63 protein-coding genes (1 of these 63 running past the window's edge) are annotated in these 57,671 nt (G+C 42.4%); 19 read left to right on the top strand and 44 right to left on the bottom strand.

Translation table 11 applies throughout. The features are described from left to right. From MN869_RS16855 to MN869_RS16695, 33 genes are all read right to left on the bottom strand, one after another. Nucleotides 1-269 carry the beginning of a 3-ketoacyl-ACP reductase FabG2 gene (locus tag MN869_RS16855; RefSeq protein ID WP_241272185.1) on the bottom strand. It extends 457 nt beyond the left edge of the window, so 269 of the gene's 726 nt are visible here — the first part of the coding sequence; its start codon is at nucleotides 267-269; the stop codon falls past the left edge of the window. A 14-nt stretch (nucleotides 270-283) separates the two neighbouring features. Then, nucleotides 284-715 (bottom strand): 3-hydroxylacyl-ACP dehydratase, encoded by a 432-nt coding sequence (locus MN869_RS16850; RefSeq protein ID WP_151716917.1) that lies wholly within the window; start codon nucleotides 713-715, stop codon nucleotides 284-286. Next, nucleotides 716-1,909, bottom strand: coding sequence for a beta-ketoacyl-[acyl-carrier-protein] synthase family protein (locus MN869_RS16845; RefSeq protein ID WP_241272186.1), 1,194 nt, complete (start codon nucleotides 1,907-1,909; stop codon nucleotides 716-718). Next, complete coding sequence (locus MN869_RS16840) at nucleotides 1,906-2,460, bottom strand: DUF3261 domain-containing protein (protein WP_241304663.1); 555 nt, start codon at nucleotides 2,458-2,460, stop codon at nucleotides 1,906-1,908. The genes MN869_RS16845 and MN869_RS16840 overlap by 4 nt, the downstream gene beginning before the upstream one ends. 1 nt (nucleotide 2,461) lies before the next feature. Next, on the bottom strand, nucleotides 2,462-3,751 hold the full coding sequence (locus MN869_RS16835) for an NAD(P)/FAD-dependent oxidoreductase (protein ID WP_241304781.1): 1,290 nt from the start codon (nucleotides 3,749-3,751) through the stop codon (nucleotides 2,462-2,464). 25 nt (nucleotides 3,752-3,776) lie between these two features. Continuing rightward, nucleotides 3,777-6,089: a hypothetical protein gene (locus MN869_RS16830; RefSeq protein ID WP_241304662.1), complete on the bottom strand. Its 2,313-nt coding sequence runs from the start codon at nucleotides 6,087-6,089 to the stop codon at nucleotides 3,777-3,779. After that, nucleotides 6,064-6,696 (bottom strand): outer membrane lipoprotein carrier protein LolA, encoded by a 633-nt coding sequence (locus MN869_RS16825; RefSeq protein WP_050553371.1) that lies wholly within the window; start codon nucleotides 6,694-6,696, stop codon nucleotides 6,064-6,066. Before MN869_RS16825 ends, MN869_RS16830 begins: the two co-directional genes overlap by 26 nt. A 37-nt stretch (nucleotides 6,697-6,733) precedes the next feature. Continuing rightward, a complete protein-coding gene (locus MN869_RS16820; protein WP_004802675.1) occupies nucleotides 6,734-7,162 on the bottom strand; it encodes an acyl-CoA thioesterase in 429 nt (142 codons plus the stop codon). A gap of 9 nt (nucleotides 7,163-7,171) precedes the next feature. Beyond that, complete coding sequence (locus MN869_RS16815; protein ID WP_171550305.1) at nucleotides 7,172-8,713, bottom strand: aromatic amino acid ammonia-lyase; 1,542 nt, start codon at nucleotides 8,711-8,713, stop codon at nucleotides 7,172-7,174. A gap of 25 nt (nucleotides 8,714-8,738) precedes the next feature. Beyond that, entirely contained in the window at nucleotides 8,739-9,671 is a 933-nt protein-coding gene (locus MN869_RS16810) for a hypothetical protein (RefSeq protein ID WP_004802671.1), read from the bottom strand. Next, nucleotides 9,671-10,414, bottom strand: coding sequence for a glycosyltransferase family 2 protein (locus tag MN869_RS16805; protein WP_241304780.1), 744 nt, complete (start codon nucleotides 10,412-10,414; stop codon nucleotides 9,671-9,673). The genes MN869_RS16810 and MN869_RS16805 overlap by 1 nt, the downstream gene beginning before the upstream one ends. A gap of 7 nt (nucleotides 10,415-10,421) precedes the next feature. Further along, a complete protein-coding gene (locus MN869_RS16800) occupies nucleotides 10,422-12,095 on the bottom strand; it encodes an AMP-binding protein (RefSeq protein ID WP_241304661.1) in 1,674 nt (557 codons plus the stop codon). Between the two features lie 6 nt (nucleotides 12,096-12,101). Beyond that, nucleotides 12,102-12,653 carry a septation protein IspZ gene (locus MN869_RS16795; protein ID WP_033134451.1) on the bottom strand — a complete coding sequence of 184 codons (552 nt, stop codon included), beginning with the start codon at nucleotides 12,651-12,653 and terminating at the stop codon, nucleotides 12,102-12,104. After that, complete coding sequence (locus MN869_RS16790) at nucleotides 12,650-12,898, bottom strand: acyl carrier protein (RefSeq protein WP_004802664.1); 249 nt, start codon at nucleotides 12,896-12,898, stop codon at nucleotides 12,650-12,652. Before MN869_RS16790 ends, MN869_RS16795 begins: the two co-directional genes overlap by 4 nt. Nucleotides 12,899-12,909: 11 nt before the next feature. Continuing rightward, entirely contained in the window at nucleotides 12,910-13,170 is a 261-nt protein-coding gene (locus MN869_RS16785) for a phosphopantetheine-binding protein (RefSeq protein WP_005206340.1), read from the bottom strand. Further along, nucleotides 13,154-13,975, bottom strand: a complete 822-nt coding sequence (locus MN869_RS16780; protein WP_241304660.1) for a lysophospholipid acyltransferase family protein — start codon at nucleotides 13,973-13,975, stop codon at nucleotides 13,154-13,156. Before MN869_RS16780 ends, MN869_RS16785 begins: the two co-directional genes overlap by 17 nt. Beyond that, nucleotides 13,960-14,574 (bottom strand): beta-ketoacyl synthase chain length factor, encoded by a 615-nt coding sequence (locus tag MN869_RS16775; RefSeq protein ID WP_241304659.1) that lies wholly within the window; start codon nucleotides 14,572-14,574, stop codon nucleotides 13,960-13,962. Before MN869_RS16775 ends, MN869_RS16780 begins: the two co-directional genes overlap by 16 nt. 250 nt (nucleotides 14,575-14,824) lie before the next feature. Next, entirely contained in the window at nucleotides 14,825-16,234 is a 1,410-nt protein-coding gene (gene der, locus MN869_RS16770; protein ID WP_004802653.1) for a ribosome biogenesis GTPase Der, read from the bottom strand. A 176-nt stretch (nucleotides 16,235-16,410) separates the two neighbouring features. Then, on the bottom strand, nucleotides 16,411-17,553 hold the full coding sequence (gene bamB, locus MN869_RS16765; RefSeq protein ID WP_005322313.1) for an outer membrane protein assembly factor BamB: 1,143 nt from the start codon (nucleotides 17,551-17,553) through the stop codon (nucleotides 16,411-16,413). After that, a complete protein-coding gene (locus MN869_RS16760) occupies nucleotides 17,553-18,251 on the bottom strand; it encodes a tetratricopeptide repeat protein (RefSeq protein WP_243308789.1) in 699 nt (232 codons plus the stop codon). Before MN869_RS16760 ends, bamB begins: the two co-directional genes overlap by 1 nt. 29 nt (nucleotides 18,252-18,280) lie before the next feature. Beyond that, nucleotides 18,281-19,573, bottom strand: coding sequence for a histidine--tRNA ligase (gene hisS / locus MN869_RS16755; RefSeq protein ID WP_004802648.1), 1,293 nt, complete (start codon nucleotides 19,571-19,573; stop codon nucleotides 18,281-18,283). Further along, nucleotides 19,570-20,685 carry a flavodoxin-dependent (E)-4-hydroxy-3-methylbut-2-enyl-diphosphate synthase gene (gene ispG, locus MN869_RS16750; RefSeq protein WP_241304658.1) on the bottom strand — a complete coding sequence of 372 codons (1,116 nt, stop codon included), beginning with the start codon at nucleotides 20,683-20,685 and terminating at the stop codon, nucleotides 19,570-19,572. The genes hisS and ispG overlap by 4 nt, the downstream gene beginning before the upstream one ends. Before the next feature lie 22 nt (nucleotides 20,686-20,707). Then, the gene (locus tag MN869_RS16745; protein WP_004802646.1) at nucleotides 20,708-21,502 is read right to left on the bottom strand and encodes a helix-turn-helix domain-containing protein; all 795 of its coding nucleotides are present in this window, start codon (nucleotides 21,500-21,502) and stop codon (nucleotides 20,708-20,710) included. Continuing rightward, nucleotides 21,493-22,299 (bottom strand): type IV pilus biogenesis/stability protein PilW, encoded by an 807-nt coding sequence (gene pilW, locus MN869_RS16740; protein ID WP_216077148.1) that lies wholly within the window; start codon nucleotides 22,297-22,299, stop codon nucleotides 21,493-21,495. Before pilW ends, MN869_RS16745 begins: the two co-directional genes overlap by 10 nt. Before the next feature lie 17 nt (nucleotides 22,300-22,316). After that, on the bottom strand, nucleotides 22,317-23,552 hold the full coding sequence (gene rlmN / locus MN869_RS16735) for a 23S rRNA (adenine(2503)-C(2))-methyltransferase RlmN (RefSeq protein WP_005206346.1): 1,236 nt from the start codon (nucleotides 23,550-23,552) through the stop codon (nucleotides 22,317-22,319). A gap of 121 nt (nucleotides 23,553-23,673) precedes the next feature. Continuing rightward, entirely contained in the window at nucleotides 23,674-24,105 is a 432-nt protein-coding gene (ndk, locus tag MN869_RS16730; RefSeq protein ID WP_004652531.1) for a nucleoside-diphosphate kinase, read from the bottom strand. Between the two features lie 107 nt (nucleotides 24,106-24,212). Further along, on the bottom strand, nucleotides 24,213-24,413 hold the full coding sequence (iscX, locus tag MN869_RS16725; RefSeq protein WP_004652532.1) for a Fe-S cluster assembly protein IscX: 201 nt from the start codon (nucleotides 24,411-24,413) through the stop codon (nucleotides 24,213-24,215). 96 nt (nucleotides 24,414-24,509) lie between these two features. Beyond that, nucleotides 24,510-25,061 carry a phosphatase PAP2 family protein gene (locus tag MN869_RS16720; RefSeq protein ID WP_241304656.1) on the bottom strand — a complete coding sequence of 184 codons (552 nt, stop codon included), beginning with the start codon at nucleotides 25,059-25,061 and terminating at the stop codon, nucleotides 24,510-24,512. A 38-nt stretch (nucleotides 25,062-25,099) separates the two neighbouring features. After that, nucleotides 25,100-26,371, bottom strand: a complete 1,272-nt coding sequence (locus MN869_RS16715; protein WP_241304779.1) for a glycosyltransferase family 1 protein — start codon at nucleotides 26,369-26,371, stop codon at nucleotides 25,100-25,102. Nucleotides 26,372-26,527: 156 nt separating this feature from the next. Continuing rightward, the gene (locus MN869_RS16710; RefSeq protein WP_004802637.1) at nucleotides 26,528-27,367 is read right to left on the bottom strand and encodes a symmetrical bis(5'-nucleosyl)-tetraphosphatase; all 840 of its coding nucleotides are present in this window, start codon (nucleotides 27,365-27,367) and stop codon (nucleotides 26,528-26,530) included. After that, nucleotides 27,367-28,179: a 16S rRNA (adenine(1518)-N(6)/adenine(1519)-N(6))-dimethyltransferase RsmA gene (rsmA, locus tag MN869_RS16705; RefSeq protein WP_004802636.1), complete on the bottom strand. Its 813-nt coding sequence runs from the start codon at nucleotides 28,177-28,179 to the stop codon at nucleotides 27,367-27,369. The genes MN869_RS16710 and rsmA overlap by 1 nt, the downstream gene beginning before the upstream one ends. 31 nt (nucleotides 28,180-28,210) lie before the next feature. After that, entirely contained in the window at nucleotides 28,211-29,179 is a 969-nt protein-coding gene (pdxA, locus tag MN869_RS16700; protein WP_241304655.1) for a 4-hydroxythreonine-4-phosphate dehydrogenase PdxA, read from the bottom strand. A 77-nt stretch (nucleotides 29,180-29,256) separates the two neighbouring features. Continuing rightward, entirely contained in the window at nucleotides 29,257-29,886 is a 630-nt protein-coding gene (locus MN869_RS16695) for a hypothetical protein (RefSeq protein ID WP_005322304.1), read from the bottom strand. Between the two features lie 267 nt (nucleotides 29,887-30,153). Between MN869_RS16695 and rplM the strand changes: the two genes are divergently transcribed. Together rplM and rpsI are read left to right on the top strand one after the other, a co-directional pair. Then, nucleotides 30,154-30,582 (top strand): 50S ribosomal protein L13, encoded by a 429-nt coding sequence (gene rplM / locus MN869_RS16690; RefSeq protein WP_004652543.1) that lies wholly within the window; start codon nucleotides 30,154-30,156, stop codon nucleotides 30,580-30,582. 12 nt (nucleotides 30,583-30,594) lie between these two features. After that, entirely contained in the window at nucleotides 30,595-30,981 is a 387-nt protein-coding gene (rpsI, locus tag MN869_RS16685; protein WP_004775642.1) for a 30S ribosomal protein S9, read from the top strand. Nucleotides 30,982-31,044: 63 nt separating this feature from the next. On the opposite strand, the gene MN869_RS16680 is transcribed toward rpsI, so the two are convergent. Next, the gene (locus MN869_RS16680) at nucleotides 31,045-31,434 is read right to left on the bottom strand and encodes a hypothetical protein (protein ID WP_241304654.1); all 390 of its coding nucleotides are present in this window, start codon (nucleotides 31,432-31,434) and stop codon (nucleotides 31,045-31,047) included. A 126-nt stretch (nucleotides 31,435-31,560) separates the two neighbouring features. Here MN869_RS16680 and MN869_RS16675 point away from each other — a divergent pair, with 126 nt between their 5' ends. From MN869_RS16675 to MN869_RS16620, 12 genes are all read left to right on the top strand, one after another. Continuing rightward, entirely contained in the window at nucleotides 31,561-32,220 is a 660-nt protein-coding gene (locus tag MN869_RS16675; protein ID WP_005206356.1) for a glutathione S-transferase N-terminal domain-containing protein, read from the top strand. Nucleotides 32,221-32,234: 14 nt separating this feature from the next. Beyond that, nucleotides 32,235-32,660 carry a ClpXP protease specificity-enhancing factor gene (locus tag MN869_RS16670; RefSeq protein WP_241304652.1) on the top strand — a complete coding sequence of 142 codons (426 nt, stop codon included), beginning with the start codon at nucleotides 32,235-32,237 and terminating at the stop codon, nucleotides 32,658-32,660. 15 nt (nucleotides 32,661-32,675) lie between these two features. Then, nucleotides 32,676-33,338 carry a hypothetical protein gene (locus MN869_RS16665; RefSeq protein WP_241287294.1) on the top strand — a complete coding sequence of 221 codons (663 nt, stop codon included), beginning with the start codon at nucleotides 32,676-32,678 and terminating at the stop codon, nucleotides 33,336-33,338. Between the two features lie 387 nt (nucleotides 33,339-33,725). After that, on the top strand, nucleotides 33,726-34,085 hold the full coding sequence (locus tag MN869_RS16660; protein WP_004802620.1) for a hypothetical protein: 360 nt from the start codon (nucleotides 33,726-33,728) through the stop codon (nucleotides 34,083-34,085). Between the two features lie 154 nt (nucleotides 34,086-34,239). After that, a complete protein-coding gene (locus MN869_RS16655) occupies nucleotides 34,240-35,208 on the top strand; it encodes a hypothetical protein (protein ID WP_004802619.1) in 969 nt (322 codons plus the stop codon). A gap of 8 nt (nucleotides 35,209-35,216) precedes the next feature. Next, the gene (locus MN869_RS16650; RefSeq protein WP_243308788.1) at nucleotides 35,217-35,759 is read left to right on the top strand and encodes an ATP/GTP-binding protein; all 543 of its coding nucleotides are present in this window, start codon (nucleotides 35,217-35,219) and stop codon (nucleotides 35,757-35,759) included. A gap of 22 nt (nucleotides 35,760-35,781) precedes the next feature. After that, on the top strand, nucleotides 35,782-36,201 hold the full coding sequence (locus MN869_RS16645; protein ID WP_241304650.1) for a roadblock/LC7 domain-containing protein: 420 nt from the start codon (nucleotides 35,782-35,784) through the stop codon (nucleotides 36,199-36,201). 358 nt (nucleotides 36,202-36,559) lie between these two features. Then, nucleotides 36,560-37,903 carry a sphingomyelin phosphodiesterase gene (locus MN869_RS16640; protein ID WP_241304649.1) on the top strand — a complete coding sequence of 448 codons (1,344 nt, stop codon included), beginning with the start codon at nucleotides 36,560-36,562 and terminating at the stop codon, nucleotides 37,901-37,903. A 12-nt stretch (nucleotides 37,904-37,915) separates the two neighbouring features. Continuing rightward, on the top strand, nucleotides 37,916-38,845 hold the full coding sequence (locus MN869_RS16635) for a lipase chaperone (protein ID WP_241304648.1): 930 nt from the start codon (nucleotides 37,916-37,918) through the stop codon (nucleotides 38,843-38,845). Nucleotides 38,846-39,037: 192 nt separating this feature from the next. Then, entirely contained in the window at nucleotides 39,038-39,817 is a 780-nt protein-coding gene (locus MN869_RS16630; RefSeq protein WP_241304647.1) for a helix-turn-helix domain-containing protein, read from the top strand. A gap of 74 nt (nucleotides 39,818-39,891) precedes the next feature. Further along, nucleotides 39,892-40,749 carry a sterol desaturase family protein gene (locus MN869_RS16625; RefSeq protein WP_241304646.1) on the top strand — a complete coding sequence of 286 codons (858 nt, stop codon included), beginning with the start codon at nucleotides 39,892-39,894 and terminating at the stop codon, nucleotides 40,747-40,749. A gap of 17 nt (nucleotides 40,750-40,766) precedes the next feature. Next, nucleotides 40,767-41,240: a hypothetical protein gene (locus MN869_RS16620; RefSeq protein ID WP_241304645.1), complete on the top strand. Its 474-nt coding sequence runs from the start codon at nucleotides 40,767-40,769 to the stop codon at nucleotides 41,238-41,240. 30 nt (nucleotides 41,241-41,270) lie between these two features. On the opposite strand, the gene MN869_RS16615 is transcribed toward MN869_RS16620, so the two are convergent. The 5 genes from MN869_RS16615 to MN869_RS16595 form a co-directional block, all read right to left on the bottom strand. Then, nucleotides 41,271-43,229, bottom strand: a complete 1,959-nt coding sequence (locus tag MN869_RS16615) for an acetyl/propionyl/methylcrotonyl-CoA carboxylase subunit alpha (protein ID WP_241304644.1) — start codon at nucleotides 43,227-43,229, stop codon at nucleotides 41,271-41,273. 88 nt (nucleotides 43,230-43,317) lie between these two features. Then, entirely contained in the window at nucleotides 43,318-44,148 is an 831-nt protein-coding gene (locus MN869_RS16610) for an enoyl-CoA hydratase-related protein (protein WP_241304643.1), read from the bottom strand. A gap of 10 nt (nucleotides 44,149-44,158) precedes the next feature. Then, nucleotides 44,159-45,319 (bottom strand): acyl-CoA dehydrogenase family protein, encoded by a 1,161-nt coding sequence (locus MN869_RS16605; protein ID WP_167250062.1) that lies wholly within the window; start codon nucleotides 45,317-45,319, stop codon nucleotides 44,159-44,161. A 100-nt stretch (nucleotides 45,320-45,419) separates the two neighbouring features. Continuing rightward, nucleotides 45,420-47,033, bottom strand: coding sequence for a carboxyl transferase domain-containing protein (locus MN869_RS16600; RefSeq protein ID WP_241304642.1), 1,614 nt, complete (start codon nucleotides 47,031-47,033; stop codon nucleotides 45,420-45,422). A 2-nt stretch (nucleotides 47,034-47,035) separates the two neighbouring features. Next, entirely contained in the window at nucleotides 47,036-47,911 is an 876-nt protein-coding gene (locus MN869_RS16595; RefSeq protein ID WP_241304641.1) for an SDR family oxidoreductase, read from the bottom strand. Nucleotides 47,912-48,091: 180 nt separating this feature from the next. On the opposite strand from MN869_RS16595, the gene MN869_RS16590 reads away from it, so the two are divergent. Then, nucleotides 48,092-50,059 carry a DUF2075 domain-containing protein gene (locus tag MN869_RS16590; RefSeq protein ID WP_241304640.1) on the top strand — a complete coding sequence of 656 codons (1,968 nt, stop codon included), beginning with the start codon at nucleotides 48,092-48,094 and terminating at the stop codon, nucleotides 50,057-50,059. A 66-nt stretch (nucleotides 50,060-50,125) separates the two neighbouring features. Here the strand turns inward: MN869_RS16590 and MN869_RS16585 are convergent, their stop codons facing one another. Then, nucleotides 50,126-51,928, bottom strand: a complete 1,803-nt coding sequence (locus tag MN869_RS16585; protein ID WP_241304639.1) for an acyclic terpene utilization AtuA family protein — start codon at nucleotides 51,926-51,928, stop codon at nucleotides 50,126-50,128. Between the two features lie 195 nt (nucleotides 51,929-52,123). Between MN869_RS16585 and MN869_RS16580 the strand changes: the two genes are divergently transcribed. From MN869_RS16580 to MN869_RS16565, 4 genes are all read left to right on the top strand, one after another. Beyond that, nucleotides 52,124-52,723: a TetR/AcrR family transcriptional regulator gene (locus MN869_RS16580; RefSeq protein ID WP_004802599.1), complete on the top strand. Its 600-nt coding sequence runs from the start codon at nucleotides 52,124-52,126 to the stop codon at nucleotides 52,721-52,723. After that, nucleotides 52,720-53,229: a GNAT family N-acetyltransferase gene (locus MN869_RS16575; protein WP_241304638.1), complete on the top strand. Its 510-nt coding sequence runs from the start codon at nucleotides 52,720-52,722 to the stop codon at nucleotides 53,227-53,229. The genes MN869_RS16580 and MN869_RS16575 overlap by 4 nt, the downstream gene beginning before the upstream one ends. 119 nt (nucleotides 53,230-53,348) lie before the next feature. After that, nucleotides 53,349-53,966, top strand: coding sequence for a hypothetical protein (locus MN869_RS16570; protein WP_241304637.1), 618 nt, complete (start codon nucleotides 53,349-53,351; stop codon nucleotides 53,964-53,966). Nucleotides 53,967-53,983: 17 nt separating this feature from the next. Then, nucleotides 53,984-54,721: a hypothetical protein gene (locus MN869_RS16565; protein ID WP_241287322.1), complete on the top strand. Its 738-nt coding sequence runs from the start codon at nucleotides 53,984-53,986 to the stop codon at nucleotides 54,719-54,721. A 59-nt stretch (nucleotides 54,722-54,780) separates the two neighbouring features. Here MN869_RS16565 and MN869_RS16560 read toward each other — a convergent pair whose 3' ends face one another. The 4 genes from MN869_RS16560 to MN869_RS16545 form a co-directional block, all read right to left on the bottom strand. Continuing rightward, nucleotides 54,781-55,944, bottom strand: a complete 1,164-nt coding sequence (locus MN869_RS16560; RefSeq protein WP_241287324.1) for an acyl-CoA dehydrogenase family protein — start codon at nucleotides 55,942-55,944, stop codon at nucleotides 54,781-54,783. 134 nt (nucleotides 55,945-56,078) lie between these two features. Beyond that, complete coding sequence (locus tag MN869_RS16555) at nucleotides 56,079-56,642, bottom strand: DUF4256 domain-containing protein (RefSeq protein WP_241287327.1); 564 nt, start codon at nucleotides 56,640-56,642, stop codon at nucleotides 56,079-56,081. A gap of 22 nt (nucleotides 56,643-56,664) precedes the next feature. Next, on the bottom strand, nucleotides 56,665-57,012 hold the full coding sequence (locus tag MN869_RS16550) for a GFA family protein (RefSeq protein WP_004802593.1): 348 nt from the start codon (nucleotides 57,010-57,012) through the stop codon (nucleotides 56,665-56,667). A 106-nt stretch (nucleotides 57,013-57,118) separates the two neighbouring features. Then, nucleotides 57,119-57,511, bottom strand: a complete 393-nt coding sequence (locus tag MN869_RS16545; protein WP_004802592.1) for a DUF2007 domain-containing protein — start codon at nucleotides 57,509-57,511, stop codon at nucleotides 57,119-57,121. Nucleotides 57,512-57,671: the final 160 nt, after the last annotated feature.

Below are 57,671 nucleotides of genomic sequence, written 5' to 3'. Positions count from 1 at the left end.
AGACCTGCATTCAGCACCACACCATAGAAAGCCCCATGCTGCTCAACATCTTGTTCTAATAGGCTTTTAACCAGTTCCCGTTCATTGACGTCAAATAATAAATAATGGCTGTTTTGCCCAAGCTTTTGAATCTGTTCAACCACTTGAGCTGCCTCAGCCTCACGTGAACGAGCATGAATGGTCACATCAAAGCCCGCCTGAGCCAATTGCAATGCGATTGCTTTACCAATGCCACGACTTGAACCCGTGACTAATATTCTTCTACTCATTGTTGTTCCTAAAACTATAATGCTAATGTCGATTGATCAGTCGGTTCATAAACACTGAGTAAGGCACTGATCACCTGCTCAGCCCCATCAATCTCGCAAGAAAACTGCCCCAGACCTTCATGCAGATATTGCTGCTCGACCCGAATCCTCAAGGTCTGTCCAAGCGCAAAATACGCAAAGGGTAACTGCAGCTTGCGTGTCCCCAACAAAAAACCCAGTTTCGGTGCTTGCTGTAGTTGTTGCCCCATCCAACCTGAATAGGCACTAATAGTTTGCGCCATAATTTCAATACTTGCCCAAGTCGGCAAACCCTCTGCCTCACAGAACATTAATTCAGGACGAATGGTCAATTCGGCAATGGCATAACCGTCTTTGACTTCTAGCAAATGATCAATAAAGACCATAGGTTGTTCATGTGGAATATATTCACTCGCATCTAATTTCATTTAGTGCTGTACTCCAAATAACAAACTGATATTGCTGCCACCAAAGGCAAAAGAATTACTCAACACATAGCGAATGTTCTCTGTCTGCCGAGCATCTGTTACATAGTTTTGATCCGCAAGCTCAGGATCAATCTCAACCAGTTGATGTAAGGGTAAGCCGCTTTGATCTTTTAATAGCTGGGTACAAATAAAAGCCTCTATCGCGCCTGCCGCTCCCAAACAATGTCCGGTTTTATGCTTGGTACTACTTAAGGGCACATTCAAGCCTTGGAAAACTTGTCGAACAGCTTTGATTTCCATCGCATCATTTTGCGGTGTGGCAGTTCCATGCAAATTGATATACCCTACCTCTTTCGCTGTTATCGCTGCACTGTCCAAGGCGCGCTGCATCGCGATCGCTGCACCCAAACCTTCAGGGTGCGGCGCAGAAATATGCCATGCATCCATCGATTCACCCACACCATATAACATGATCGGTGCAGAGGCTTTGGTCAGCAAAAATAAAGCTGCGGCTTCGCCAATATTAATACCATCTCGATTGATGCCACAGGGTTGGCAAATATCTGCTGATAAACTTTCCAAACTATTAAAACCATTTAAGGTCAGTTGGCATAAGGTATCGACGCCGCCAACCAATACCGCATCAGCCAAACCAGCCTGAATTAAACGTTGTCCTGCGGCAAAGGCCTTGGCACTGGAAGAACAGGCTGTCGAAATGGTATAAGCCGCCCCTCGCCAACCGAGATAGCCTTGTAAAGCTTTGGCTAGACAACCCATTTCTTGCGGTTGATGCATAATTTCAATGGTGTCATTTCCATCAAAATGTTGTTTCAGTAAAAGCTCACTGTCGGATATTCCCGAAGTCGAGGTGCCCATCACAATACTTAAACGGGTTAGATCAATATCGGCGATCTGCTGTTGAAGTTCAGTCTCAATTTTTTGCAGCGCAGTCAAGGCAAAACGTAGATTCCGCGAATCAAATGTCTTTAAAGATTCTGGTACTGTTTCAATTAAGGCATCTGCATAACGCCCCACCCAAACTGGACGATCAGCTAAAAATCCTGTTTCCAGTGTCTGGGTATTGTCAGTAGTCGTTAAACCTTCACGGATGTGCTGAATATCCTGACCTAATGCAGACAGCCCGACACTGATGGGAATACCGACTGCTTGCAACTGAGATAAAGATTGGCTCATGGCTGCACTCCTTGCGCAGATTGATTGCCATTCAGGGTATTTTCAATCGGGCTCAGGGTCATGCGGTACGGTACCTGCAGATTATCAAGCTCAATGCTATTGTCTTGCGCTTGAATTGCTAATACTGCCTTTTCAGCAATAAAAACTTGCTGCTGCGTTGCTGTTTGTTGTACCCGAACAGACTGTTGTCCTAACTGAGCAAACTGAGGATAGGTTGCGAATAACAGATCTCGAACCACAAACTCAAAAGGCAGTAGGCGCATCTGGTCAATGCGTTGCTGTACCTTGACCTGCTGTCCATCAAATTGCAATTGAAACAACGGCTGTCCAGTTAAACCTAAAGCAACCAAGCTAAGCTGCTGACCTTGCTGTTGTTGATACAGCAAGAAGCTAAAGCTTTTATCCTTCCACTGCACTTCAACTTGATCTTGCCGTTGATATTGCTGTGCTGACCAATGGCTGCTTTTCAGTCCCTGTGCATGGGGCGTCAGTTGACAGCCACTCAACAGCAACATGCTACAGCATAATATGTTGATCCAGATCCGTTGCATATTAAACCTCTAAGGCTTTCTCTTGCGCGCCGCCTTCACGGCAGTACTCGGCCAAGGTACTTAAACGGCGTTTGGCATTTTTATGAATCGGATTTTGATCATCCCATGCATAACCTGCCAGTAATGATGAAACCATCCGACGAATGTTGTCATTTTGATTACTTGCGAATACCACATCCTGAAACTCGCCTTCGTACCAAGACTCGACATAAGCACGAAACACTTTAATCCCTTTACGCAGCGGTAATTCGTACTCCTGCATCCAATCCACCTGTTCACCTTGCAACACTCGATCAACTAAAGGAATTGCCAGACTGGAAGATTTTAATGCAATGGTCACTCCCGATGAAAATACAGGATCGAGAAACTCACCTGCATTGCCGAGCAAGGCATAATTCCGACCAGCCAAATGTTTAACATTTGCAGAATAACCCACCAAGGTACGTACAGGCGTATCAAATTTCGCCTGTGCTAAGACCTGAGATAATGCAGCATCATCTGCCAGAATCCGTTTCAATAAAATGTCTGGTTCATTCTGAGCGGCATCTTCAACCTGATAATAATCAAAGAAATCCTGCTCTGCCACCACACCAAAGGAAGCACGACCATCGGCAAAAGGAATCAGCCAATACCAAGCACGACGGTCTTTTTCATGCACAGTAATTAAAATTTTGTCACGGTCAAAATCAGCACGATCACCAATCCCATCTTCAATATGGGTAAACAAGGCACGACGCACTGGGAAATTGGATGGGCTTTCTAAATCTAGAAACTTCGGTAAAATACGGCCAAAACCACTGGCATCCAATAAAAACTTGGCTTGAATCTGATAGCGCTGCTGTGCCTCATCTAGCACGGTTAAAACTGGGTATTCCACCTCAACATCGATCGCAACAACTTCATGTCCAAAACGAATATCTGCGCCATATTGCTGCGCTTGTTGAGCCAGTAAGTGATCGAAATCAGCTCGGCGAACTTGCCAAGTGGTGCCAGGCCCCGCACTGAATTTTTCAGTGAAATCATAATGGCTACGTTTTTCACCACACAAAAATGCCGCACCATTTTTAAACTGGAATGCGCGGGATTGAACATGTTCCCGTACAGTTTCTAATAAGCCTGCTTCTTCTAGAAACACCATGCACTGTGGCAACAAAGACTCACCAATCGAAAAGCGCGGAAAATATTGTTTTTCAATCACCGTGACCGCATAACCTTTTTGACGAAGCAAGGCTGCGGCTGAACTGCCAGAAGGTCCAGCACCAATAATTACCACATCGGCTGTTTGTATCATCATTGCCCCCAAAAAATTAAAATTTTTAATGCTCTTCTAAATTCACAATATGGTGCTGATCAGCTGGTGTAAGCAAAGTTGCATAAACAAATGAAAAGATCACACCCAATAAAACGGTTAGACCGAAGCAATGAATCGCATAAGTATGACTCAATGATAAGAGTCCAAAGCCCAATAAGGTCGACATCATACACAAAAACAGCGCCATGCCAACCACCTGTGGATGGTCATGTCCATGCCGATAGAAAATCGCATAATCCACACCAATGCCAATGATCAAGAAGGTTCCCATAATACTGAACAAGTTAATTTCCACACCCAACCATGCCTGTACCGCAAAGGTACTGATCAGCGCCAAAGTCACAGGCAAAACCAGCGGCATAATCGAACGCCTGCCATAGACTAAGCCCAAACCCAGCGCCAATCCCAATAAGGCATAGATCAATAAATGCTGCGCTTGCTGACGATGCTGTGCAAACGCGCTAGACAGTGTGCTGACAGGTTGCTGGAAATCAATCTGTGCGGATTGCAATTGCTGTAATCGCTTCGCCTGTTTAACCCCACGGACCATGACCAGACGCTCGGTAGGACTGAGCTGTAAAAATGCCAAGGGATGTTGTTGAAACACCTGTTCTGTGAGTAAAGGTTGCTGCTGCAATTGTTGTTGCCATTGCAGTAGATCCGCAAAATTCAACCCCATACTTTCCGCATACTTTTTCAATGCTGTTGCAGGAATCTGCTGAAGTAGTTGCACATTTTGTTGCTGCTGAGCCAAAGGCGGAATCCATTGTCCCAAAGCTTGAAAACCGTCAATCTGCCCCTGAGTTTGCAATTGCTGCAATTGATCAATCAATTGTGCTTCCTGCTGCTCAAGCTCAGCACTGGAGTGTGCACGCACAACAAAATAATCACTGCTTTGCTGCTGGGCAAACAAGGAACGAATATATTGATCTTCCTGTTTCAGCTTGGCATCCATACTTTGCAAGTTTCGAATATCATCATTGGATTGCAAAGCAAATAGGCTGCCTCCTCCAATCAGCAAGATACTTAAAATAAAGCCATAACGTAGTTTTTGATGTTGCTGAAACCATTGTCTGGCCATTCCAATCCAAGCTAAGCGTCGAATTGCAGCTTGTGCATTCAGCGGAGCTAAGCGTGGTAGGAGCAACACACTGGTGATCCAGGCAGCGACCAAACCGACGATTGAAAACACCGCAATTTGCCTAAAAGCTGGAAACGGCGTAAAGCTCAGAAAAATATAGGCCACAACCGTGGTCATTAAGCCCATAAATAAGCTTGGCAACAGCGGTCTAAGAATCCTAAATCCATCCAGTTTACGATGCTGCGATTGCATTGCCATAAAATAGAAAGAGAAATCGACACACACCCCGATCAGACTGGCACCAAAGACCAAGGTCATCAGATGAATTTCGCCAAACACCAGATGTGTCACCGCAAATGCCAGTAAGCTCCCCGTCGACACCGCGATAAATTCAGTCATGAGTGGCCGGAATGAACGGAAGCCAAACCAAACCAACAGGATCAAGCCCAAGGTCGAACCGAGGCCAATGGTTGAAATTTCCTGCTTGGCCGACTGAGTTCCATAATTAGAAAATAAAATGGTCCCCGTCCAATGAGATTGAACCTGCAACTTGTTCAGCTCAGGCTGCAACTGTTCAATCCAAGCGCTGACCTGTTCCTGATAATCAATGTTATAAGGACTCTGTTTTAATTGCAGAACCAATAAGCGTGAGGTCTTTTGCTCATCATGAATGGTTGCAAAACCATCTTCCAGCTCTACATTGCTTGAAAGCTGATTGGCCACACTCAACATATAGCGTGGAAACAGCAATAAAGGGTCTTGCTGTAATGAGGTCGCGGTAATCGGCATCCCGACACTCATTAACTGCATCAGGCTTTGTTCGGTCAGTGCCTCATAATCCTGCTGTTGCAAAAACTGTCGGTCTTGTTGATTCAGCAAACCTGCCCGATGTTGATATAGCTGTTTGGAAAACTGTGCTAAATCCAACTGTGGTCGAAGCGGTTGCCACAGGTCACTGTGTAGTAACTTCTGTTGAAACAACTGAGTGGCTTGCGCTAAGGCCTGTTGATCCTGACTTTCTAAAACAACAAAGACTTTTTCATTGAGCTGATCACTCATATATTGCTGTGTTTTAGCAAGCTCAGGATTTTTTTGCGTTTCAGGCAGCAAAGCAAAAATATTGGTCTGGATATGGATCTCTTTTTTGACCCATGCCACTGCCAGCGCAAGTCCAACAATGGTTAAAAGAACTAACCAGATGGCAGTAAATTTATTTTGCCAATTGGAAAAGCGCATCTTCAGCAGCCGTCAGTTGATTCGGTTGAGTGGTTTGATTACGGAATAAAATCGTGGTGCTATTATTGGCCTGTTCTTGAATCACAATCTTATTCACATACTGTTGTCCTTGCGCATCAATTCTCAGGAACAACTTTTTAAATAGCGCTGATTTAGGTGTTAACGCGATATTCCATCCTGTCGGGCTGTAATTGGCGGATAACACATTAAAATTCTTCGCCAAAGCTTTATCATCACCCGACATCAGTTGCAAAAATAAGGTCGCAACCGAACTATAAGGCGATTGGTCAATCTGGATCTGGCTATAGGTTCGTTGTGTTTTCTGGATGAGTTTCTTTTGGGTTACGATCAAATCTGCTTGCACAGGTCGTTTAATTTGCCAAAGTACACCATTTGATTTCGCAAAGGTCAGTGTGCCATTGGAAACAAAAGTCTTGTTTAAACTTGCCAACTTTTTTTGCTGTTCAAAATCGGCGCGAATGAGTTCACTTTTAGCAAGCTGATTAAAAATTGTCGAGACCTGATCCGCATGTGCCGATACGGAAACACTCAAGCTAAACAATACACTAACAACACTGAGTAATAACCAGCAAGCACGCTGTTGCATCAATGCAACAAGGCGATTGAGATTCAAAAAACCAGAATTAACCATGCGGGTGCTCCTTAAACGCATCCCATGCATTTAAACAATCCAATAAAATTTGCGGTGACTGGAAACACATTTCTCGGGTCTCCATATTCACAGCCACTTGCGTGGTATAGCCTTTGGTTAAACGTCGTCCAGTGTTCGCATCAAGAATCAGATATTCAATTTTTAAACGGTTTTCCCATTCTTTTAAAATCGCACGAACTTTAATTTTCTGTTCAAACTCAATCCCCTGCACATAACGCACATGGCTTTCAATCACAGGCCACGCATAGCCCGATGCTCTCATCTGGTTATAGTTATAATTAAACTGTTCCAATAACTTACAACGTGCAATTTCGAAATACTTTAAATAATGCCCATGCCAGACCACATTCATGGTATCGACATCATGAAACGGGATTTCAATGATTACATCTGCCTGCATCTGTCGCTCCTAGACCTGTTGCTGGAATTGATTGAACAATTCAAAGTTGTCGAAACGATCAATAATCTGTTGTAGTTCAGTTTGTAAAGGACGATCTTCTTGCAGTAAGGCAAAACTTTGTAAGGTCCACTCAACAAAAGCTTTTAAAGGCGGGCTTAATTGAGATTCAACACCTTTCAAATGCACGGCCTGTACACTGGCACAGCATAAGGCCGCCAAAACCTGCTGCGTCAAGGTAATGACCCGAGTCGCATCTCGGGCGGCAATGGTCCCCATACTGACTTTGTCTTGGTTATGGCATTCGGTCGAACGAGAGAAAATAGACGCGGCCAAGGTATGTTTCAGGGCTTCAGCGGTCCAAGCCGAAACCCCAATTTGTACCGCTTTAAAACCATGATTCAAAGGCAGGCGCTCGGCACTGGCACCCGTTAAATTGCGTGCTAAACCATGATTCATTTTATGGTCGACCAGCTGTGCAATTTGTCGGTCCATCAAGTCGGCAATATTGGCGATCATAATCTTCAAACTGTCCATGGCTTGTGCAATATGCCCGCCATAGAAATGACCACCATGCAGTACCCGCAAATTCACAGGATCAATCAGCGGATTATCATTGCTGGAATTTAATTCATTTTCGATAAATTGACGCAACCATGTTTTTGAATCTTCAAACACACCAATAATATGCGGCGCACAGCGTAAAGAATAACGATCTTGTAAACGTGGACTTTGGTGTGCTGTCTGCACTTCACTGTTTAGCCATTCACGTAATTGCTGGGCAATCTGTTGCTGACCTTGATGCGGTTTTTGGGCAAATAAGACTTCATCAAAATGACTTGGATTACCTTCTAAGGCCAACACATTCAAAGCGGTAATCAAGGTACTGGCCAATGCCACCTGCTCTGCTTTTTTATAGTTTAAGCAGGCAATCGCCGTCATCACCGCGGTACCATTCATCAGTGCCAAGCCTTCTTTCGGGCGTAACACCAAGGCGTCCAAGCCTTGCTCTGCATAGACTTGTGCAATCGGCACAATCTTGCCTTGTGCATAGACATCACGCTCACCAACCAAAGCACCTGCAATATAGGACAGAGGCGTCAGATCACCACTTGCCCCGACAGAGCCTTCCGATGGAATCACTGGAATAATGTTTTCATTCAGCATCCAGACCAGACGCTCCAGCAAGGCCAAAGACACCCCCGAATAACCTCGTGCAAGTGAACAAAGACGAGTCACCACTACCGCACGGGCAGTGATCAAATCCAGATTTTCACCGAGACCGCAGCCATGAAAACGAGACAGATGCAAAGGCAATTCATTGACTTGATGCATCGGAATTTCAACCAGACATGAATCCCCATAGCCTGTGGTAACGCCGTAGATCACGCCTTCATCCAGCAACAACTGATCCAGAAAATCTGCACCGCGCTGAATCAATTCACGCCAAGCTGTTGCTGTCGGTAAAGCCACTTGACGCTGTTGTCGAGCAACCGCCACCACATCTTCAATACTGAGTGGCTGCTCACCGACAATCAGAACCGGCTTGAGCATTGCTTCACTTTGACTTGCATTCACGTTATTTTGTCCAAAACTGATAAAAATTAAACCATTGATACGGTGCCCGTAAGCAATGTTGTTCTAATACGGCGACATAGGATTGGGTGATCTGCTGCATGCTGCTTAATCGGGTTTTACGCGGTAAATCCACTTGCTTGGCAATCGCATGAATATGCACCTGAAACTTCTGCTGGACGCGATAACAAAATACGGCTAGCACCGGAACTTTGAGTAAATTGGCCAAAATCCATGCCCCTTGTGGTAATGCAGCCTCATGTCCCAAAAACTGGATGCTTTGCACTCGATCCGACTGCACAGGAATCCGATCCGCCGCCACGATCACCCACTCCCCCTGCTCCATCTTTTCCTGTAACAGCATCGCTGTTTCAATGCCAAGTTCATCCACTGCAATTAAATTGACATCAGCCTTATCATTAATTTTTTTTAAAAACTGATTAAATTGTGAGGCATGCTTTTGATATACCAGTACATTAATTTTTTGTGGGTGCTCTGACTTTATCGCCCGCAGTAGCTCAATATTGCCAAAGTGCGACACCACAATAATCGCGCCTTTTTGGTAGTGTTGCTGGAAGTGCTGATGCCCAAACAATTGCAGTTTTTGCTCAGGAATATGCCCTAACCAGCCCTCAATTTTATCCAGAATACACTCACCAAACTGCATGAAATGCGTATAGCTATTCATCCAGTTCGGCATTGCTGTAAACGGTGACTGAGACCCTGCAAATTGATGCAAACGCTGTAAATATTGTAAAGAAGCCTGTCGAGCTGTTACCGCAAACAGCCAATACCACATAATAATAAAATACAGTACCACACGGCATAACCAACGTCCGCCACAGCGATAAAATCCAAGCATCAGCATCAGCGGCAACAGTCCGCCTCGTTCCTTAATTTGATGCCATGTATCCTGCGAAGTTTGCGGTGTCGTCATCAGTCCACCTTAAACTTATGCCAAATCAGTTTTGGAAAGCGCAGCAGCATCCCTGCAAATAATCGAGCATGTGCCTGACTTAAGCCCAGATTATCACGCCACACATTAAAATGTGACACACCATGTTCAGGATAAATTACCCGTGTAGGCACATTCACAAAAGGGGTATCTTCCCATTTTAAGCGGACCAAAATTTCACTATCAAAACCCATTCGAGGTTGGAATTGAGCAGAATTGAGTACAGCTATGGTTTTCGCCAAGGGATAGACTCGGAAACCGCACATACTGTCTTTAATTTCGAAAGACAAGCTGTTTAACCAGACCCAGAAATGTGTGACATAACGTCCATACAGACGCTTTTTCGGCACTGAATCATCAAAGATCGGCTGACCAATCACCATTGCTTGGGGATGTTGCTGCGACTGCTCGATAAATTTCGGAACATCCTCCCAGCAATGCTGACCATCCGCATCTAGTTGCAGTGCATGTGTCATTCCTAACTGAAAAGCATGTTGCAGCCCAGTCATGACCGCTTGCCCCTTGCCTTGGTTGGTCTGATGTTCCACTAAATCAACCAATGGATGCTGTTGTACCAGTTGATGCAGAATTGCCGTACATTCGGCATCACTACCATCATTGACGAGAATAATCGGACATTGAAATTGTTCCAGATACTCAACAAGATCAGCAAGATAGTGCGGATGGTTATACACAGGAATAACAATGCCATAGTTCAACATCAGCGGACTCCTAGACCTGTTCAAGCGCAAACAATAAACGCCCTGATGCCAAGACCTGTTGCTCTGAGGTGATTTCAAAACTGATTTTATGTAATTTACGGCTTAATTTTAATTGCACCACCGCATAAGGACGAATCAGGTTTTGAAACTTCAATTGCTCAAACCCCTGACACCACTGTAAATCAGACCAACTATTCTTGGCAAACTGCTGAATAAAGCCAATCTGTCCCACACCCGGATAAATCGGTTGGGTTGGGAAATGTCCCTTAAAACATTCCAGTTCAGCAGGAAACTCAAGGCTGAAATACTGCTCATCCTGTTGTTGCCATTGCGATAACACGACAGGCTGTAACATTGGGCTAAATAATGCTTTTAAATAATTTTTATCCCGTTTTGACTGGGTATTTTGCGGAATCTGACTCAAAAAACGCCACTGTCGAGGAATGGCAATGCTTTCCAGCTGAAACTGTAACTGCTGCTTCAACTGTTTGACAAAAGCGGCTTTACCTATCGTCATTAATTGCTGTTGAGCCTCGGCACTGAGCACCACAATCGCCGCTAGAATTTGTCGATGCTGATGTTCAAGTAAGAGTGTGTGGCTTTGCTCTACTTCCTGCAAGGTATTCAAACTGTGCTCAATCGCATCCAGACTCAAGCGCTTTTCTTCCAACTTGATAATGCGGTCCAAGCGACCTAAAAGTTTGAATTGCTTATGGTCGATATCGATCCACTCCGCAGCATCGCCCGTGATAATCCAGCCGGACTCACCTGCATGGTTACTTTGCACCATGAGTTGGGTGTTTGCAGCAATCTGAATCTCAACATTATTAAAAGCTGTCCATGCCGCATCATCATATTGACGATGTGCAATGCCTCCGGTTTCTGAGCTCCCGAGTACTTCAACAATCGGAACATTCAAATGTGGTCGGACACCTGCATCTAATTTGCCACCCGAACTGAACACTAGTTCACACTGCTGCAAGACCAGATCCTGCGCCCAGCGTTTCAATAAAGCAGGACTGGAAATCAGATAGTTGCTCCACCCTTGTTGGGCTAAACGCTGTTGAGCCTGAATGACATCTTCAGGAAAAGCCAATTGCGGATTAAAAAAATGGCGTCCTGTTGCGAGTGGTAAAAGCAGTTTGAACAGTAATCCATAAATATGCTGGTGACTGACTGTTGCAATAGCAACGCTTTTCTGCTTGAACTGAAAACTACTGGCTAAGCCAATCACTTCATTGAGCAGTTGCTTCAAAGTACGTTCAATCTTTTTCGGTTCACCAGTTGAACCTGAGGTAAAGAATATGATCTCAGCCTGATTTAAAAAATCATCATCTTGTATACGAATCAGTTGCGAAAAGCTTTCGTCTACATTCACAGTCGCAGCAACAGGTTGACGGCTCAGAAAGTAAATCTGTTGCTGGGCCAATTGTTGTTCTAAATCTCGAACACGATTGGGAGGTAAAATGATTTTTTTATTGGCCAATAAGCCTGCAAAAAATAATAGCAAAAACTGGGAACTATCTTGTTCCCACAATGCCCAAGTCTCTTGGCTCAATCCCCTGATTGCGGCGGCTTGTTCAGCGACGTCTTGCCAAAAATCGGCATAAGAAATTGTTTTTAATTCAGAGCTAATACACAACGCATTCGCTGAATCAGCATCATTATAAAAAGAAATAGGCATAATATTTTAAGGGGCCGTTTGATTTAAACGTTGATGTTTTTTTCGCAAGATGTACTCACCGAGAAATAAGATTCCCATCAATAGGTAAGACACAAAGCCGTTATAAATGATCCAATATTTCATGGGTGCAAATACCGTTGCCAGTGCAATCATGGCATTTATTGCAAAGAAGAAGCACCAAACCACAGTGACTTTCCGTGTCCATACTACACCAGAGGCTGGCAGATCAGGCTCAACCAGACGCGCAAAACGCTCAATCATGGACGGTGGTCGATACAGTGTCAGTGCAAAAATGATCAACGCACCAAGACTCATACCCACAGGATAAAGCTTGAGCCAAGCATGATCTTTTAAAATCAGGCTCAATCCACCACAAATAATGGCTAAACCAGTCAGTGGTAACATCAAATCTCTTTTGGCGCTCAGCAAGCGACTCACACCCAAAACGATCAGTAAAATACTGACCCAGATGAACTGTCCATGCGACAGGCTCCATCCAACAATAAAGGGGTACAACACAAAAAAAGTGATCAATCCCCCTCTAATGAGATGTCTCATTCAGCGGTCATGTTCTGAATGACAGCAACAACATCTTGTACGGTTCTGACTGCTTTAAAATCTTCAGGCTTGACTTGTTTACCAGTCAGTTCTTTAATTTTAACCACCAGATCGACAGCATCAATACTGTCTACATCGAGATCTTCATATAAATTGGAATCAAGTTGGATATCATCAGGTTCAATTTCGAATAAATCCTGCATCCACTCTCTTAACTTTGCCAGCACCTGTTCTTGAGTTAACATTGATCTACTCCTTAACCTGCTTGCTGAGCTTCAACCAAAGCCACTAAACTTTGAACTGATTTAAAATGTTGTTTGGTTTCATCTGATTCTGCATTCAAATGAATGTTATAGCGTTTTTTCAATGCCAAGCCCAACTCAAGCGCATCAATTGAGTCTAAGCCCAAACCCTCACCAAACAATGGTGCTTCAGTTTCAATATCACTAATGCCAATATCCTCAAGCGCGAGAACATCAATAATCATTTGCTTTAATTCATCAGCAAGATTGCTCATTTTTCGATAACTCATTATTAAAAATTTGATAAAAACCTTGATTCAACTGACGCACCTGTTTCGGTGATACGTCTGAATCTGCCAAGATATCTTGGACTTCAATTGCATCCAGTACCTTAATCTCGATATGAAAAGGCTGTGCGGGCACATGATACCATTTTTCATTTTTGGTTAAGGTCGAGGGTGTACATCTAATCAAAACTGGACGTACCGGCACATTGGCACGAATCGCAATATTTGCAGCGCCGCGTTGGAACTCATTCAGACATTCGCCTTTTTCGGTTCGCGTTCCTTCAGGAAAAATCAGTAATGAAGCTGCACCTTGCTGTTTTAATCGAAGCACACAGTCTTCAATAAACTGCTGCGAACCCGCATTTAAAATATAACCCGCACTACGTACTGGACCACGAGTAAACAGATTTGACCAAAGCGATTGCTTCACCACACAATTGGCCTGCTGCATCAATCCAATCATCACCACCACATCAATCAAGGTCGGATGATTGGCAATCACCAACTCTTGGCGGCTATGTTGCAGTTTTTCCAGTCCCTCGACTGAGTAGGTCATGACGCCAAGTTTGACCATCATTTCAGTAAAGCCCTTAAAGCTATAATGAATGACTTGCTGTGCACGTTGCTGACGCACAACTGGATTGCGGCTGCTTAAATGAACCAAGGGTGCCACAATGGTTGCAATCCCAACCCCGCCTGCACCAAAACTGGCAAAGCTGAAACCTGTCGCTGCAACACGCCAAGCATAATTGGCTTTCTGTTTAATCTGGTTCAGCTTTAACATTTTTTCCATCTCAATACCGATTGGCCAATTTCAGCAGCCTGCCAAAACTGGTAAAAAGTCAAACTTTCTAATGATTCTGATCCATTAAGCTGTAAAACTTCCAGATTGGGATTTTCTAAACTCACAACGGTCGCCAAAGCAAATGCGGGGAACTCAACCGTATCAGCATAAACACTCGGTAAAGCTTGATCATATGCCACCACTAACACACGTTGTGCGGTAGTTGTTGACTTTAAAATTGCATAAGCCTCAATCAATGCTTCCGTCCATTCACAGCTTAAACTTGTCGAGGGCGTCGCATCCTGACATAGAATCGAATACAAGCCTGCAATTGCATTATGAACTGAGGTTGAAAATTGTGTTGGTGATGGTGTTTGTTGTTGTAATACGTCTTGGAGAATATCCAAGGTTTTTTGTTCATCCCCAAATCGGGAAACCCATACAATATAATCAACATGTTGACCATTTAAGCTTGTCAAAGCACTGCTTAATGCCATTTTTGCCAATGCAGATAGACGGCGACGCTGCATGGCTGGAATAGCGTCCAACGCAGCATAGTTTTGCTGTGCATCAATCAACTGAGGCTGCGTTATATGGAGTTTCAACATGCAATGCACAATCCAATATGGTTTAAAAAATAATCAATTTGTAGAAATTTTGCGGTGGCATTATAGCACTGGTGCGAAATTTAACAAAAAATAATTCTTATTACATTTCAACAACTTATATTATTTATTTTAAATAAAACCCAAAGCCAAGCCAAACTAAACAAAAATATGCATTGTTTATATTAACTAATAAAAGAATAGCATCAAAAAAGCCCAAAGCAAACTTTGGGCTTTTATCATCAAGACCAGCTTAACGTTTGAATTTCTTTTCCGCTTTCTTGAACTTCTGAACATAGCGACGTTTACGTGCCGCTACACGCTCATCGACTTGAGATTTACGCCCCTCAAATGGATTATCCGATGTTTTGAAATCTACACGAACCGGCGTTCCTTCCAGTTTATAAACTTTACGGAACACGTTCTCAAGATAACGACGATAGTCTGCAGGTGTTTTATCCACCTTATTACCATGAATCACGATGGTTGGTGGGTTCTGTCCACCCATATGGGCATAACGCATTTTGATTCGTTTACCACCAATCATTGGCGGTTGGTGTGCTTCAGTCGCATCATTCAAAATCTGAGTCAGTTTCGCAGGAGAAACTTTTAAATGTGATGAGTCATAAGCACGATGGATGGTTGGGTACATTTCACCTACGCCAGTGCCATGCAATGCCGAAATTAAATGAACTTTGGCCCAAGGAATAAAGTCAAAACGACGGTCTACATCCAACTTACATTGCTTGCGATCATACTCGGTCATGTTGTCCCATTTGTTGATCGCAATCACCATGGCACGGCCAGCTTCAAGCGCATAACCAATCAAATGTAAATCTTGTTCGACCACCCCTTCACGGGCATCTAGTACCACCACAATCACATGCGCATCTTTAATCGCTTGTAAGGTTTTCACGATTGAGAATTTCTCAATCATTTCCTCTACTTTACCTTTACGGCGTACACCTGCTGTATCGATCAAAGTATATTGACGACCATCGCGCTCATAAGGAATATAAATCGAGTCACGTGTTGTACCCGGTTGGTCAAATGCAACAACACGGTCTTCACCCAACAGGCGGTTAACCAAGGTTGATTTACCAACGTTAGGACGACCAATAATGGCTAAGCGTAAACCTGTAGCTTTGTCATGTTCTTCTGGATTCTCATCTTCTGGAACCTCAGCCAAGACATCTTCGAGCATCTGTTGTACGCCACGTCCATGGCTCGCCGCAACTTGTAATGGCTCCCCCATACCAAGCTTATAAAACTCAACCAGAGCAGCTTCTGCATGTACACCATCTACTTTGTTGGCAACCAGATATACTTTCTTGCCTAAAGTACGAAGTTCACGAGCGATTTGCTCATCTGACGCCAAGAGGCCAGCACGCGCATCAACGACAAAAACAATGATGTCTGCTTCATGAATCGCAGTTTTCGACTGCTCGGCCATGTAAGAGTCGATACCACCTTCGTTCTCACCAATACCACCCGTATCGACAACAATGAACGATTTATTTTGATAAACCGCATCGCCGTATTTGCGGTCACGAGTTAAACCAGCGAAGTCAGCAACCAAAGCATCACGACTTTTGGTGATTTGGTTAAATAGCGTTGATTTTCCGACGTTTGGACGACCAATGAGCGCAATAACGGGTTTCATAGATTAACCTTAATTCAGACGAGCCATCGTTGATGACATCGTATCAGAAACAGTATGGAAGATTTTGGTGATCAAGTAATCACAATAAAAATTCGGGGTTTTGTTTAAACAAATACCCCGATCATTCTTTTATTAGCAATAGCTAATTGAGCATTTTACCACAAGCTAAGACAAAATTAACGATTCTGCCAAATGGTTAATGCACCTTTTCGTGTTGCGACATAAAGCTGATTGTCAATCACACGTAATGAGCGAACCTCACCACTGGTTTTTGCACGACCAATTAGCTTACCTGAGGCTGGATTAATCAGATGAATCACACCATCCAAATCACCCACAACAAGGTTTTGTCCTAGCATCACAGGATTGCTGAGCTTACGATTCAACAATTCTTCATTTTGCCAAACCAACTCACCTGTTGCCAAGTTATATGCATTCAACTTGCCATCTGTGGTCGCAACGAAAACTTTATCATCCGCAACTTCAGCGCTATTGGTACTGCTCGCATCTTCACTCCACACCACACGTTGTGTTGCAAGATCGGTCACGGTCACTTGACCTTGGAAGCTCGTCGTCACCAGATATTGGCCTGAAACCACTGGATCACCCACAACATCCACTAGTCGCTGAATGTCAGAACGACCTTCACTGATCGCCACACGACGTTGGAAACGCGGTACACCACTGATGATATCCAAAGCATAGATATAGGCATTGGCAGAACCAATTAGCACAGTACGCTCATCTAAGCGAACAGGTGCTGGTTGACCACGCAAACTAAACTGAACATTCGGTAGCTTATACGCCCAAACCTGTTGTCCTGTCGCTGCATCATGCGCAAATACCGTACCATCATTGGCAATCGTAATCACACGACCTGACTGGATCAGAGACGGAGATAAAATGGCACCTGACAATTTTGCGGTCCACTTCTGTTCACCTGTGGCTTGGTCTAAAGCAAATAACTGACCTTTACGATTACCACTCACCACAATTCCCTCACCTGCTTCTACACCAGCAGTGAGTTCTTGTTTGGTAATTTTACTTTTCCAAAGACGCTGTTTACCTTTGTATGCAGAAACCTGACCATCTGGGTCAATCGCAAAAATCACACCATTGTCTGTATCCAACTGCAAACGTAAAGCTTCCGCAGCATCAGTAGACGAGACACTTTGTGAAAACACAAGGTTTAAATTTTGTTCTTGCGTGATTTTTGGCAATGGATTCGGTTTTGCTTCTTTTACTTTATTGCTTGAACAACCAACGAGTAAAGCTGAAGCAATTGCAATTGCCAAAGGTAATTTTAGTTTATTCTGCATTAAGACTCATCCACTTTGGTATCTAAGATCGGGCGCTCAAACTCAGGATCATCTACTAAAACGCCAACACTTTCGAGTTTAATTTGTAAAAGCTGACGTTCTTGTTTACGCTCGAGTAGGTTATCCCATGCACTTTGATATGCTTTACGCGCAGATTCATTGTCTTTTTTCGCAACAAAAATATCACCGCGAAGTTCATCAGCAGTCGCCTTAAACGCAGGATCAGTCACGCTCGTTAAGGTTTTTAACGCTTCATCGTATTTGCTTTGCGCCAATTGCGCATCCGCTAAACGTAATTTAACAATTTGAACTAAACCAGCATCTTTAACTTTTGAAGTTTCAACTTTCTTCAAGGCTTTTTCAGCAGCAGCATAATCTTGCTTGTCATAAGCAAGTTTCGCCATGATAAATTGTGTTTGAATCGCTTGTGCAGAATCCGCATCATCTTTCACAATTTTATCCGCCGCTTCAGATAAGCTGGCAAAGGCATTTGGTTGACCTGATACTGCTTTCGCCTCATCCATCAATTTCTGTACCTTTGCTGTTTGGTTCTGGGCTTCAGCAAGGTTTTTCTTTTGCCAATATTCCCATCCGAAAAAGGCAATCAAGGCAATGAGAATTCCGCTAATCATTGCAGAACCATATTTTTTGGCAAACGACTTTAACTGGTCGAGTTGTTCATCATCACTTAAACTCATGTGATTGTCCTTTTCCTAAATTGTGCAATTTATTGTTTAAATTTTTCGATAAAAAATGGCGTCAGTTCAGTTAAAGCCACTTGTGCCTGTTCAGCCGTTGCAAGCTCTTTCACCAATAACTGCTGAGATTCCCACTCACGCTCACCCAAGATCACTGCATAGGTTGCACCTGATTGATCGGCCTTTTTCATTTGACTTTTCATGCTACCTTGAGATCCAGTTTTTAAGCGGATTGAACTGTTCGCTGCTTCTAACTGGTCACGGATTTGTTCAGCCAAGACCAAGGCTTTAGCTTGATACGCCGGCTCAGCCAATAAAAACACTTCACAATCACGGACATCTTTGGTTTGCGCAACTTGCTCGACCAATAACAACAAACGCTCCATCCCCATGGCAAAACCAACCGCTGGTACAGACTGATCTGCTTTACCTTTGAGCTGTCCAACCAAGCCATCGTAGCGACCACCAGCACAAACCGTCCCTTGTGAACCCAACATGGTGGTGGTCCATTCAAATACCGTTTTGTTGTAGTAATCCAAACCACGAACGAGCTTTTGGTTAATCACAAACTCAACACCAGCATCCGTTAAGTATTGCTGTAATTGCTGAAAGTGATTAATTGAATCTTCTTTTAAGAAATCATGCAACTTCGGTGCATTTTCCAAAATCTTTTGCGTTGATTCAATTTTAGAATCCAAAATACGCAATGGATTCGTCGTTAAACGACGTTGCGAATCTTCATCCAACGCATCTTTATGCTGGTTTAAGAACTCAACCAAAGCCGCACGATATTCTGCACGTTCATCACTTTCACCTAAAGTATTTAACTCTAAGCGAACATTCGCAGCCACACCCATACGTTTCCATAAACGTGCGGTCATTAAAATGATTTCAGCATCAATATCCGGCGTTGCGACACCAAAAGTTTCCACACCAAATTGATGGAATTGGCGATAACGACCTTTTTGTGGTTTTTCATAGCGGAACATCGGTCCGAGATACCATACCCGCGGTGTCGCACCACGCAGTAAGTTATGCTCTAACATCGCACGCACACAACCTGCCGTTCCTTCAGGACGCAAGGTCAGTGATTCTGGCGGTGTACCTTTGTCGAAAAAGGTATACATTTCTTTTTCAACAATATCAGTCGCATCACCAATGGCACGCTTGAATAGACCTGTTTGCTCAACGATTGGCAAACGGATTTGTTGATAACCATATGCATCCATTAACGATGCAAGTTGTTGTTCCAGACTTCTCCAAGCCGCAGTTTGCGTTGGAAGGGTGTCATTAAAACCTTTGATAGCGACGATTGAACTCATGATGAACTACGAATAATGACTTTAGATTTTGCTTCTTCAAGCTCTTGAACACGTTGACGAACCATTGTTTCAATTTCATCAACCAGCTGATTTGTATCAATTAAATGGCTCTTTTCACCATTTCGATAGACCAGTGAACGAGGTGATGCACCTACAATCCCGATATCCGCTTCTTTGGCTTCACCTGGACCATTCACTTTACATCCGATCACAGACAAGTCCATCGGGGTACGGATATCTTCTAAACGCTCTTCCAAAGCCTGCATCACTTGAATCACATTGAATTCCTGACGTGAACAGCTTGGGCAAGCAATAAAGTTAATCCCGTTTGAGCGTAAGCCCAACGATTTTAAAATATCAAAACCGATTTTAATTTCATCTTCTGGTTCAGCCGCAAGCGAGATGCGCATGGTATCGCCAATGCCTTCCATCAACAGTCCGCCCAAAGCAATTGCCGATTTGACTGTACCAGTACGGTAAATCCCTGCCTCAGTTACACCAAGGTGTAACGGATTATCGATCTGTTGAGACAGCAGACGATAGGCATCCATAGTCAGGAACACATTCGATGCTTTGACACTGACCTTAAACTCATGAAAATCTAAACGGTCTAGAATGTCGATATGACGCATTGCCGATTCAAGTAAGGCCTGCCCTGTTGGCTCGCCATATTTCACTTGTAAATCTTTTTCCAGAGAACCTGCATTGACACCAATACGAATCGAAATACCATGATGTTTTGCCGCAGCAACCACTTCACGCACTTTCTGATCCGAACCGATATTACCCGGATTGATCCGTAAACAGTCTGCGCCATAATCCGCAACCGCTAAAGCAATACGATGATCAAAATGAATATCTGCCACCAAAGGTACAGAAACGCGCTTACGAATCTCGCCAAACGCCTCTGCTGCTTCCATCGACGGCACCGAAACACGCATGATATCTGCACCTGCATCTGCACAGCGCTGGATTTGCGCCACAGTTGCATCCACATCACAGGTTTCAGTATTGGTCATACTTTGAACACTGATCGGGGCATCACCACCGACATACACGGAACCAACACGGATTTTTCGTGTTGGACGGCGTTTAATTGGATTCACAATCATCGTATAGCTCTACTCTTTGGCATTAACGAGACAAACGGAATTCTGCTTTTCCATTGACTGTATATGGAGACAAGGAGATTTGCTCCTGATTTAAAGTCAATGCGACTGCGGTCGCGTCATCTAAACGAATTTGAAATGGCGATTCGCCACTTAAAGTCAAAGTCGATGCTTGACGACCTGTTGCCAATACTTTACCTGTTGCATCGACAATATGCACAGAAGTTGGTCGATTAAAATTCAACACCAATTGGTCACCAGATGTTGCAGTGGTGGTATTCCCCATTGGCAAAATCTGAACATCCGAATTTTTGATCTTCGGTACATCATCTTCATCTTTATGGCTTGATGTCCAATTCTGCACCGCCATAACCGCCAACCATGCTAAAACTGCAACAGCCGCAACGATTGCAATACGTTTTAACCAGATACGGTTACGCACGCTTTTCGAACCTGATAATTTCCCCATAATTTTAATCGGAGAATTATTCAAGGCATGGCTAGCTTTCAGTCCAGTATCATTAACATAGATTTCATCAAAACGCTGAATGATCGCACTAGCATCTGCATTTAAATGCTTTGCATAAGCTCGATAATAACCTTTGATAAAAGTTGCTTCAGGTAATGATTTATAATCATCTTGCTCTAATGCTGTCAATGTTTTGACAGGCATATTCAATACGTTTGCAATCTCTTCAATTTCTTTCTTTTGTGCAATACGAATTTGACGCAAATACTCACCAGGTCGTTGAATATTTCCTAAGGTTGACGATGGCGAGGTTGAGCCAGTTGGCTGATGTGAATTTGGATTTATTTCCATACGGCCTCAGTACTGTACTGTAATTGCAAATAACGTTGATATTCTGGACTATCAGGAAATAGCGCACGTAGCTGATTGACTAACACTTGCATTCCTAATTGATCCGCATTCGCTCGAGCAATGCGTAGACCAATCCAAAGTGCCCGAGCACCTTGGTTTTTCTGTCCCACGTTACGAACATATTGTTCGTATAGTTGCGACGCATCTCTATTATTTTGTTGCAAATAGAAAATTTCCGCCAACTCTAACATTGAAATGGTTGCATTTCGATTCGCTTGTAGCGCTTGTTTGAATGATTTTTCAGCATTCGCAACATCGCCCAATTTCAAATAGATTCGTCCTAGGTTTTCCAACGACTGAAAACGCTGTTCATACCCTAAGGTTGCACCCGCACGAGTAAATTGCTCAATGGCATCATTATAGCGTTGCTCTTGATACAAATATGTACCGTAATTATTACGCGCTTGAGCATTATCAGGTTCTGAGGAAATTGCACGCTTAAAATAAGCTTCTGCTTTTTCCATATTGGTCTTGCTACCTTCTTGTTGCAGCAGAATTCCCATCATCATATTGGCATTGGCATCACGTGAATCAACCTTTAGGGCTTGGTCAAGCGAACGCTTGGCTGCGTCTAAATCACGATTGCGAATATATTCAGCTGCAAGTTGGGTCCGGACTTGCACTGCTTTTTCTGGATCTTTTTTTAATGTTGAAGATGTTGATTGACATGCTGTTAAGCCAAGTAAAGTAAACATAACAGCTGTCGCAATAATCGTTTTTGGTCGAGTGGTATTCAACGCCTTTTCCCCAAGTATTATCCTTGTGTGCGCAAAATTTCTTGTTGTTGCGCCACTTTCTTTTTCCATTGTTCAGCACGACGAGTACGGTCAGCAACCTGTCCTACCAATTGTCCACACGCAGCATCAATATCATCACCACGTGTCTGACGAATCGTACACACAAATCCAGCATCCGACAAAGTTTTTTGGAAGGCAATAATTCGGTTACGACTCGAGCGACCATAAGGCGCATGCGGGAACGGATTAAATGGAATAAGATTGATCTTACTCGGTAAATTTTTTAACAGTTTTAATAATTGTTGTGCGTGCTCAGGCTTATCATTGACGCCATCGAGCATCACATATTCGATGGTGACATGACGACGTGAGCTTTCATTACCATCTTTAGCGAGATAACGTTGGCAAGCCGCAATTAACTGTTGTAATGGATATTTTTTATTAATCGGCACCAGTTCATTACGCAACTCATCATTTGGTGCATGTAAGGAAATTGCCAAAGCAACATCGATATCTTGCGCCAGTTGATCAATTTTCGGTACGACACCTGAAGTTGATAAGGTCACACGGCGTTTTGACATACCATATGCAAAATCATCTAGCATGAGCTGCATAGAACTGAGTACAGCATCATAATTGAGTAAAGGCTCGCCCATACCCATCATCACCACATTGGTCACGGTACGTTCACGTTCAGCCACAGGCACCTCTTCCATATAGGAATAGTTCGCCATCCATAACTGACCAATGATTTCAGCTGGGGTTAAATCACGTTGAAAACCTTGCTTACCCGTCGAACAGAATGAACAATCCAATGCACAGCCCACTTGTGATGAAATACACAAGGTCTTACGTGCACCTGTTTTATCTTCCGCAGGAATCAATACGGTTTCAACCAATGACCCTTCACCATCTCCAACACGGAACACCCACTTACGGGTTCCATCTTTCGAATAGTTACGATGTACCACATCAGGTGCTTTAATTTCACAAATCTTTTCGAGTTTCTCTCGTAATTTGCCTGAGATATTGCTCATCTCAGCAAAATCAGTCACAAAATATTGATGAATCCATTTCATGACCTGACCCGCACGAAATTTCTTTTCGCCTAAGTCTTCGAAAAATTTTTCTAATTCAGCTCGAGACATGCCAAGTAAATTTACTTTTTTCTCGGCAGCATGAACGACAGGCGTAGAAACAGACTGTTGTTTTTCATCTAAATTTTCTGATGAAACGACCACTGCAGAACTCATGTATATTTACCTAAACAATATCGACGCTAAAAAATGCTGTGCATTATTCGCACAACACAAGCTATAAGAAATAAAAAACCAGATAAGTAGTATACCACTTATCTGGTCTGAATACTTTGGATTAACGAGTGCGTGGGCAAATCTCATTATCAGCAAAGAAGTAAGCGATTTCACGCTCAGCAGAAGCAACTGAGTCAGAACCGTGAGCAGCATTTTCGTCGATGCTTACAGCGAAATCAGCGCGGATTGTGCCAGGAGCAGCTTCTTTAGGATTTGTAGCGCCTAAAATTTCGCGGTGAGCAAGAACTGCATTTTCGCCTTCAAGAACTGAAACAACCACTGGACCAGAAGTCATGAATGCAACTAAGTCAGCAAAGAAACCACGTTCTTTGTGCTCAGCATAGAAACCTTCAGCATCCGCTTGAGAAAGGTGCTTCATTTTAGTTGCAACAATTTTCAAACCTGATTTTTCGAAACGAGCAAAGATGTCGCCGATGTGGTTTTTAGATACTGCATCTGGTTTTACGATAGATAAAGTACGTTCAATCGCCATGATTGACTCCTATTATGGTTTAAACTAAAAAATTTGCCGCATTATACCGATGTCATCGCTAATAATCAGCTTGAATATGCAAAACTTAAGCGTTTTCTGACGAATTTTTAACGAACTTCATCTAGCCATGCCATTTGAATGGCTTCAAGCAAACCTTCAGTTGACTTATTTGGGTCATCACTAAAGTCAGGCAAAGCACAAACCCATGCATGTAAATCGGTAAAACGAATCCATTGTGGATCTACATCTGGGTGTGCTTCGGTGAGTTCAATCGCAATATCAATCGTATCTGTCCAACGTAAGCCCATATGACAACCTAAATAAATGAATGTAATTGAGCGTACTTTAACAAATCATACAAATTAAGAGATAGTGTTCTGTCGCTAAATTCGAGATAAAACACCTTACAAAGCGATATTGGCAGTTGGCGCGAATAAGATAATCCCACTGGCAACCGATGCACCAATCATCGCCCCTACAATCACATCACTTGGATAATGCAGACCGAGTACCATGCGAGATAAGGCAACCAAAATGGTGAATGGCAACATTAACAGCAATAGTAGAGGTTGAATATAACCCAAAGTGATGGTCACCATCACTGCATGCAAAGTGTGACCTGATGGAAAACTAAAATGATCGAGTGGTCGCTCACCCAACACAATCACCTGATGCACCTGATAGGGTCTTGGGCGTGTGGTTTTATTTTTTAAAAACTTATAGATCAAGGTTCCAACAGAACCTGCTGCAATCACATACAATAGTTGCAGACCGTATGCCAGACCTTGCATTGCCCATACAGACAACAATATGACATACCAAAATGGCCCATCCCCCAAACGACTGATCGTTTTAAAAAATAAAGCGATCCGTTGTGACTGCGAGAGATGATTGAGGTAGACACACCCTTTTAAATCTAAATCAAGTATTTTTATTTTTGCATTTTGAAGATTCATACGATTTCTCCTCTTTTTGAGAGTAGCTTAAGTCGCGGTCATGGGAGACTCCTCACGACTTGATATAGTGCTTGTTCTAATTGTTGTACTGGGAACTGCCAGCTACTTTGCTGCACACTTTCACTGGCCAATAAGCCCATTTGTCGTAATTGCGGCAAGGCAGGTAATTGGCAAATCGATTGAATAAGATGATCTGTTTGCCCCAATGGACTCAACCAACCAGTGACATTCGGTTGTACATGCTGATGGGCACAGACATAATCATAAGCCACCACCGCTAAGCCGCTGGCAATTGCTTCTAAGACCACATTTCCAAAGGTATCGGCTTGGCTGGCAAAGGCAAACACATCGGCACTGGCATACGCGGCTGAGAGTTCACGACCACTCAGACTGCCCATAAAGATAATGTCATCCGATTGTGCCATCTTGCCTAGACGGGCACGATCTGGGCCATCACCGACAATTACAAACTTCACATTTTTACCTTGTTGGGCCTGTAATGCATGAAAGCTTTTAATCAGCACATCGACTTCTTTTTCTGGCGACAAACGTCCGACATACAACATCACTCGGGTATCGGCATCGACACCCCATTGTTGGCGCAATTGTTGTGAACGATGTTTGGCCGAGAATTTTTCAGTATCCACACCACGCCCGACCACCACCAATGGGCAAGTCACACCGAAACCACGTAAAGCTTGTTCGGTATATTGACTCGGTACACAAGTCACATCAGTGCTGTTATGAAACCACGTTAAATAGCGCTGAATCGGTTTAACCAAGAAAGCCAGATCAAAGAAACGGCTAAAATCATGAAAGGCTGAATGGAAACCACTGGAGACTGCGATTTTTCTTGATTTAGCTGCTTGTAAAGCAGTTAAACCCAAAGGTCCTTCAGTCACAATATGCACCACATCTGGGGCAAATTTTTCAAAGGCTTTGGACACTTTAATATATTGCGGCCAACCAAACTGAATACTTGGATATTTCGGAATCGGCTGTGACATCACCAAACATTCTTGTTCAGGGTGAAATTCGGTACAGACTGCTTTTTGAGTTGGTCGTACCAATAAAATTTTATGTCCGAGTCGCTGTAAACCTTGACACAATTGCATCATCGATAAAGCCACGCCATTGATTTCGGGTGGCCATGTTTCAGTCACAATGGCGATTCGGAGACGAGGACGAACGAGATCACTAAGCTCTGACAATTCATCTTGTTTATTTTTGAGTTGTTTCCTTTTAAAGTAAAATTTAAAATTTTCAGGAAACTCTTGCTTGAATAGAGATGTCGCGTATGTACTCTGCATATCGCCATCCATTTGTGTCGTTATTTTCATGCTTTCAGCTTAAAAACATTATTTGACACTTTAATGATCAGTCTATGACAGTTTTTTGACAGTCTTAAAATAAAAAATGCCCAATTTTAGTATAAAAATGGGCATTTAAAAGAGATCACTAACGGATCAAGCTAAAGGATTATCCACCGCAAACATGTGTTGATCTTCCAAACGGAACGCCATTAATTGCTGACCCCAAACACAGCCACCATCGACATTTTGAATTTGAGTGCTAATGGTCTTGCCCTGCAAAGCCGCCCAATGTCCAAAAATCAACTGATGGGTCTGTGCTGCCTGACTTTCAAACTCAAACCATGGTTGGAAACCCTCAGGCATCGGTGCATCGAGTGCATCTTTAAAATCAAATTCTAAACGGCCTGTTGCATCAGTTAACCGCATTCGAGTGAGATAATTGGTAATACAGCGTAAGCGTGCCATACCTGTGAGTTCATCTGACCATAGATCAGGTTGTGAACCATACATCTCGGCAAGAAAGCCATCCAAAACCGAGAGATCATCATGACCCACTACCTGCTGGACTTCTTGTGCCAATGCCACCGTTTGTTCGGCATTCCAAATACACGGTACACCTGCATGGGTAATCAAGGTCTGCGCATTTGGAGATAGGCTTAACGGCTGTTTACGCAACCAGTCGATCAACTCATCACCATCAATAGCATCAATCACTTCTTGAGTATGATCTTTGTCTTTGGCCTTTTTAAAACCACGGGCGCAGGCGATCAAGGTTAAGTCATGATTACCTAATACCGTTGCAGCAGCACCACGATCCGCCAGTTTTTTAATAAAGCGTAATGCGCCCACTGAGTTTTCACCACGTGCAACCAGATCACCCGCAAACCATAAAAAGTCTTGATCTGGATCAAAGCGGATTTCTTTTAGCAACGCTTTCAGTGCTTCAAAACAGCCTTGTACATCACCAATGACATAGTTATAGCGCTTAGACATCAAGCCACCATCTGATCAGAAAGTGCAACAAAATCAGCTAGGCTCAAGGTTTCTGGACGTGCCATCGGATCAACGCCTGCTTTCTCAAAGCCATCTTCCACCAACATGCCTTTTAAGCTATTGCGTAAGGTCTTACGACGCTGGGTAAATACATGACCCACTAATCGCGCTAAAGCTTTCTCATTTTTTGCCACAATCGGTTTAGTTGCATATGGCTCTAAACGGAAAACAGCTGAAGTTACCTTCGGTGGCGGATTGAATGAGCCCGGTGGCACTTCAAACAAGAAGGTTGGTTTACAGTAATACTGGATCATCACCGATAAACGACCATATTCTTTGGTGTTTGGTGTTGCCGTAATACGATCAACCACTTCCTTTTGCAGCATGAAGTGCATATCTTTGACTTTGTCACCGAACTCCAAGAGATGGAACAACAAAGGTGTTGAAATGTTATAAGGTAAATTACCCACCACGCGCAGTGGACGGCCGTCTTGAAACAGTTGTGTGAAGTCGTATTTCAACGCATCGGCTTCAATAATGGTCAAACGCTCAGGATGTGGCACACGACCGGGCAAACCCGCAGCCAAATCACGATCCAGCTCAACTACGGTCAACGCATCACATTCGCCAATTAAAGGTGAAGTCAATGCCGCTAAACCCGGTCCGATTTCGACAATATTTTCGCCCGCACGCGGATTCACTGAGCGTACAATTTTGGCAATCACACGTTGATCATGTAAGAAGTTTTGACCAAAACGTTTTCGGGCCTGATGCCCTTCATCTTTAGGGTTCAGGGCATTAATTTGATACATAATAATTCCAACGTGAATAATTTCTTGCCCATCACTGACGGGCTAAATCAAGTGCTAAATCCACTGCGACATGTAAGCTTGATGCTTTCGCCTGTCCAGTGCCTGCAAGAGAAAGTGCTGTGCCATGATCGACCGAAGTCCGAATAAATGGCAAGCCTAATGTAATGTTAACTGCTTCACCAAAGCCTTGTGATTTTAACACAGGTAGACCTTGATCGTGATACATCGCCAGAACAGCATCGGCATCTTTTAGATTTTCTGGGGTAAATAAGGTATCCGCAGGTAAACTGAGGCTCATGTTAATCCCCTGTGCGCGATAGGTTTCTAACACAGGATTAATCACTTCGATTTCTTCTCGACCCAAATAGCCATCTTCACCGGCATGCGGATTCAGACCACAGACCAAAATACGTGGTGCAGCGATTTTAAATTTTGTTTTTAAATCATGAAGCAAAATATCAATCACTTGCTGCAAACGCTCTGTGGTAATGGCATCAGGCACATCACGCAAGGCTAAGTGTGTCGTCGCTAAGGCAACTCTTAATGTTTTCGTTGCCAGCATCATCACCACACGATCAATACTTGCAAACTCTTGGTAATATTCAGTATGTCCGCTAAATGCGATGCCCGCGTCATTAATAATTGATTTTTGTACAGGTGCTGTAGCCACACCCACACTCTGTCCAGACATCGCACAATCGGCTGAACGACGTAATTGTTCCAATACATAAGCCGCATTGGCTGAATCCAATTGTCCCAACACAACAGGCTTAGCTAAAGGCACATGTTCAACAAAAAGTTGTCCCTGCAAACTAGATTCAGTCTGTCCTTGATAAGCAATCAGTTCAACATCAAGACCTAAAAGATTGGCGCGTTGCTGCAACATTTGCATATCAGCCAAAATAACAATGGGCCGTTCATCTACACGCTCTGCCAAACTCAGACAGATGTCTGGGCCAATTCCTGCAGGTTCGCCTGAAGTGACATATAAAGGGAGCATAGGTATCGCCAATCTTTTTGATTACCTCTAGTGTAACCAAAATCTAAAACGAGCTATAGCCCTTCATTTTTTATAATTTACTTTACTTCGGGATTTGTTGTCGCTTTGGGTAAGTTTTGTGGCACTAGATTCGAAGGTACAAACTCGACCTTGCGTGTCCACGGATTAATCTTGGGCTGTACTTTCTTCTCAGCCTGTACGATCACTGCTTCTTCTTTTTTCTCAGGGACTGCTACAGCACTCGCGGATTTATCTGCCAATGGATTGCTAACAGTTTCTTTCTTTTCAGCCACTTGTACAACTTGAGTCTCTTTCTTCTCCACAGGAGTTGGTGCAACCACTGCACTGACTGGGCGTATATATGGTGCTGCGATTGATCCTTGTTTGACAACCGTTTGTGTGGTTGGTTGCTGAACAGGCTGTACCGTTGTATTGGTCGCTTGCCCTTGTAAATTCATCTGATCGACAGGAATCTCAATCGCTTTCATTTCTGCAGTCACAGCCATCGAAGGGTCAACATGATCGTTGCCACGACTTTCCAGCACCTCAAGCTTACGACTGGTGCCCTCTTTGGGCTGAAATTCTGAATAATTGGTGACGCTGGTCTGATCTACCCATTTATAAAGTCGTCGTGCATTGGTTTGTGTTGAACAAACGCCAATTAATAGTGTGACTACAACAATTTTTGTAGAAAACGACAACTTCATCAAATTCCCCAAGAGAAGAGGTAAATACTTCTATTTATTTCAAATAATTGGAATAAAAATGATAGGGTAAATCCAGCCCCCTCACAAGACAAATAATGTGCTATTTCATTCAGTGTGCGTTAATTCCCAAACCAGTCACATTGCAGCAAATTCTGGCATTTCCGGCTAATTTTTCTTGTGTGCTTTTATAAACTCATGTAGAATTCGGTCTCCTTTTGTTTGGACAGATTTCATCGTCCAAACCAACTATAATAGGTAGTGGTTTAAATGAAAACTCTCAGCGCTAAGCCAGCTGAAGTTCAACACGACTGGTATGTTGTTGATGCTTCTGGCAAAACTTTAGGTCGCCTTGCGACTGAAATCGCTCGTCGTTTACGCGGTAAGCACAAAACTTCTTATACTCCTCACGTTGACACAGGCGACTACATCGTTGTGATCAATGCTGAACATGTTCAAGTGACTGGTAACAAATCACTTGATAAGAAATACTATCGCCATACTGGTTTCCCTGGTGGTATCCGTGAGACTAACTTCGAGAAGTTAATTGCTCACAAACCTGAAGCAGTTTTAGAAAAAGCTGTTAAAGGTATGTTACCAAAAGGTCCTCTTGGTTATGCAATGATCAAAAAAATGAAAGTGTACGCTGGTACTGAGCATCCTCATACTGCTCAACAGCCACAAGTTTTGGACATCTAAGGGATACAGCACATGGCTACTAATTATGGTACAGGTCGCCGTAAGACCGCAACTGCACGTGTTTTCTTATCAGCTGGTACAGGTAAACTCGTAATTAACAACCGTACGCTTGAGCAATATTTCGGTCGTGAAACTGCTCGTATGGTTGTGCGTCAGCCTTTAGAGCTTTTAGAAGTTACTGAAAAATTTGACCTTTACATCACTGTTAAAGGTGGTGGTATCGGTGGTCAAGCAGGCGCTATCCGTCACGGTATTACTCGTGCATTGATCGCTGCTGACGAAAACTTAAAACCTGCTCTTCGTCAAGCTGGTTTCGTTACTCGTGATGCTCGTGAAGTTGAACGTAAGAAACTTGGTTTACGTAAAGCTCGTAAACGTCCTCAATTCTCTAAACGTTAATCGTTTTACGAATCGGACAAAAACCTCGGATTTATCCGAGGTTTTTTTATTGCCTGCGTTTCATCATTTCTTTTTAGAACAATCCATCATCGCATCACCGGCAGAAGCGAACTCAGTGATCTTACAGCCATTCTGTGTATAGGTCTTGCTCACTTTAGAAAATTGATGATCTTTCGGGATCGGTGCATTACACGGTTGACCTGTTTTTTCATGAATCATCTGGACTGGACCATCATTATAAAGAGTGACCTGACACCCCTTGACCACATACTGTTTTTTGATCCCACCATATTGTTGCCCACTATCATCATCAGCCGCATCAGCAATAACGGCATCGGCAGCGGCCTCACTCTCTACTGATGAGACATTGTCCTGCTCAGATCCTGTAGGCGAGCTAGCACAACCAGCCAGTAACAACGCTCCACACAAAACAATCAGGTAATCTCGCTTCATTCTATTTTCCCTCTTTGAACTTATTGAATCATAAATCTATTCTGTAACATGTATATTGTTCAGCTTTAAGTGATTTCCAACGTTAATTTTAGTATTCTAAACAGTCAACCATAATTTTTTGGACTTATGTCTTTAGAAAATCCCCCAACCCCTGTCCAAGGCATTACGCTTTATAGTCATGCAGATGATTTCCGTTCACACTGGATTCGTTTTTTACTTGCTGAAAAACAAATCAAATACCAACTGATTATTACAGATCATGAGGATGAGGATTTAGCTGATCTCAATCCCTACAATCAACTTCCAATGTTGATTGAACAAAACCTAAAGCTATTTTCAGCCAATGTCATTGCTGAATATTTAGATGATCGCTATCGTCAAAATAAACTCTATGCCGATGCCCCGATGGCGCGTGCCGAGCAACGCCAATACATTTGGCGCTTTGAACAAGATTGGTTCAAGCTTGCCGATCATATGCTAAGACATACGGATACGATAGACCCACAGCAAAAGCAAAAAGCACAGAAGGAGCTTCGGGACACCCTAATTTCTCTCACCCCTCTGTTTCAGCATTTTCCATTTTTTATGTCGGAAACTTTTTCAATTTTAGATTGTATGCTCGCTCCAATCTTCCTAAGGCTAAAAAGTATGGGGGTTGAACTCCCTGCACAGCACTGTCGACCTATATTCTTGTATTGCCATCGTATCTTTAGCCGACCATCGTTCATTAAATCAATGACAGCTCAAGAAAAAAACAGCTACAATGAATTGATTTCTACGATTTAATAAGTTTTTCAATTATGTCTGAGCAAATAACTTTTACACCTACACGCCCATATCTTGCTCGTGCCATTTATGAATGGATTTGCGATAACCAACTGACACCATATTTATTGGTGGATGCGACGCAACCCCATACTGATGTTCCCTTACAATTTGTGAAGGATGGTCAAATTGTCTTAAATCTTGCTCCACATGCCATTCATCAGCTACATATGAGTAATGAAGCGATTAGCTTCTCTGCTCGCTTCGGTGGCGTTGCAAAAGAAATTTATGTGCCGATTCGTGCTGTATTAGGTATTTACGCAAGAGAAAATGGTCAAGGCTTGTTTTTTGATGCTTCTGAATATGCAGAAATCGAAGACTCTACAGCGGCATCAATCGATGAAACAAAGCAAGAAACTGAACCAACGAAAAAGAAACCTTCACTAAGAATTTTAGATTAAGCGAGGATCGTCACGATGGCATTTGATTTAGTTCAATATTTTTCTGAACAAATAAAAATTCAAAAACCACAACTTTTTGATCAATATTCTCTTAAAGAAAAACAAACATATATTGATGAAGTAAACGTGTTGGCACTTGGACAATTGATTAGTCTATGGAAACAAAATCCACAGAAACTCTATCAAGAAGTCCATACTGCCGATCCTCTTTACATTCAAGAGGTTGCTCGCCATCTCACCACCTCAGCTCATAATCAATCGGCACTTAAAGCAACCGAATTGGAAAAAAGCCTGTCAGATGTACTGGCCTTACAATTAACTGAATTGAAACAGCTTGATCAGACTGGCAGCTTTGGGCAAACAGGGCTAACAGAACTTTTATTGGGTCAGATTGAGCATCTATCTGGACAAGCAGAAGACTGGGTTTGGTCAACCAATCAACTCACCGAATTACTCGGCTCGAAGCCAGTTATTCAGCAAGAAGTATCACTTGAAGCGACGATGCAAGAATTCAATCAAATGGTTCATCAAGCACAACCCGTTGCGCATGATGATGAGCCTACGATCGAAGTCGAAATTCCAGAAACTCCAACTTGGGCCTATATTGTTTCGCCTTTCGTGGCATTGGTCATTCTGATCTTTTTGTATTGTTCATATTGCCAATTGGTTTCCGTTTAAGCTCACTATTTAAATGATAAAGAAAGTACGATTGCTTTCTTTATCATAGACTTATTATTAATTTTATTTTATTTAAAAAATCAATGTACCTATATTAATTAAAAACAATTTACATTTATTTACAATCAAAGCAAGCATTTAAAACCCGATATTAATGTGAATAGAATCACACTAAAAATAAAATCCAATCCTCAATTAGTATTTTTAATTGTTTGTTTGACAAAAATTGTCAATTATTAGCAAATCGGTCAATTCAATTATTTTAAAGCATGATTGATTTAATAAAAGAGTTTCCTATAATGAGATTAACTACTTTTGAAAACTAATCAAAAACAGAAGTGGCGAATATAACTTCATAAACAAAGATGTATTAGTAGAGATAAAATCATGGCTAAAATTTCATTAGAAAGCTTAACAAATATTGATGGGTTCGTTGCAGCAGCATTAGTCGATACAGAGAGTGGTTTGGCGCTAGCAACTCAAGGTGGGGGTTCAATCGACTTAGAATTGGCAGCTGCGGGTAATACCGAAGTTATTCGAGCAAAACGCCGTGTAGCTAATTCACTAAAACTGAACGATGACATCGAAGATATTCTGATCACACTGGGCAAGGCATACCACTTAATCCGTCCATTAGAAAGCAATGGCAACTTATTCCTTTATCTTGTATTAGACCGCAGTAAATCGAACCTTGCGATGGCTCGCCACGAATTAAAAACATTTGAAAAAGAATTAGACTTTGCTTAATTCTAAATTTCAAAATACTTAATATATTAGACTTCTTGTATATTTAATATTTTCATTATAAGAAAATACAAATATGCAAGCGGTCTATTATTAGTCTTTAGTATTAGACTAATTTTGTGCAGTCCAATATTTTATAAAATATTAAAGTGATACTATGAATGGACATTGCATTAATATCGCAATTTCAGGTATAAGTTTAAAAGTTTCAGATGAGTTAAAAATAGAACTTAGAAAAACAATACCTCATGAATTTGGCATTAATTGGATCAATATTGCCGATCCTAATATCGACTTATTATTAATAAATGAAAATTTTTTTGAAACCGAAGGTATTCAACGTATTTTAGAACAAAAACAACTTCCCTGCTTAAAAATTTCAAAAGGAGAAGGCTCACAACATATAGAAGAACACAATACGCTTTACTTGCCTTTTCAGCATACTGATGCATTAAAAAACTGGATTCATCTCCGCCTTTTAAGCTATATCACCCATCAACAGGCGCAACAACCGAAGATCGAATCGACCTCTACACATAATGCTATCAATGAAAAGTATTTAACCGACATGTTAAATCCTGAAAATGCCCGTCTACATTTGTTTGATGATCACGGTACTTTGGCCATTATTGATACGCGGAGTCAAATTGCATGGCTAGAACCAACCCGCACCCACACGCAAACCAACCATAGTTTTAAATATGAATTTGCGACCACCTCAAACTTCACCAAAGTTTCTCGCAAAGTTGAATATAACCTGCAAGATTGGTTATGGAACCTGTTCTGGCATTCACTCGAGTTTCAGCGTTTAGCGCCAAATGAAAATGAATACTACAAAATTGAATATTGGCCACAGCCAGCTCAAGGCACTGACCGTAAAACCACTTTATTGCTTTCTGCTTGCTTTATACAAGGAGCCCAACTCTATCAAGTTGCAACACAATTAAAACTTCCTATTCAAACGGTTCAACAATTTATCGCTGCCTGCATTATTTCTGACAATGGCGGCATTATCCCTGCTTCAGAAAGTCATTACCTACGAATTGAAAAGACTGAACAAACAATTGAACAACAAGGCTTTTTAAATAAATTTTTCGGCAAGATCAGACGCCGCTTTGGGCTTTAAGGATTGATATGATTCTCCAACAATATAAAATTGTATTTGCAGGAAGCATGGGCGCAGGTAAAACCGAAGCAATCAAATCGCTTTCAGAAATTCCTGTCCTCGCGACCGAAGCATTCAATACAGATAGTCAGGCCCATAATAAAATGCAAACTACGGCGGGTATTGATTATGGTGAGATTACTTTAGATGACGGTGTAAAAGTAGGCTTATATGGCACCCCAGGCCAATCACGCTTTGATTTTATTTGGCCGGTGATTTGCCAAGGCGCTTTGGGCGTTATTTTATTGGTTGACCACAACAGTAAAGTACCAATCGAAGAACTTGAGGGGTATTTGGATACCTTTAAGGACTATACCCAAAATATTTCAATCGGCATCACCCACGTGGATGAAAACAAGGGGCAACCAACCACGATCTATCGCGAGTGGTTAATTCAAAATGACTACCAATATCCCTTATTTTTTATTGATGCCCGTAAACAAGAACATATTTTGCTGATGATTGAATCTCTCATAGCAGCATTAGAAGTCAATTTAAAAGCAATAAACTAATTACTTTATAAAGAGAAGAATTATGTTCAGTATTCCTAGTCAGCAACGTACAGCACCCAAAGAGCTGATTCAGTTTGCTAAAGCGCAGGCCAACGATATTTTAACCAATATCCGAGGCGTCGATTACATTATGCTCTGCTCTACCGATGGCTTTGAGCTTGCCTCCATTTACAAGAAGAACCCTTATAACAGCACCAAACTGGCAGCTGTCAGTAGTTCAATCTTGGCAATGGTCACTGCTTTTCTCAATGAAATCCAGTTGACAGGCTGCCAAAGTATTACCTTGGATGCTGAAAATGGTAAGGCCATTCTGACCTCAATCCCTGCCCCTCATCATCCCATGGTCATGGTGACTTTAAGTAATAAAGATGTCTTGTTAGGACAACTGCTCTATAGTTTGAAACAAACCAGCAGTGCAATCGTCGACGTTGACCAAGCTTAATTTTTCTTATCACAAAATCTGACAGGCACCGCCAGCTTGTCAGATTTTGTTCATTTATAACCCCTATAATAAATAGATTACTTTTCAATTTTCTTTTTTGAATCATTAATTTTCATATATTTCACTAAATAACTATCCCAATCTGTTAAAAAATCCCTATTTCAGCCAAAAATATGGAATAAAATATTGTTTTTTAAAACATCAGATGAGCGGTTAGAAATTTAAATGATTTAGCAATATTTTTTCATTATTATAATTTTCGAACAAATAACAATCATAAAATTTTCACAAATGAATAATTTTAACAACATCCGATTGTATTTGTTCAGACATTATTAAGCACTATGGAGAGATAAAGATGAAGCTGAAGAGCTTAAAACTAGGCGCAGGGGTCGCGCTCTTAATCAGTGGTTTTTCTACCCAACAGACCTTGGCTGATTCCTACGTGTTTGTGACCAATACCACGCCACAAACCGTATCAATACAAGTCAATCAAACTGGGGCAAGCTTACAGCAAGGCAATGAATGGGCGCAGGAAGCGACTCAACTTGCACCCTACGAGACCAAACGGGTATTACGCATCAACCGTTATACTGGGATCAAATCAGGTAAAACATATAACTTTGATACCGTTCTCAGCAGCGGCAATTCACAAGTAACCCTAAAACAGACCATGACGGGAACTTGGTCGGGCAGTAATATTAAACACGGTATTCAAACGTCGACCACAACATCGCCTTGGTATTCAGATCGTGATGTACATCGTATTAACACAACTTATGCTGGTTTATCTGCACAAGCAGCAGTGAAAGCTGAGTACACGGGGGGCTATGATGATTTCCACTACACCATTCATCAAAACACGGTTCAGGAGCCTGTTTCGGCCAGTGCCGACGAGCTCAAAGTACTGACTTATAATATTTATGCCCTCCCGATGGTGGCGAGTAAAATCAGCGAACGCTTGGCTGAATTACCGAATCATTTAAACGGTTACGATGTGATTATGATGCAAGAAGCCTTTGCTTCATCGCGTACTGGCATGCTGAATCAACTGGCTCAACAGTACCCATATCAAACCCATATTCCAGTCGGTTCTGGTTATAACTTATTTGATAGTGGTTTGGTCATTGTGAGCCGTTATCCAATCGTCAAAACTGCACAATTAATTTATCCAGACTGTACAGGAACGGATTGTTTTGCGGATAAAGGTGTGTTGTATGCGGAAATCATTAAGAATGGTAAGGCGTATCATGTCACCTCTACGCATACAGCCTCTTTTGATACAGATGCGGCACGCGCATTACGCCAGACCCAGTTCAAGCAGATTCGCCAATTGGTCAATCAACAAAATATTCCAAGTTTTGATGCAGTACTCATGGGCGGTGATTTCAATGTGAATAAACTGTTATGGCCGCAAGATTATCAAGACATGTTAACCAATCTGAATGCGACCGCAGCACCAAGCACAGGTTATACTGAATCGACCTTTGACCCACGCGTGAATAAGTTGGCTGGAGCAGCAGGTTCAGGTGGTGCAACCGTCGAATATCTAGACTATGTCGTGGCATCAAATAACCACCGTCAACCGACTCAGTCTCGTAACGATGTGCGTATCTTACGTACCACAGCGGACCCACTGTATATGACTTGGGATCTTTCAGATCACTTCCCTGTGATGGGGCAATTTAATTACGGCCCATAAACGGAATTCGGTATGAATAAAAGACTATTGCTAACAATGCTTATTGTTGTCGTGGTCTTGGTTGGGATTGTAGTTTGGAAGAGCACTGCCTCTTCCGCTGCAATTCAGCAAACCAAATCCACCGCATCATCTCAAGATTCATCAGCACAGGTGAGTAATGAAGGCATGCCAAACAAAACCAAGGACGAAGTTTTTCAAGAGTCACTTTTAAAACAATTAAAAACACTACAACAGCAACCTGGCAATATCACCGAGTTTCTCAATGATTTTAAAGCCAACTGCCCTGTCACTGACTGTAATGCAGCTTTAGCAAAAGCTTTAGCCAATTACCCAGATCAAAACTTTGCACATTTGGTGGAAAATCTAATAAAACGCATGCCGCAATATGAACAGCAGATGCAAAATACCGTGTTATCAACGTCGTTATCGCCAAAAGAACGCTTTGATGCTTTGTGGAAGCTCAGAGAACAAACCTTGGGGCAAGCCGAAGCGATGCTGGGCTTTGGGCAAGAGCGTGGCTATGCAGATTATCGTTTTGCCTACAATGATTTGGCACAGAATCAGAAACTCAGTGCAGAACAACGTTTAAAAGCATTTGAGCAGCTACAAAAACAGTACCCTGATGCAACTCTACAAGAAAATAAAATGGGGCTTTATGAACAAGCGCTCGGTTTAATCAATCAAGGGCAGCATAGCCCTGCTGAAACGCAACGCTTAAAACAGATGTTACAACAGCGTTATCTGACGGAGCAGCAACGCCAAGAGGTTCAGCAAAGAGAACAACGTGAAGTTCAACAGCAGCAGCAAGTCGATCAATATCAACAAGCTGTGCAACAACTACAACAAGAGATGGAGCCGCTAAAAACACAACTGCCAAATGAAGAGTGGCAAAAGCAATATCAAAATCGTTTAGAAAGTCTGCGTCTAAAAATGTTCTCTTAACAAACGGAACTCGACAGAGGTCGGCTTAAATTCATAGCTCACCTCTGATCAATAATCGGCCGACCATTTAGACAGGCAATGTGTCGGCGTTAAATAAGAATGATCCTTTTTAAATCACTCGTTCCTTATTTGACAAAGAACATGCATTCCCGCTAAATAAGCCATTCAATTACTTCAAGATCATGATGTGGCATGAACAGCTTAAAAAATGATAATGCTGGTTGGAGTGGTCAAGCAGCAATTGCTTTGGGGATTGGCGCTTTTCTTGGACGATCAGGAAATAATCACCCTCACCACCACTATGCGCATCAAATCACCATGTCATTGAATGCAGATCAACCCGTGCAAGTGATTGCTGATGGTCAACTTTATCGAGCACCGACTTTATTCATTCCCGCCAAGCTAAAGCATCAACTTATAACTGGCGACTACCTGTCGCTTTACATTGACACCTGTCATGCGCTCACCGCCAAGTTCAATCTAGAATTTCACGCACCTACACAGGTAGGTGAAGTATCAATCGATCTACAACAACAGTTGCAACACAGCTTTCACTCACAGATACCACTCAATCATGGCTTAGCCGATTTCTTAAAAAACACACGGCTCAGCAATTCGGCTCCCCATCGTAATCCACAGAAGCTTGAACACATTCTAGCGTTGCTTTATCAGGGCATCTTGCAATCCAATATCCCTGATCGTCAATCTTTAGCGGAAGTTGCAGGTTTATCTGAAAGTCGTTTTTCGCACTGGTTTCGCGAACAAGTAGGACTGCCTTTACGCAGCTATCGCAAATGGTTACGTCTCATGTGTGGATTAACTCAAATGCAAAATGGACGTGCATTAACGGATACCGCTCATCAAGCTGATTTTGCTGATCAGGCGCATTTCACACGAACTTGTATTGAATTACTCGGGGTCCGGCCATCGGAACTGAGCCAGATGCAGGGGCAGATTCTCTTTATTGAATAAATAGCTGTTTTGTTCAATTCAGTGCTGCAATCGCATAGGCATAGTGACTGTTCATTGTTTTGGAACAATACACCATGCCGAAGTTAATTCAGTACCTCATTCGCTATAGCAGTTATCCCCTAATTATGGGGCTGAGTCTGTTTTTTTTATTGCCCGTTGCCGCGGGTGAGCTTAGTTATTGGCCTTATGTGCCCTGCATTGCAGCCATTGCGATTGCACTGGTTGCTCTGCTTGAACAGATTCAACCTTATGAACAAACCTGGCTAACCGATCATGAAGATACAGGCGTTGATATCCTGCATGCCAGTTTTAGTATCGTCATGATTTTTATTACTGCTGAATGCATTACCTTATTTCGAAAGCTAATTGATATTGCTAGCTTTTGGCCTAGCACCCTACCGATCTGGCTACAATTCCTCATTGTGGGTCTAGTCATCGACTTTGGCTTATGGCTGATGCATTGGCTAAGTCATAAAAAACGTTTCCTATGGAAATTGCATGCCCTTCATCATAGCGCTGAACGATTATATTGGCTGAATGGTGAACGTCGTCATCCATTAAGTGCCATTCTGCTCGCAGCGCCTGGAATTATCTGTATTACCTTAATCGGTGCACCCGCCAATCTGATTGGGACGTGGATGGGATTAACTGCAATTCATTTGGCTTTCCAGCATGCCAATCTGGATTATTCTGTAGGTGTTTTTAGACCTTTACTGGGGGTTGCCGAAGTCCATCGCTGGCATCATAAACATGGTTTTGGTCGTAAAAACTTTGGTGAATTCTGGATGATCTGGGATCATCTGTTTGGAACGTATTACTATGAAAGCAAACCTGTGAAAGCTGGGCAAGTCGGGTTAAAGACTGCGCTACCGAAGGCTTATCTCAAACAAATACGTTGGCCATTTGCTAGAAAAAACCAATCAGACACCTAAATTAAAGGAAATCAGCGATGCATTACCCACAATATCAACAAGATCTGAATACTGCACTTGAATCAGAAATATTGGGTGAACTGATCTTTTTAAATGCAGCCAAACATACACGCTCAATTGAGCAGCAACAAAAATGGCAAACGCTGGCTAAACTAGAAACCCAAACCCTACGCAAGTTACAGCAGTTCTTAATCCAACAAGGTCAAACAGCGACGATTCGTTTGCATGTTAAGTTACAGGCCAAAGCATCAGGGATTGCGATGGCTAAACTGTCGTGGAAACTGGCCATGCGCGTACTTAAGCAAGGTACACAGCCGTTTATGGTCACTTTTGAGCGGATGCAGCAACATGCAGATGCCAACACACAAGACTTTCTCCACTATTTGTTAGCGCATGAACAGGCCTTGGCTGAATTTGCAACACAAGAATTACAAGGAAATTCAGAGCATTCTTTAGATGCTGTATTACACTTATTAAAAAGCGAGGCATAACACCTCGCTTTTTGCTCTATTTGATTACGCTCAAGTCGTGCTGAGGTTTAATAACAATTGACGTTTTTTCACTTGTTGCCCGACTTGGCCAATCAACTCATCTACCACACCATCGACATCGGATTTGATTTGCTGCTGAATCTTCATCGCCTCAAGCACCAATAGGGTTTGTCCTTTTGTTACTGAATCTCCGACATTGACCAGCAAATTCACAATCGCACCATCCATTGGTGCACGAATTTTACCATCACCCACTACCTCTGCCGCTTCTGGTGCTGCATAGGTGCAATTTTCAATCAATACATTGCCATTAGCTGCATCCAAATAGAGTTGATCCTGGTCAATAACATAGGCGAGCTTGCGTCGAACACCTTCACAGCTATAAACAATCAGCACATCACTGATGCTTACAATTTTGATCGTTGCTTGTTGATCACAGAACTCAACCTTGACCTGCTGCTGATCATTTTGTACATGCAGCAAGATCTGCTGATCGGCATATTTCAGTTTCAGTGGAAACGGCATAGCAACACCCGTTTGCCAAGCCACTTGCTGCTGATTTTGCTGGGTAAACAGTGCTGCTGCCACGGCTAAGGTTTCAAGCGGCAAAGCTTGTTGATGCAGACTGATATCATCTTGGAAGTGCTGTTGAATAAATGCGGTATTGGTATCTCCCGCCACAATGATCGGATGGCGCAATAAATTAACAAGAAACTGCTTATTGCTATTCACACCAAGCAATACACAATCATCAACCGCTTTGGCAAGCAGGCGAATCGCATCCTGACGCGTCTTGCCATAGGCAATCACTTTGGCCACCATCGGATCATAGAACGGACTGATTTCACAGTGTTCTAGCATGCCATGATCAATACGGACATTGGGTAAGCTACCATCAGCACCCGCCGCTTGCCAACGCAATACTTTACCTGTTTGTGGCAGGAAGTCCTGACGTGGATCTTCTGCATATAAACGAACTTCGATCGCATGTCCGTTTAAGGTCAACTCATGTTGTTGTAAGGGCAGAGTTTCACCATTAGCAACACGCAATTGCCATTCCACCAAATCCAATCCTGTGACCATTTCTGTGACTGGATGTTCGACTTGCAGACGTGTATTCATTTCCAAGAAATAGAATTCACCCGATTGATCAAGCAGAAACTCGACCGTGCCTGCCCCAACATAATCACAAGCCTTTGCTGCTGCAACAGCTGCTTCACCCATTTTTTGGCGTAGTTCAGGTGTCATCACTGGGCAGGGCGCTTCTTCGACCACCTTTTGATGACGGCGTTGGATCGAACAATCCCGTTCAAATAAATACACATAATTGCCATGTGTATCCCCAAACACCTGAATCTCGACATGACGTGGGGCAATCACTGCTTTCTCTAAGATCAACTCACCTGAACCAAAGGCATTTTCTGCTTCCGAACGCGCTGTTTTTAAGGCTTCCAGTACATCAGCAGCGTGTTGGACCAGACGCATGCCGCGCCCACCACCACCAGCCGAAGCTTTGACCATTAAAGGATAGCCAATCTTCTCAGCTTGTTGTACTAGATAATCAAGATCTTGCTGATCACCTTCATAACCAGGTACACACGGTACGCCAGCTTGGATCATGGCAATTTTAGAAAGACGTTTACTACCCATCAGCTCGATGGCAGCAGCCGTCGGCCCAATAAAAGTGATACCATGATCAAGACAAGCCTGAGCAAAGTCGGTATTTTCAGACAGAAAGCCATAACCTGGATGGACCGCATCAGCTCCAGTCTTCTGACAGGCTGCAATAATATTGGCAATGGATAAATAGGATTCTGAAACTTTAGATGCACCGATATAAACCGCTTCATCGGCCAGTTGGACATGACGGGCATTGGCATCTGCATCTGAATACACCGCAACCGTTTGATAGCCCATTGCTTTAGCTGTTTGCATCACACGAACAGCAATTTCACCACGGTTTGCCACTAAGACTTTTGAAAAACTCATTGTTTCATCTCGATTATTAAATCCCTCTCAATCCGCCTATTAACGGAGGAAGTCCCTCTTGTTTAATAAAGCGGATTTGGAGGAAATTTTAGTCAAACCAACTCGGATTACGTTTTTGAATAAAGGCCATGGTGCCTTCTTGTCCTTCTGCGCCGCCGACAGCCTGAGCAAACTGTTGTGCCGCATCATCCAAAAGCTGCCCTAAAGGCTCATTCAGTGTCCGATGTAATAAAGCTTTGGTGGTACGGGAAGCCAATGGGGCAGCACGTTTAATCTGCTGAATGATCTCTGTAAGCTGTTGTTCAAGCTCAACATCATCTTGTGCAACTTGATGAACAACACCTAAATCCACAGCCGTCTTGCCATCAAAACGTAAACCCAATAATGCCAAACGGCGGGCTTGAGTCAAACCAATCCGTTTCACTACAAAAGGCGCAATTTGTGCAGGTAAAATACCTAAACCTGTTTCAGGTAGGCCAAACTGAGCGGTATCACGGCTGATGGCAATATCTGAAACACAAGCCAGACCAAAACCACCACCAAGTACTGCACCTTCCAAAACCACCACGACGGTTTGCGGTGCTTGATCCACTTGTTCAATCATGGCCCCAAAACGACGGTTAAAATCCACATAAGGCTGTAAGCTATCCGTATTGGCCGCTTCAACTCTTAACCCCGCCATATCCTTAATATCGCCACCTGCACAGAAATGTCCAGCTTGACCGCGTAAAATCACAGCGCGAATGGATAGATCATCGGCAATCTGGCTAAACACCTGTTGAATAGCAGTGACCATCTTTAAACTCATGGCATTACGGCTTTCAGGACGATTCAGCCATAGCGTTAAAATGCCACCTTGCTGCTCTAACCGAATGCTGTCATCTAACGCTAAGCCTGCAAGAGAAGTTGCAACTGTCATGCTTCTGCTCCTATTTTTTCTGTTTCTTCGGCAAAATATCGGTGAGCTTACAAATGATTCCGAGCATAATTTCATCTGCACCGCCGCCAATCGAACCTAAGCGACCATCACGGAACAGTTGCGATGCAGGGTTATCCCACATAAAACCATTACCACCCCAATATTGTAGACAGCTATCTGCCACTTCACGGCTTAATCGCCCTGCTTTCAGCTTCGCCATTGAGGCCATTAAAGTGACATCTTCACCCGCAATATGCTGTTCACAGGCTTGCAGCGTTAGGGCTTTTAATGCTGCGACTTCTGTCATCAGTTCAGCAAAACGGAAATGTACATACTGATTATGAATTAAAGGCTGACCAAACGTGGTTCGTTCTCTGGTGTAGTCAATGGTTTGCTGAATGACTTTTTCCATCCCCCCCACTGCATTGATACAGGCCCACATACGCTCCTCTTGGAACTGCATCATTTGCATCATGAAGCCCATGCCTTCCACCCCAACCAAGTTACGTTGTGGTACACGTACATTGTCGAAATACACTTGTGCCGTGGTGGTGGAGCGCATCCCCAATTTATTTAAAGGTTCTGAAAAGCTGATCCCTGCCGTTTTTGCAGGAACAATAATCATGGATTTATTGACGTGTGGTTTATCATCAGAAGTATTGGCCAATAGACAAAAGAAATCGGCTTGTAATGAGTTGGTGATCCACATCTTACTGCCGTTAATCACATAGTCGTCGCCATCTTTTTTTGCAGTCGTTTTAATGGCTGCCACATCAGAACCCGCATGCACTTCAGATACCGCAATCGATGCGACATATTCACCGCGAATCGCAGGGTTTAAAAATTCATCTCGCAACTCTTTGCTGCCAAAACGTGCCAGTGCAGGCGTTGCCATATCTGTTTGCACGCCAATCGCGAGGGGTACACCTCCACAAGCAGCACGGCCTAATTCTTCTGCCACCACAAGGTTGTATGAATAATCGAGTCCTAAACCGCCATTTTCTTCAGGCTTACAAATCCCCAATAAACCCAAGTCTCCCATTTTCTTGAACACGTCATGAATCGGAAAACGGCCCGCTTCTTCCCACTCTGGGATAAATGGGTTTAATTCATTTTCAACAAACTGGCGTGTGGTACGGCGTAAAGCATCATGTTCTGCGGTAAATTTCATTGTTTTTTTCCTTAAAATTAATCTCGTAAATCCCTCCCAACCTCCCTTTTCAAAAGGGAGGGGTCCCCCCTCTTTTTAAAGAGGGGTTAGGGGAGATTTCTTAAAATCTCGACACACCAAATCGTGTTGGATTTAATTCACGTTGTTGTGCTTCATAAATGGTTTGTAATAAAAATATCAATACTTTACGGGTATCTCTTGGGTCGATGATGCCATCGTCATGCAGCATTGCGGTATTAAATAAAGCCGTCGACTGTTGTTCCAATTTCATCGCTGTACTTTGTTCCAAGAAATCCAGCATCTGCGGATTCGGTTCCATTCCCGAGGCTTTTTGTTTGCCCTCAGCTACGATACGCAAGACTTTACCTGCTTGTGCTGCGCCCATTACTGCGACATGAGAGTTTGGCCATGCAAAGATAAATTGCGGGGACAAACTACGACCACACATGGCATAGTTACCCGCGCCATAAGAGCCTGCCACCACAATCGAAATCTTGGGTACTGTCGCGTTGGCAACCGCTTGGATCAGCTTGGAACCATGTTTAATAATCCCGTTCTGCTCTGCATCAGTTCCGACCATAAAACCGGTGGTGTTATGCAAAAATAAAAGTGGGCGTTGAGTCTGCTCACACAGATGAATAAACTGTGCTGCTTTGGCTGCCCCTTGTGGGGTAATCGGCCCATTATTGGTAATAATGCCAATATGTAGTCCACCCACTTTGGCCCAACCGCATACGGTTAAAGCATCATATTCTTGTTTAAATTCTAGAAAATCTGAATCATCGATGATCCGTGCAATGATCTCTTTCATATCAAAAGGTTGCTTTGGATCTTGCGGAACAATACCTAATAGCTCTTCAGCAGCATAACGCGGTTCTTTATAATTCTGAGTAGATTGCGCGGTCTGTTCTTTCCAGTTGAGATGCTCGAAAATCTCACGCACCAAACGAATACCATCTGCATCATTTTCAGCTAGATATTCTGCAACACCTGAGACTTGGGTATGCATTTCTGCCCCACCCAGTTCTTCCGCAGTCGCCACTTCCCCTGTTGCTGCCAATAACAATGGCGGGCCTGCCAATAACATTTCTGTTTGCTTGCGGACTGCAATCACATAATCAGACAAGCCTGGTTGATAAGCACCACCCGCAGTTGCGTTGCCATGTACCACCGCAACTTGTGGAATCCCTGCTGCTGATAAGCGTGCCTGGTTGGCAAAAGTCATTCCGCCATAGGTAAACACTTCAGCTGCATAGTTCAAGTTTGCGCCACCACTTTCCGTCAATGTCACCATCGGCAACTTTTGTTCTAGTGCAATCTTTTGTAGGCGGAGGGTTTTATGCACCCCCATCGGTGACATGGTGCCGCCTTTGATGGCACTGTTACTGGCAGAAACTAGCGCACGTACACCGCTGACAAAACCAATGCCTGCAATCACCCCACCACCTGCTTCGGAACCATCTTTATCGTCATGCATGTTGTAACCAACCAGACCACATAGCTCAACAAAAGGTGAATCCGCATCTAACAGTAAACGAATACGTTCGTGTGGCAAGATTTTGCCTTTCTTATCAAACTTAGGTTTTGCTGCATAGGACTTATCAATACTTTTTTGCTGCACCGCACGCACTTCAGCCAGCTGTGTTAACAAAGCCTCTCGATTTTGCTGGTATTGTTCACTACCTACTGCAATCTCAGATTGGAGAATACTCATCTTTATTCTCCATCTGTTTTGAAAATGTCAGGGATAAAAGCACGATGGAAACCATTAAAGGCTTCATTATTGGTCGCATCTGCCAGTGGGTACATGCGTGTACCTTGTGATGCTGCCCCATCAATGCGGAGGGTAACACCTGACACAAAAGCAGCAGCATCGGAAAGCAAATAACAAATCGCTGAGGAAATTTCTGACTCGGTACCCATTCGTTTTAATGGCACATTACTCGCTAAACTTGGAATGATCACTTTGGCAAAATCACCACTATAGTTATCCATGCCCGAAGAAATAATCCAACCTGGGGCAACCGCATTAACACGTACCCCAGATTTCCCCCATTCTACTGAAGCAGTTTTGGTCAGGTTATCAACACCCGAACGTGCAGCACCTGAATGACCCATGCCCGGCATACCACCCCACATATCGGCAGTCATATTAACAATGCTACCACCATGCTTTGCCATCCACTGGTTATAGGCTTCACGCATCAAGTAAAAGGTAGAATGTAGGTTATTGCGCACCACGGCATCAAAACCATTGGCAGAAATATTCTCAAGCGCAGAAGGAAATTGCCCTCCCGCGTTATTGACTAAACCATCGAGCTTGCCAAATTTTTCCAGCACCTCAGCAATCATATTTTTGACTTGCTCTTCATCACGGTTATCACAGACGATGAAATGCACTTTGCCGCCATCTTCCAGAATTTCTTGGCTGACTTTTTCCAGTTTTTCAACTTTTCGCCCTGTAATCACCACTTGTGTGCCTAAAGAAGCCAATTCATGTGCAGTACAACGGCCAATACCAGAACCACCACCTGTGACGATCACCACTTTGTCAGCAAATGCATCTGCCCTGAAAATTGATTGATAAGCCATGTTTTATGATCCATTCATCTATTATTTTTAACTGAATACACACTACCAAGCAAGTGCTTGGTTTGTAAAGTACCAAGATGCCTTTCTTATTCAAATTAAAATGTCATTTTTTGCTAATATATTATTTCTAGTGCTAACATGCTGTTCAATCTAAGATTTTTTAAACGTTAAAAACTCACAATGAATACAAGCTATTATCAAAGTTCGATAGATTTTTTTTTAAATGAAAATAAAAATGCAATTTTTGGACAACTTGCACGTCATCATCAACATGATTTAGAAGATTTACAGAAAAATGCTTGGCTTGAACAAATTGATTTTCTAAAACAGGAACTTAAAGAGTTTTGTGGACACTTATATTTTGAGTTCTCTATCCCTAGAATGGGAAAACGAGTAGATAATATATTAATTATAAATAATTTAATCTTTGTGATAGAGTTTAAAGTAGGCGACAAAAGTTATTCCAACTATGCTCAAAATCAGACAATTGACTATTGCTTAGATTTACAAAATTTTCATGAAGGAAGTCATAATAAAACGATTATCCCGATCCTTATCGCGACGAATGCCCCAAGTACGACCTCTCAGATTGATAGCTCTCTAGATCTGACCCGTTGTATCCTATGTAATAAAGAAAACTTTAAAGCCACGCTTATCAAAATTCTAGACCACATAAAAATTGAAGAAAGTCTAAATATTGAGACTTGGGAAAATAGCATATATAAACCTACGCCAACGATTATTGAAGCAGCTCAAGCTTTATATAAAGGCCATAGTGTTGAAGAAATTTCAAGAAGTGATGCTGGTGCAATTAACCTCTCCAACACCTCCATTTTAATAAATGAAATTATCGAAGACTCCAAAGCTCAGCATAGGAAATCAATCTGCTTTTTAACAGGTGTTCCTGGGGCAGGAAAAACACTTGCAGGTCTAAACATCGCGAACGAACGACTAAAAGCAGATGAATCAGAACACTCAGTATTTCTATCTGGTAATGGCCCGTTAGTTGATGTCTTGAGAGAAGCATTGACTAGAGATTCAGTAGAATCTGCTAAAAGGAGTGGTCAGAGAATTTTACGTACAGAAGCTGAAAGGAAAGCAAAGGCTTTTATCCAAAATATTCATCATTTTAGAGATGACAATTTAAGAACGCCTCATGCACCTATTGAAAAGGTTGTCGTTTTCGATGAAGCACAAAGAGCTTGGCAAAAAGAACAAGTCTCCAAGTTCATGCAACAGAAAAAAGGAATCACAAACTTTGACATGTCTGAACCCGAATATTTAATCAGTGTAATGGATCGACATGAAGATTGGTGTGCAATTATATGTTTAATCGGAGGCGGACAAGAAATCAATACAGGTGAAGCCGGCGTTTCAGAATGGATTGAGTCGCTAAAAACAAAATACCAATCCTGGGATATTTATTATTCAGATAAGATTTTGGCTGAACCTAATACCTATCTAAATAATTTAGATTTATCAAACTGGTTAGAACAACATGGACATCAAAAAACTGATCTTCATTTATCCACCTCTGTTCGATCATTTCGAAGTGAAAAAGTTGCATCCTTGATCCAATCCATTTTAGACAATCAAAATGCTCAAGCCGCTCAAATTTACCAAGACATCAAACATAATTATCCAATTAAAATCACTAGAGACTTAACCAAGGCAAAAAACTGGTTAAGACATCAAGCTCGAGGTACAGAAAGAATTGGACTGATCGCAAGTTCAGGCGCTAAAAGACTAAAAGCAGAAGGTATCTATGTTAAGAATGATATATCTCCACCTGATTGGTTTTTAAATCATGAGGATGATACTCGGTCATCTTATTACTTAGAGGATATTGCGACTGAGTTCGATATACAAGGACTTGAAATCGACTATACCTGTGTAACTTGGGATATTAACCTCTATTATGATGAGGGTTGGCAATTTCAAAGCTTTAAAGGCTCAAAGTGGCAGAATATTAATAAAGACTCAACTAAAAATTACCTTCTCAATGCTTATAGAGTTCTATTAACCCGAGCCCGACAAGGTATGGTTATTTTTATTCCTGCTGTAGATGGAAAAGATCCAACACGACCTCGAAAATACTATGACTCAATCTATGACTATCTGCTCTCTTGTGGGCTAGACATAATATAAAAAATACTGGAGTTTCGCTTGTACTGCTTTACGACAAACGAGACTCCAACACCAGGTAAATGCAGCTCAAGATATCAGTTTTCTAGGCACTTTCACCGGCATATCCAATAATTGCTGTGCAAACGCCTTACCTTGTGGATCAATCCGCAAACTGGCGATTCCCCCGCCCCCCAATGCATTTTCCAACATGAAATTCAGTGCATGCATGGCAGGCAGTTCATAACGAATCACTTTTGATTTTTCAGGATCTAAAACATGCCGCATATACGCTGCAACATTGGCCTCAGTCAGTGCCGCACGAATCCACGGTAAATATTCAGCCTTGCGCGCGATCACCCCAATATTGCTGTGATTGCCCTTATCTCCACTGCGTGCATGTGCAACTTCAACGAGAGGAACTTCAATCTCATCACCTTGATATACGGCTACGTCACCAACGGGATGTTGCGTATAATCCTGTGAAGCTTGTCCGACGAGGATTTGAACGGGATAACGCTGTCCTGCAAAGTCGACTTCTACCTTTAATTGATCTTTATCAATCAAGAAAGAAAATAGCTTCACCACTGCCGAGGCTTTAGGTCGACCGCCGACGATTCCTGCCAATGCAGGTGCCATCCCTGTAGAAGCTTGGGCAATTTCAGAAGCAAAGAACATACAAGCTTCTTTAAACAAGTGCTTAACCGCGATTTTGACCACTACTTCACGGCTATCTTTCACTTTCGCATGTGCACCATAAGTACTTTCAATCCCGAGAATCTCAACCGACTTTTCACTAAAAGGAGGAACTGAACGTAGTGCTAACACCCGTTCACATTTGTTGATAATGGCATCGGCGATCACTTGGGCTTTTTCTGGCGCTTCACGACCTGCAATCAAGAAACTAACCAAAACACGATAACCATCCGCATATGTAGCACTCACTTTATATTGCTGAGTTGGCGCACGCCCTGTTGCACCTTTCACTTTGACCCGATGCTCTCCTACCTGTTCTAAATGGACTTGGCTAAAATCAGCACTCACATCAGGTAAAAGATAGGCTTGTGGATTGCCGATCTCATAGACAATCTGCTCTGCTACGGTTGCAGTTGAAACGAGGCCACCTGTCCCTTTCGGCTTGGTCACAATAAATGAAGCATCAGCACTCACTTCCACGATCGGAAAGCCCATGTTGTCAAAGCCTTGAACGAGACGCCAATCGGTAAAGTTTCCACCTGTACACTGTGCACCGCATTCGATCACATGCCCTGCCAAAGAACCTTGTGCCAACTTGTCATAATCATCCAGTGACCATTTGTACTCATGTAATAATGGAGCAAGCACAACCGCTGAATCGACCACACGGCCAGTAATCACAATATCAGCACCTAAGTCCAAGGCATCGCGAATCGCAACAGCACCGAGGTAGGCATTACTACTGGCAACATGTGCAGGCAAGGCATCGCCATTAAACATTTCTCGCACATTTTGGTTTAATAATTCAGCATGCTTCGGCAATACATCATCACCTAACACCACTGCAACTTTTAAATCTAAGCCTTTTTCATCAATAATTTTCTGTAGGGCATCACGGCAAGCCAGTGGATTCACCCCGCCCGCATTGCTAATCACTTTTATTTTTTTCTCAGCAATTTTATTGATCAGGGGTGCCATCACTCGACTGACAAAATCCAGCGCATAACCATGACTTGGATCTATCATCATCGCCTTGGCCATAATCGACATCGTAATTTCTGATAGATAATCAAAGACTAGATAATCAATATCGCTCAGATGGACCAACTGAAATGCAGCGGTGTTGGTATCGCCCCAGAAGCCTGATGCACACCCAATTTTAACTACCCTCTGGTCATCCTGTTTGACAGTTGTCATGCGCTTTCTCATTGTTATCGCTAAAAATGCCTTAACATTACCAAGCAAGTGCTTGGTTTGTAAAGTGCATAATGCTATGCTGTATTGGCAAAAATAGACAAACTCAAGCAAATGCTTGTTATAAAAAGATAAGACAATGCATCAAATGAATTTTGTTACAATAGACTTTAGATTAAACGGGATAGATGGATAGGCATGATCGCAACCTCAATTGAGCAAATACCCAAAATTGTTTGTTTTGATGACAGTCCACGTGGACGTTTACTGCAAGGTGCTGCCTATCTGTTTTATAAGCAAGGTTATGACAAAACGACGGTTCGTCAACTCGGTGAATTTATTGGCATTCAATCGGGCAGCCTGTTTCATCATTTTAAAAGTAAAGATGAAATTCTGGCGACTGTGATGGAGCAAACCATTATCTATAACTTCGCCCGTTTAAAAGAAGCTGCTGAACGCTCAACTGATCCCGAACAACAATTACGCCATCTCATCAAAGCTGAATTACTTTCCATTGCAGGTGATACGGGTGCAGCTATGGCGGTATTGGTACACGAATGGTTTGCCCTTTCTAAAGAAAAACAAGATTACCTTCTGAAAATGCGTAATGAATATGAGCAAGTTTGGTTAGAGGTGATTGAAAAATTACGTGCTCAAGGCAAAGTGAAACACGATGCTTTTATTTGGCGTCGTTTGCTTGGTGGCTCGATTTCTTGGACGGTGACATGGTACAGACCTGAAGGTAAAGTCAAAATTGATGAGTTGACTGAAATGGTTTGGGAAATGGCGGTGAAATGAGTGCTATCTATTTGCGTAAGCCTCAACTCAGCGATTTAGCTGAAATCAAACTTGCCTACCAAAAGAGTATTCAACTGCATCAACCTTGGACTTATCCACCAACCGACTTTCAATACTATCTCGCACAAGAACATCGTTACTTTGTCTGCTTGAAAGAAAATCATGCCATTGTTGGCACCTTTAATATCTCCAATATCGTTCGAGGTTACTTCCATTCTGCTTACTTGGGTTATGAAGCCTTTTCTCCTTATGCCGGACAAGGCTATATGCGACAAGGGCTGCAACTGGTTTTACACGAAGCATTTCAAACACTGAATCTGCATCGACTAGAAGCCAATATCCAACCAGACAATATGTCCTCTATTCGCCTTGTCGCAAATGCAGGTTTTATAAAAGAAGGGTTTTCTCGCCAATACCTGCGTGTTGGTGGAAAAGAATGGAAAGATCATGAGCGTTGGGCAATTTTAAATGCCGATTGGACCGATAAAAAATATCAGGCATTTTAAAAAATTGATTCTAATTTAAGCACGACACAGCTTATCGCTCACGTCTATTTATCTATATTCGTTGTATCAGAAAGCTGCTATTGTTCTTAAACATCAAATGATTATAAGAATTCGTGAAAATGAATCCAGTACAACATGCCAATATTTCGGTGAAACGTCGTGGGGGCGAGCTTGAAGATTATATTGATATTCATGCTCTAATCGACAGCACCAAAATGTTGTGTACCGACAATCGCCATCGTATCTTGCATACCTTTTGGGGTGTTCAGGAAGTCATTATCCCGATCTTTGGACATCACTTTGAAAATAGTGCAGGAAATAGCATTGAAGTGAAAGACCTTTGTGAAAAAGATCACCTATTGGTTGATTTCCATCACCGCTTTATTCCAACTTTAGGTGATTTTGTTGCAGCGATGCAGGATATCCCTACAGATGGGTTAGCAAAACGCCTAGAGAAATTTCATGCTGATGTGATTGACGACCCAAAAGTATCAGCAACACTACTCTCTCCCTTATCGGTGACAGGACAATTAAAGTCGTTACTGATCACCCACAATAGTTGGTTTATCAATACCATTCTTCCGATGATGGGAAAAGGTGAAGCCAGATTGATTGATTTTGATATTCGTCCCGATTTCTTTTTCAACCCGATGCGTTTTGAACTCTGGATGGACAATGGCAAGGCTGTGCCGCCTAGTGCAGCTAAGCTGCAAGAATTAAAAACTAAAATTGCTTAACTTAAGGGGAAATAAAAATGAGCAATATCCAATACGTGATTCGTCAAAATGACTTTGCCTATAATGACGAATGGCATCTCACCAACTGCGTTTCAACTGGGGCAATCAAACAGATTTATACAGATAAAGCTGAAGCAGAAAAGGCCTATAAAACCTTAGTTGTTGAGGGCTTATATTATGATGAACTCTGTAACTATGACATCGGCAATGGCGAAGTAGATGATAAAATCTACGAAAAACTTGAAGCTTTGGTATTAGAAAAAACGGGCAAAAAGTTTGATATCGAAGATGGTGAAATTCCAAAACTGAATGAAGACGATGCGTTCGAATTTGCCCAAATTTCAGGTATCGTCTGGTATCAACTCTTAGAAATCGATGCGACACAACCTTGCTATGTGCTCTGGATCAATTCAGAAGAAGACTATTTTACTGGCTATGAAACTGGCAGCATTATTTCTAGCCAAGATGAGAACTTTAGCGATGTTATGTGGGAATCCAATATTTATGCGATGGATTATGAGTTCGAAGCCTTGATGAACAAACCACTTTCAGAGTTAAGTGATAGTCCATTATTATTGAAACAGTTTATCGAGCAAACTGCGGATATTCGTTACGATGCCGAAAAAGATAGCATTGAAGGTATTGCACTCGACAACATAAAATTTATTGATATCAAAGCACTGAACTCATTTCTGAAACAACCTATCTTTGAAATCCGTCAGATTTCTTTAGAAGAGTTGGCTGAACTAGAATAAATTTTAAACCGGAAAAGTGCGGTGTTTTGACCGCACTTTGAATGATGTTTGAAACAGTTTTAATAGCCCAACTGTTTACTAATTAAATCCTTCATAATTTCTTCTGCACCACCGCCAATCATATTCACCTTCACTTCACGATAGATCCGCTCGGACTTAGTACCACGCATAAAGCCCATGCCCCCGAGTGTTTGTACCGCAGCATCGGCACAGAATTGCATAGTTTGAGTGGCAACATTCTTCAGCATACAAATCTGGGCAATCAGTTCACTACCCTGCAATTCAGGTTTGCCTAAACGATAAGCGGTATCCTCGAGTAAAGCACGGGTTGCCGTTAGTCGCGTGGCCATATCCACTAACTTATGACGCATCACCTGATGATCGACCAAACGCTTACTAAAGGTTTGGCGTTGCTGTGCCCAATCCAATGCCTCCTCATAACAAGTTAGGGCAAAGCCATAACTACTGGCAGCAAGGAAAAAACGCTCCATATTGAAGTTATTCATAATCACCAGAAAGCCCATATTTTCAGGACCCAATAAATGGCTGGCAGGCACTTTAACATTGTCAAAATGCAGGTGTGCCGTATCGGATGCCCACCATCCCATCTTATCCAGTTTGGTTTTACTGATCCCTGCACTATGCGCATCTATGAGCAGCATTGAAATACCATTTGCCCCTTTGGCATTTGGATCAGTACGCACTGCCACTGAATAATAATCAGCTCGCATCCCCGAAGTGATAAAGGTCTTTTCACCACTCACCAGAAAATAATCACCGTCACGTACAGCCTTGGTTTTAAGCGAAGCTACATCTGACCCACCGCCTGGCTCAGTAATCGCCAATGCCGAGATTTTTTCACCTGACAAAATCTGAGGCAGTACTTGAGCTTTAACCTCTTCGTTGGCAAAGTGCTGGATTGGTGGCGCACCAATGGTATGTGACAGTAACGAAGCCGCTAAGCCACCCGAAGCACATTTTGCAATCTCAATCGAAGATAACAAGGTATAAAATGCATCTGTTCCCGCAATTCCCCCATACTGCTCTTCAAAACCTAATCCCAACAAACCAATATCTGCGGCTTTTTTATAGAGCTCTCGCGGAAAGGTTTCACTTTCATCCCATTCATTGATAAAAGGCGAAATTTCTTTTTCAACAAAACGTCGAATGCTCTTGGCAAATTCAAGATGCTGCTCGTTGTAGTACAAAGGATTAAGGTGCATATTCTGCTTCCTAGCAATTATTGATCATTGTTTATTGAATGAACACTAAAGTAGCAAAATTAGAAAAACCAAGCAAGCGCTTGGCAAAATCAAAGCTTAAAAAAACATGCCAAAAGCACGTTCGAATTATAAAACTATAATTTTAATCGGCCACGAAATCCACGGGTCGCATAATAGGATTGAGCACCATTGTGATAGGTAAAGACGCGGCCATAACGACTATCACAAAAAATTGCACCGCCCAATTTGCGTACATCTTCTGGAGTTCTGACCCAGCTCGAGGTTTTTAAATCAAAATGCTCAATCGACTGTAACTGCCTATATTGCTCTTCTGTGAGCAATTCAATTCCCATGGCTTCGGCTACATCGACCGCATTGTTTTCAGGCTTATGTTCTTTACGTGCATCTAAAGCAGCGCGATCATAACAAAGACTCCTACGCCCTTTTGGTGTTTCTACGGCACAATCATAAAAGATGATCTCACTTGGTTCAGAATCAAGCGAAACGATATCTGGCTCCCCTCCAGTCTCTTCCATCTGATTCAATACCCATAGCTTTTCGGGTTGCTGTTTCAACTGTTCCTCGATATCCACCCAACTCAAGCCCTGATGCCGATGCATATTGGCTTCAAAACGCTTTTTTAATATCTCGAACAACACAATCGTCTGTTCAGCATTTAGCTGTTTTTTCTTGGTCATTTTTATTCTCTGAATTTGAGTGTTAAACCGAACGGCCATCAAAGTGATTGATTTTGATGCTTTCCAAATCTAAATTTTCGATACATCTAATATTAATGGCATACATCTGATTCCCTTGCGGATCAATACCTGTTGCATAAGGATGAATACCACAGATCTTACAAAAATGATGGTCGATCACATGCTTATTAAATTGGTAACGAGTTAAAACATCTTCTTGAACTGAGATATCAACTTTATCTGTCGGTAAGAACCACAATAAAGAACCTTTTCTTTGGCAGATCGAGCAGTTACACGACATTGCTTCAGTCAAATCACCTTGTGCAACAAAAGTGATTTTTCCACAATGACAACTTCCTTTATATTCCATCTTATTTTCCTTTTTTAATTTTATATTGTTTTATCTTATTACTTTTTTAATTCAAATGATGTTCTGTTGATCAATTGTTGACTTCATATCTTAAGTCTAGGCATGCTCAGGTCCAAAAATATTGGCATTGTCGACACCTCATTCCATTTTTATACGAAAAGAGTGGAAAACCAAGCAATAAGAAAACTACATAAGCGGGGCGTTTACCTTCTGTATAAGGTTGTATATCGATACTGCCACACTTAGGACAGCTTTCACTTGCTCCAAATTGTTGTTCTAAGTCTTGGCTAAAATCTTGAGCAAGTAATGCCTTAGCTTCTTCTGCATAGCTTTCCGGAACTAACAATCGCACACCACCTAAAGCATTGGAGTAAAGCCAATCCATATTAATGGTATGTTCATTTTCAATACGCGCAGGAATTTCAGCTGCTTCTAACTGAGTTTTAGCAATTTGAGCTTCATAGGGAAATGAAAAGCTTTGTACTACGATCCAAGTCATATCAGAAAGCCCTTAAAACAACCAGTATATAAAATTCAACGCAATAAAAAACACCCCCTAACGTTAGTTAGGGGGTATTCTAATTTAAAAGCTGGCGATGACTTACTCTCACATGGCAAGTGCCACACTACCATCAGCGCTAAGAGGTTTCACTTCTGAG

It is taken from the genome of Acinetobacter sp. NIPH1876, assembly GCF_022808535.1.
Classification (GTDB): domain Bacteria; phylum Pseudomonadota; class Gammaproteobacteria; order Pseudomonadales; family Moraxellaceae; genus Acinetobacter; species Acinetobacter higginsii.
The sequence above is the reverse complement of the archived record's forward strand: the minus strand, read 5'-3'. Positions and strand labels throughout refer to the sequence as shown.

Coding starts and splice junctions, on each gene's coding strand:
- MN869_RS16850 (WP_151716917.1), bottom strand. CDS start 715: ATGAAATTAGATGCGAGTGAATATATTCCACATGAACAACCTATGGTC.
- MN869_RS16845 (WP_241272186.1), bottom strand. CDS start 1,909: ATGAGCCAATCTTTATCTCAGTTGCAAGCAGTCGGTATTCCCATCAGT.
- MN869_RS16840 (WP_241304663.1), bottom strand. CDS start 2,460: ATGCAACGGATCTGGATCAACATATTATGCTGTAGCATGTTGCTGTTG.
- MN869_RS16835 (WP_241304781.1), bottom strand. CDS start 3,751: ATGATACAAACAGCCGATGTGGTAATTATTGGTGCTGGACCTTCTGGC.
- MN869_RS16830 (WP_241304662.1), bottom strand. CDS start 6,089: ATGCGCTTTTCCAATTGGCAAAATAAATTTACTGCCATCTGGTTAGTT.
- MN869_RS16825 (WP_050553371.1), bottom strand. CDS start 6,696: ATGCAACAGCGTGCTTGCTGGTTATTACTCAGTGTTGTTAGTGTATTG.
- MN869_RS16820 (WP_004802675.1), bottom strand. CDS start 7,162: ATGCAGGCAGATGTAATCATTGAAATCCCGTTTCATGATGTCGATACC.
- MN869_RS16815 (WP_171550305.1), bottom strand. CDS start 8,713: ATGCTCAAGCCGGTTCTGATTGTCGGTGAGCAGCCACTCAGTATTGAA.
- MN869_RS16810 (WP_004802671.1), bottom strand. CDS start 9,671: ATGACGACACCGCAAACTTCGCAGGATACATGGCATCAAATTAAGGAA.
- MN869_RS16800 (WP_241304661.1), bottom strand. CDS start 12,095: ATGCCTATTTCTTTTTATAATGATGCTGATTCAGCGAATGCGTTGTGT.
- MN869_RS16795 (WP_033134451.1), bottom strand. CDS start 12,653: ATGAGACATCTCATTAGAGGGGGATTGATCACTTTTTTTGTGTTGTAC.
- MN869_RS16790 (WP_004802664.1), bottom strand. CDS start 12,898: ATGTTAACTCAAGAACAGGTGCTGGCAAAGTTAAGAGAGTGGATGCAG.
- MN869_RS16785 (WP_005206340.1), bottom strand. CDS start 13,170: ATGAGCAATCTTGCTGATGAATTAAAGCAAATGATTATTGATGTTCTC.
- MN869_RS16780 (WP_241304660.1), bottom strand. CDS start 13,975: ATGGAAAAAATGTTAAAGCTGAACCAGATTAAACAGAAAGCCAATTAT.
- MN869_RS16775 (WP_241304659.1), bottom strand. CDS start 14,574: ATGTTGAAACTCCATATAACGCAGCCTCAGTTGATTGATGCACAGCAA.
- der (WP_004802653.1), bottom strand. CDS start 16,234: ATGAAACCCGTTATTGCGCTCATTGGTCGTCCAAACGTCGGAAAATCA.
- bamB (WP_005322313.1), bottom strand. CDS start 17,553: ATGCAGAATAAACTAAAATTACCTTTGGCAATTGCAATTGCTTCAGCT.
- MN869_RS16760 (WP_243308789.1), bottom strand. CDS start 18,251: ATGAGTTTAAGTGATGATGAACAACTCGACCAGTTAAAGTCGTTTGCC.
- hisS (WP_004802648.1), bottom strand. CDS start 19,573: ATGAGTTCAATCGTCGCTATCAAAGGTTTTAATGACACCCTTCCAACG.
- ispG (WP_241304658.1), bottom strand. CDS start 20,685: ATGATTGTGAATCCAATTAAACGCCGTCCAACACGAAAAATCCGTGTT.
- MN869_RS16745 (WP_004802646.1), bottom strand. CDS start 21,502: ATGGAAATAAATCCAAATTCACATCAGCCAACTGGCTCAACCTCGCCA.
- rlmN (WP_005206346.1), bottom strand. CDS start 23,552: ATGAGTTCTGCAGTGGTCGTTTCATCAGAAAATTTAGATGAAAAACAA.
- ndk (WP_004652531.1), bottom strand. CDS start 24,105: ATGGCGATTGAACGTACTTTATCTATCGTAAAACCAGATGCAGTATCT.
- iscX (WP_004652532.1), bottom strand. CDS start 24,413: ATGGGCTTACGTTGGACAGATACGATTGATATTGCGATTGAACTCACC.
- MN869_RS16720 (WP_241304656.1), bottom strand. CDS start 25,061: ATGAATCTTCAAAATGCAAAAATAAAAATACTTGATTTAGATTTAAAA.
- MN869_RS16715 (WP_241304779.1), bottom strand. CDS start 26,371: ATGCAGAGTACATACGCGACATCTCTATTCAAGCAAGAGTTTCCTGAA.
- MN869_RS16710 (WP_004802637.1), bottom strand. CDS start 27,367: ATGTCTAAGCGCTATAACTATGTCATTGGTGATGTACAAGGCTGTTTT.
- rsmA (WP_004802636.1), bottom strand. CDS start 28,179: ATGTATCAAATTAATGCCCTGAACCCTAAAGATGAAGGGCATCAGGCC.
- pdxA (WP_241304655.1), bottom strand. CDS start 29,179: ATGCTCCCTTTATATGTCACTTCAGGCGAACCTGCAGGAATTGGCCCA.
- MN869_RS16695 (WP_005322304.1), bottom strand. CDS start 29,886: ATGAAGTTGTCGTTTTCTACAAAAATTGTTGTAGTCACACTATTAATT.
- rplM (WP_004652543.1), top strand. CDS start 30,154: ATGAAAACTCTCAGCGCTAAGCCAGCTGAAGTTCAACACGACTGGTAT.
- rpsI (WP_004775642.1), top strand. CDS start 30,595: ATGGCTACTAATTATGGTACAGGTCGCCGTAAGACCGCAACTGCACGT.
- MN869_RS16680 (WP_241304654.1), bottom strand. CDS start 31,434: ATGAAGCGAGATTACCTGATTGTTTTGTGTGGAGCGTTGTTACTGGCT.
- MN869_RS16675 (WP_005206356.1), top strand. CDS start 31,561: ATGTCTTTAGAAAATCCCCCAACCCCTGTCCAAGGCATTACGCTTTAT.
- MN869_RS16670 (WP_241304652.1), top strand. CDS start 32,235: ATGTCTGAGCAAATAACTTTTACACCTACACGCCCATATCTTGCTCGT.
- MN869_RS16665 (WP_241287294.1), top strand. CDS start 32,676: ATGGCATTTGATTTAGTTCAATATTTTTCTGAACAAATAAAAATTCAA.
- MN869_RS16660 (WP_004802620.1), top strand. CDS start 33,726: ATGGCTAAAATTTCATTAGAAAGCTTAACAAATATTGATGGGTTCGTT.
- MN869_RS16655 (WP_004802619.1), top strand. CDS start 34,240: ATGAATGGACATTGCATTAATATCGCAATTTCAGGTATAAGTTTAAAA.
- MN869_RS16650 (WP_243308788.1), top strand. CDS start 35,217: ATGATTCTCCAACAATATAAAATTGTATTTGCAGGAAGCATGGGCGCA.
- MN869_RS16645 (WP_241304650.1), top strand. CDS start 35,782: ATGTTCAGTATTCCTAGTCAGCAACGTACAGCACCCAAAGAGCTGATT.
- MN869_RS16640 (WP_241304649.1), top strand. CDS start 36,560: ATGAAGCTGAAGAGCTTAAAACTAGGCGCAGGGGTCGCGCTCTTAATC.
- MN869_RS16635 (WP_241304648.1), top strand. CDS start 37,916: ATGAATAAAAGACTATTGCTAACAATGCTTATTGTTGTCGTGGTCTTG.
- MN869_RS16630 (WP_241304647.1), top strand. CDS start 39,038: ATGAACAGCTTAAAAAATGATAATGCTGGTTGGAGTGGTCAAGCAGCA.
- MN869_RS16625 (WP_241304646.1), top strand. CDS start 39,892: ATGCCGAAGTTAATTCAGTACCTCATTCGCTATAGCAGTTATCCCCTA.
- MN869_RS16620 (WP_241304645.1), top strand. CDS start 40,767: ATGCATTACCCACAATATCAACAAGATCTGAATACTGCACTTGAATCA.
- MN869_RS16615 (WP_241304644.1), bottom strand. CDS start 43,229: ATGAGTTTTTCAAAAGTCTTAGTGGCAAACCGTGGTGAAATTGCTGTT.
- MN869_RS16610 (WP_241304643.1), bottom strand. CDS start 44,148: ATGACAGTTGCAACTTCTCTTGCAGGCTTAGCGTTAGATGACAGCATT.
- MN869_RS16605 (WP_167250062.1), bottom strand. CDS start 45,319: ATGAAATTTACCGCAGAACATGATGCTTTACGCCGTACCACACGCCAG.
- MN869_RS16600 (WP_241304642.1), bottom strand. CDS start 47,033: ATGAGTATTCTCCAATCTGAGATTGCAGTAGGTAGTGAACAATACCAG.
- MN869_RS16595 (WP_241304641.1), bottom strand. CDS start 47,911: ATGGCTTATCAATCAATTTTCAGGGCAGATGCATTTGCTGACAAAGTG.
- MN869_RS16590 (WP_241304640.1), top strand. CDS start 48,092: ATGAATACAAGCTATTATCAAAGTTCGATAGATTTTTTTTTAAATGAA.
- MN869_RS16585 (WP_241304639.1), bottom strand. CDS start 51,928: ATGACAACTGTCAAACAGGATGACCAGAGGGTAGTTAAAATTGGGTGT.
- MN869_RS16580 (WP_004802599.1), top strand. CDS start 52,124: ATGATCGCAACCTCAATTGAGCAAATACCCAAAATTGTTTGTTTTGAT.
- MN869_RS16575 (WP_241304638.1), top strand. CDS start 52,720: ATGAGTGCTATCTATTTGCGTAAGCCTCAACTCAGCGATTTAGCTGAA.
- MN869_RS16570 (WP_241304637.1), top strand. CDS start 53,349: ATGAATCCAGTACAACATGCCAATATTTCGGTGAAACGTCGTGGGGGC.
- MN869_RS16565 (WP_241287322.1), top strand. CDS start 53,984: ATGAGCAATATCCAATACGTGATTCGTCAAAATGACTTTGCCTATAAT.
- MN869_RS16560 (WP_241287324.1), bottom strand. CDS start 55,944: ATGCACCTTAATCCTTTGTACTACAACGAGCAGCATCTTGAATTTGCC.
- MN869_RS16555 (WP_241287327.1), bottom strand. CDS start 56,642: ATGACCAAGAAAAAACAGCTAAATGCTGAACAGACGATTGTGTTGTTC.
- MN869_RS16550 (WP_004802593.1), bottom strand. CDS start 57,012: ATGGAATATAAAGGAAGTTGTCATTGTGGAAAAATCACTTTTGTTGCA.
- MN869_RS16545 (WP_004802592.1), bottom strand. CDS start 57,511: ATGACTTGGATCGTAGTACAAAGCTTTTCATTTCCCTATGAAGCTCAA.